At 41.7% G+C, this 57,671-nt stretch carries 57 protein-coding genes and 2 pseudogenes (1 of these 59 running past the window's edge); 34 read left to right on the top strand and 25 right to left on the bottom strand.

The genetic code is table 11. The features are described from left to right. Positions 1-107 precede the first annotated feature (107 nt). Together IQ230_RS10600 and IQ230_RS27655 are read left to right on the top strand one after the other, a co-directional pair. Positions 108-893, top strand: a pseudogene (locus tag IQ230_RS10600) (IS701 family transposase); the annotation flags it as partial. Between the two features lie 80 nt (positions 894-973). Then, positions 974-1,645 carry a pyridoxamine 5'-phosphate oxidase family protein gene (locus tag IQ230_RS27655; protein ID WP_322742376.1) on the top strand — a complete coding sequence of 224 codons (672 nt, stop codon included), beginning with the start codon at positions 974-976 and terminating at the stop codon, positions 1,643-1,645. Positions 1,646-1,657: 12 nt separating this feature from the next. Here the strand turns inward: IQ230_RS27655 and IQ230_RS10610 are convergent, their stop codons facing one another. From IQ230_RS10610 to IQ230_RS10620, 3 genes are all read right to left on the bottom strand, one after another. Continuing rightward, on the bottom strand, positions 1,658-2,089 hold the full coding sequence (locus IQ230_RS10610) for a Uma2 family endonuclease (RefSeq protein WP_322742377.1): 432 nt from the start codon (positions 2,087-2,089) through the stop codon (positions 1,658-1,660). 163 nt (positions 2,090-2,252) lie between these two features. Further along, a complete protein-coding gene (locus IQ230_RS10615) occupies positions 2,253-2,750 on the bottom strand; it encodes a TIGR00725 family protein (RefSeq protein ID WP_193931970.1) in 498 nt (165 codons plus the stop codon). 6 nt (positions 2,751-2,756) lie between these two features. Continuing rightward, entirely contained in the window at positions 2,757-3,638 is an 882-nt protein-coding gene (locus IQ230_RS10620; RefSeq protein ID WP_322742384.1) for a 4-hydroxybenzoate solanesyltransferase, read from the bottom strand. Between the two features lie 110 nt (positions 3,639-3,748). On the opposite strand from IQ230_RS10620, the gene IQ230_RS10625 reads away from it, so the two are divergent. After that, positions 3,749-5,428 carry a Ppx/GppA phosphatase family protein gene (locus IQ230_RS10625; protein ID WP_193931972.1) on the top strand — a complete coding sequence of 560 codons (1,680 nt, stop codon included), beginning with the start codon at positions 3,749-3,751 and terminating at the stop codon, positions 5,426-5,428. 271 nt (positions 5,429-5,699) lie between these two features. On the opposite strand, the gene IQ230_RS10630 is transcribed toward IQ230_RS10625, so the two are convergent. Together IQ230_RS10630 and IQ230_RS10635 are read right to left on the bottom strand one after the other, a co-directional pair. Continuing rightward, complete coding sequence (locus IQ230_RS10630) at positions 5,700-6,140, bottom strand: Hsp20/alpha crystallin family protein (RefSeq protein ID WP_193931973.1); 441 nt, start codon at positions 6,138-6,140, stop codon at positions 5,700-5,702. 291 nt (positions 6,141-6,431) lie between these two features. Beyond that, the gene (locus IQ230_RS10635; protein ID WP_193931974.1) at positions 6,432-6,725 is read right to left on the bottom strand and encodes a hypothetical protein; all 294 of its coding nucleotides are present in this window, start codon (positions 6,723-6,725) and stop codon (positions 6,432-6,434) included. A gap of 403 nt (positions 6,726-7,128) precedes the next feature. On the opposite strand from IQ230_RS10635, the gene IQ230_RS10640 reads away from it, so the two are divergent. From IQ230_RS10640 to plsY, 5 genes are all read left to right on the top strand, one after another. Next, positions 7,129-7,923: an MlaE family lipid ABC transporter permease subunit gene (locus tag IQ230_RS10640; RefSeq protein WP_193931975.1), complete on the top strand. Its 795-nt coding sequence runs from the start codon at positions 7,129-7,131 to the stop codon at positions 7,921-7,923. Positions 7,924-7,987: 64 nt separating this feature from the next. After that, positions 7,988-8,380 carry a DUF3119 family protein gene (locus IQ230_RS10645; protein WP_193931976.1) on the top strand — a complete coding sequence of 131 codons (393 nt, stop codon included), beginning with the start codon at positions 7,988-7,990 and terminating at the stop codon, positions 8,378-8,380. A 56-nt stretch (positions 8,381-8,436) separates the two neighbouring features. Then, the gene (locus IQ230_RS10650) at positions 8,437-9,612 is read left to right on the top strand and encodes a DUF3086 domain-containing protein (protein ID WP_193931977.1); all 1,176 of its coding nucleotides are present in this window, start codon (positions 8,437-8,439) and stop codon (positions 9,610-9,612) included. A gap of 24 nt (positions 9,613-9,636) precedes the next feature. Beyond that, on the top strand, positions 9,637-10,428 hold the full coding sequence (locus IQ230_RS10655) for a class I SAM-dependent methyltransferase (RefSeq protein ID WP_193931978.1): 792 nt from the start codon (positions 9,637-9,639) through the stop codon (positions 10,426-10,428). Positions 10,429-10,590: 162 nt separating this feature from the next. Further along, complete coding sequence (gene plsY / locus IQ230_RS10660; RefSeq protein ID WP_193931979.1) at positions 10,591-11,274, top strand: glycerol-3-phosphate 1-O-acyltransferase PlsY; 684 nt, start codon at positions 10,591-10,593, stop codon at positions 11,272-11,274. Between the two features lie 10 nt (positions 11,275-11,284). Here the strand turns inward: plsY and IQ230_RS10665 are convergent, their stop codons facing one another. Further along, positions 11,285-12,133, bottom strand: coding sequence for a hypothetical protein (locus IQ230_RS10665; RefSeq protein ID WP_193931980.1), 849 nt, complete (start codon positions 12,131-12,133; stop codon positions 11,285-11,287). Positions 12,134-12,154: 21 nt separating this feature from the next. Next, positions 12,155-13,873, bottom strand: coding sequence for a galactose oxidase-like domain-containing protein (locus tag IQ230_RS10670; protein WP_193931981.1), 1,719 nt, complete (start codon positions 13,871-13,873; stop codon positions 12,155-12,157). 753 nt (positions 13,874-14,626) lie between these two features. Between IQ230_RS10670 and der the strand changes: the two genes are divergently transcribed. From der to IQ230_RS10715, 9 genes are all read left to right on the top strand, one after another. Next, a complete protein-coding gene (gene der / locus IQ230_RS10675; RefSeq protein WP_193931982.1) occupies positions 14,627-15,985 on the top strand; it encodes a ribosome biogenesis GTPase Der in 1,359 nt (452 codons plus the stop codon). 214 nt (positions 15,986-16,199) lie between these two features. Then, complete coding sequence (locus IQ230_RS10680; protein WP_193931983.1) at positions 16,200-17,081, top strand: energy-coupling factor transporter transmembrane component T family protein; 882 nt, start codon at positions 16,200-16,202, stop codon at positions 17,079-17,081. After that, the gene (locus IQ230_RS10685; RefSeq protein ID WP_193931984.1) at positions 17,082-18,524 is read left to right on the top strand and encodes an anthranilate synthase component I; all 1,443 of its coding nucleotides are present in this window, start codon (positions 17,082-17,084) and stop codon (positions 18,522-18,524) included. A 125-nt stretch (positions 18,525-18,649) separates the two neighbouring features. Next, positions 18,650-19,039 (top strand): holo-ACP synthase, encoded by a 390-nt coding sequence (gene acpS / locus IQ230_RS10690; protein ID WP_193931985.1) that lies wholly within the window; start codon positions 18,650-18,652, stop codon positions 19,037-19,039. 116 nt (positions 19,040-19,155) lie between these two features. Next, positions 19,156-19,425, top strand: coding sequence for a transcriptional coactivator PipX (pipX, locus tag IQ230_RS10695; protein WP_193931986.1), 270 nt, complete (start codon positions 19,156-19,158; stop codon positions 19,423-19,425). Further along, positions 19,422-20,123 carry a YggS family pyridoxal phosphate-dependent enzyme gene (locus IQ230_RS10700; RefSeq protein WP_193931987.1) on the top strand — a complete coding sequence of 234 codons (702 nt, stop codon included), beginning with the start codon at positions 19,422-19,424 and terminating at the stop codon, positions 20,121-20,123. Before pipX ends, IQ230_RS10700 begins: the two co-directional genes overlap by 4 nt. A 387-nt stretch (positions 20,124-20,510) precedes the next feature. Further along, positions 20,511-21,104, top strand: a complete 594-nt coding sequence (locus IQ230_RS10705; protein WP_193931988.1) for a cell division protein SepF — start codon at positions 20,511-20,513, stop codon at positions 21,102-21,104. A gap of 210 nt (positions 21,105-21,314) precedes the next feature. Continuing rightward, positions 21,315-22,124: a pyrroline-5-carboxylate reductase gene (gene proC, locus IQ230_RS10710; RefSeq protein ID WP_193931989.1), complete on the top strand. Its 810-nt coding sequence runs from the start codon at positions 21,315-21,317 to the stop codon at positions 22,122-22,124. A gap of 81 nt (positions 22,125-22,205) precedes the next feature. Beyond that, complete coding sequence (locus tag IQ230_RS10715; protein WP_193931990.1) at positions 22,206-24,884, top strand: DEAD/DEAH box helicase; 2,679 nt, start codon at positions 22,206-22,208, stop codon at positions 24,882-24,884. Between the two features lie 70 nt (positions 24,885-24,954). Here IQ230_RS10715 and IQ230_RS10720 read toward each other — a convergent pair whose 3' ends face one another. Together IQ230_RS10720 and IQ230_RS10725 are read right to left on the bottom strand one after the other, a co-directional pair. Further along, positions 24,955-27,099 (bottom strand): cytochrome-c peroxidase, encoded by a 2,145-nt coding sequence (locus IQ230_RS10720; protein WP_322742379.1) that lies wholly within the window; start codon positions 27,097-27,099, stop codon positions 24,955-24,957. Positions 27,100-27,635: 536 nt separating this feature from the next. Continuing rightward, positions 27,636-27,869, bottom strand: coding sequence for a Nif11-like leader peptide family natural product precursor (locus IQ230_RS10725; protein WP_099701707.1), 234 nt, complete (start codon positions 27,867-27,869; stop codon positions 27,636-27,638). A gap of 253 nt (positions 27,870-28,122) precedes the next feature. Here IQ230_RS10725 and IQ230_RS10730 point away from each other — a divergent pair, with 253 nt between their 5' ends. The 3 genes from IQ230_RS10730 to IQ230_RS10740 all read left to right on the top strand — a co-directional run bounded on the left by IQ230_RS10730 (position 28,123) and on the right by IQ230_RS10740 (position 30,556). Further along, complete coding sequence (locus IQ230_RS10730) at positions 28,123-28,305, top strand: hypothetical protein (RefSeq protein WP_193931991.1); 183 nt, start codon at positions 28,123-28,125, stop codon at positions 28,303-28,305. 6 nt (positions 28,306-28,311) lie between these two features. Continuing rightward, a complete protein-coding gene (gene dxr / locus IQ230_RS10735) occupies positions 28,312-29,508 on the top strand; it encodes a 1-deoxy-D-xylulose-5-phosphate reductoisomerase (RefSeq protein WP_193931992.1) in 1,197 nt (398 codons plus the stop codon). 160 nt (positions 29,509-29,668) lie between these two features. Further along, positions 29,669-30,556: a tetratricopeptide repeat protein gene (locus IQ230_RS10740; protein WP_193931993.1), complete on the top strand. Its 888-nt coding sequence runs from the start codon at positions 29,669-29,671 to the stop codon at positions 30,554-30,556. A gap of 71 nt (positions 30,557-30,627) precedes the next feature. Here IQ230_RS10740 and IQ230_RS10745 read toward each other — a convergent pair whose 3' ends face one another. Further along, complete coding sequence (locus IQ230_RS10745) at positions 30,628-31,977, bottom strand: deoxyguanosinetriphosphate triphosphohydrolase (protein WP_228054747.1); 1,350 nt, start codon at positions 31,975-31,977, stop codon at positions 30,628-30,630. 165 nt (positions 31,978-32,142) lie between these two features. Here IQ230_RS10745 and IQ230_RS10750 point away from each other — a divergent pair, with 165 nt between their 5' ends. Further along, positions 32,143-32,361 (top strand): hypothetical protein, encoded by a 219-nt coding sequence (locus IQ230_RS10750; protein WP_193931994.1) that lies wholly within the window; start codon positions 32,143-32,145, stop codon positions 32,359-32,361. On the opposite strand, the gene IQ230_RS10755 is transcribed toward IQ230_RS10750, so the two are convergent. Then, positions 32,358-33,095, bottom strand: coding sequence for an ABC transporter ATP-binding protein (locus IQ230_RS10755; RefSeq protein WP_193931995.1), 738 nt, complete (start codon positions 33,093-33,095; stop codon positions 32,358-32,360). The genes IQ230_RS10750 and IQ230_RS10755 overlap by 4 nt on opposite strands. A gap of 161 nt (positions 33,096-33,256) precedes the next feature. Between IQ230_RS10755 and IQ230_RS10760 the strand changes: the two genes are divergently transcribed. Next, positions 33,257-33,775 carry a DUF29 family protein gene (locus tag IQ230_RS10760; RefSeq protein WP_193931996.1) on the top strand — a complete coding sequence of 173 codons (519 nt, stop codon included), beginning with the start codon at positions 33,257-33,259 and terminating at the stop codon, positions 33,773-33,775. 4 nt (positions 33,776-33,779) lie between these two features. Here IQ230_RS10760 and IQ230_RS10765 read toward each other — a convergent pair whose 3' ends face one another. Continuing rightward, a complete protein-coding gene (locus tag IQ230_RS10765) occupies positions 33,780-34,349 on the bottom strand; it encodes a hypothetical protein (protein WP_193931997.1) in 570 nt (189 codons plus the stop codon). 252 nt (positions 34,350-34,601) lie between these two features. Between IQ230_RS10765 and IQ230_RS10770 the strand changes: the two genes are divergently transcribed. From IQ230_RS10770 to IQ230_RS10780, 3 genes are all read left to right on the top strand, one after another. Further along, complete coding sequence (locus IQ230_RS10770; protein ID WP_193931998.1) at positions 34,602-35,930, top strand: chloride channel protein; 1,329 nt, start codon at positions 34,602-34,604, stop codon at positions 35,928-35,930. 74 nt (positions 35,931-36,004) lie between these two features. After that, positions 36,005-36,472 carry a phosphate-starvation-inducible PsiE family protein gene (locus IQ230_RS10775; RefSeq protein WP_193931999.1) on the top strand — a complete coding sequence of 156 codons (468 nt, stop codon included), beginning with the start codon at positions 36,005-36,007 and terminating at the stop codon, positions 36,470-36,472. Between the two features lie 2 nt (positions 36,473-36,474). Next, entirely contained in the window at positions 36,475-36,924 is a 450-nt protein-coding gene (locus IQ230_RS10780; protein ID WP_193932000.1) for a nitrate reductase associated protein, read from the top strand. Between the two features lie 54 nt (positions 36,925-36,978). On the opposite strand, the gene IQ230_RS10785 is transcribed toward IQ230_RS10780, so the two are convergent. The 7 genes from IQ230_RS10785 to dndD form a co-directional block, all read right to left on the bottom strand. Then, on the bottom strand, positions 36,979-37,740 hold the full coding sequence (locus IQ230_RS10785) for a HEAT repeat domain-containing protein (protein WP_193932001.1): 762 nt from the start codon (positions 37,738-37,740) through the stop codon (positions 36,979-36,981). A 225-nt stretch (positions 37,741-37,965) separates the two neighbouring features. Then, positions 37,966-38,463 (bottom strand): GNAT family N-acetyltransferase, encoded by a 498-nt coding sequence (locus tag IQ230_RS10790; RefSeq protein ID WP_193932002.1) that lies wholly within the window; start codon positions 38,461-38,463, stop codon positions 37,966-37,968. After that, positions 38,456-38,674 carry a hypothetical protein gene (locus IQ230_RS10795; RefSeq protein WP_193932003.1) on the bottom strand — a complete coding sequence of 73 codons (219 nt, stop codon included), beginning with the start codon at positions 38,672-38,674 and terminating at the stop codon, positions 38,456-38,458. The genes IQ230_RS10790 and IQ230_RS10795 overlap by 8 nt, the downstream gene beginning before the upstream one ends. Before the next feature lie 179 nt (positions 38,675-38,853). After that, a complete protein-coding gene (locus IQ230_RS10800) occupies positions 38,854-40,065 on the bottom strand; it encodes an AmpG family muropeptide MFS transporter (RefSeq protein ID WP_193932034.1) in 1,212 nt (403 codons plus the stop codon). A 137-nt stretch (positions 40,066-40,202) separates the two neighbouring features. Beyond that, complete coding sequence (locus tag IQ230_RS10805) at positions 40,203-41,648, bottom strand: DNA phosphorothioation-associated putative methyltransferase (RefSeq protein ID WP_193932004.1); 1,446 nt, start codon at positions 41,646-41,648, stop codon at positions 40,203-40,205. 54 nt (positions 41,649-41,702) lie between these two features. Beyond that, positions 41,703-42,089 carry a DNA sulfur modification protein DndE gene (gene dndE, locus IQ230_RS10810; RefSeq protein ID WP_193932005.1) on the bottom strand — a complete coding sequence of 129 codons (387 nt, stop codon included), beginning with the start codon at positions 42,087-42,089 and terminating at the stop codon, positions 41,703-41,705. 114 nt (positions 42,090-42,203) lie between these two features. Continuing rightward, positions 42,204-44,183: a DNA sulfur modification protein DndD gene (gene dndD / locus IQ230_RS10815; protein WP_193932006.1), complete on the bottom strand. Its 1,980-nt coding sequence runs from the start codon at positions 44,181-44,183 to the stop codon at positions 42,204-42,206. A gap of 273 nt (positions 44,184-44,456) precedes the next feature. On the opposite strand from dndD, the gene IQ230_RS10820 reads away from it, so the two are divergent. After that, positions 44,457-45,008 carry a L,D-transpeptidase gene (locus IQ230_RS10820; protein WP_193932007.1) on the top strand — a complete coding sequence of 184 codons (552 nt, stop codon included), beginning with the start codon at positions 44,457-44,459 and terminating at the stop codon, positions 45,006-45,008. Positions 45,009-45,294: 286 nt separating this feature from the next. Next, positions 45,295-45,777 (top strand): hypothetical protein, encoded by a 483-nt coding sequence (locus tag IQ230_RS10825; protein WP_193932008.1) that lies wholly within the window; start codon positions 45,295-45,297, stop codon positions 45,775-45,777. Between the two features lie 67 nt (positions 45,778-45,844). Here IQ230_RS10825 and dndC read toward each other — a convergent pair whose 3' ends face one another. Continuing rightward, positions 45,845-47,428 (bottom strand): DNA phosphorothioation system sulfurtransferase DndC, encoded by a 1,584-nt coding sequence (gene dndC / locus IQ230_RS10830; protein ID WP_193932009.1) that lies wholly within the window; start codon positions 47,426-47,428, stop codon positions 45,845-45,847. Between the two features lie 177 nt (positions 47,429-47,605). Here dndC and IQ230_RS10835 point away from each other — a divergent pair, with 177 nt between their 5' ends. Both IQ230_RS10835 and IQ230_RS10840 read left to right on the top strand, forming a co-directional pair. Beyond that, entirely contained in the window at positions 47,606-49,177 is a 1,572-nt protein-coding gene (locus IQ230_RS10835; RefSeq protein WP_193932010.1) for a DGQHR domain-containing protein, read from the top strand. A gap of 105 nt (positions 49,178-49,282) precedes the next feature. Then, positions 49,283-50,473 carry a DNA sulfur modification protein DndB gene (locus tag IQ230_RS10840; protein ID WP_193932011.1) on the top strand — a complete coding sequence of 397 codons (1,191 nt, stop codon included), beginning with the start codon at positions 49,283-49,285 and terminating at the stop codon, positions 50,471-50,473. 16 nt (positions 50,474-50,489) lie between these two features. On the opposite strand, the gene IQ230_RS10845 is transcribed toward IQ230_RS10840, so the two are convergent. The 3 genes from IQ230_RS10845 to IQ230_RS10855 are packed head-to-tail and all read right to left on the bottom strand — an operon-like array spanning position 50,490 to position 53,206. Further along, on the bottom strand, positions 50,490-50,963 hold the full coding sequence (locus IQ230_RS10845) for a DNA phosphorothioation-associated protein 4 (protein ID WP_193932012.1): 474 nt from the start codon (positions 50,961-50,963) through the stop codon (positions 50,490-50,492). Positions 50,964-50,966: 3 nt separating this feature from the next. Then, complete coding sequence (locus tag IQ230_RS10850) at positions 50,967-53,036, bottom strand: AAA family ATPase (protein ID WP_193932013.1); 2,070 nt, start codon at positions 53,034-53,036, stop codon at positions 50,967-50,969. Then, positions 53,033-53,206 carry a hypothetical protein gene (locus tag IQ230_RS10855; RefSeq protein ID WP_193932014.1) on the bottom strand — a complete coding sequence of 58 codons (174 nt, stop codon included), beginning with the start codon at positions 53,204-53,206 and terminating at the stop codon, positions 53,033-53,035. Before IQ230_RS10855 ends, IQ230_RS10850 begins: the two co-directional genes overlap by 4 nt. Positions 53,207-53,400: 194 nt before the next feature. Here IQ230_RS10855 and IQ230_RS10860 point away from each other — a divergent pair, with 194 nt between their 5' ends. From IQ230_RS10860 to murJ, 5 genes and pseudogenes are all read left to right on the top strand, one after another. Next, the gene (locus IQ230_RS10860; protein WP_193932015.1) at positions 53,401-53,883 is read left to right on the top strand and encodes a GNAT family N-acetyltransferase; all 483 of its coding nucleotides are present in this window, start codon (positions 53,401-53,403) and stop codon (positions 53,881-53,883) included. A gap of 469 nt (positions 53,884-54,352) precedes the next feature. Continuing rightward, the gene (locus tag IQ230_RS10865) at positions 54,353-54,832 is read left to right on the top strand and encodes a LysE family transporter (protein ID WP_193932016.1); all 480 of its coding nucleotides are present in this window, start codon (positions 54,353-54,355) and stop codon (positions 54,830-54,832) included. Between the two features lie 58 nt (positions 54,833-54,890). Next, the gene (locus IQ230_RS10870) at positions 54,891-55,157 is read left to right on the top strand and encodes a type II toxin-antitoxin system HicB family antitoxin (protein ID WP_193932035.1); all 267 of its coding nucleotides are present in this window, start codon (positions 54,891-54,893) and stop codon (positions 55,155-55,157) included. Further along, positions 55,150-55,396, top strand: a pseudogene (locus IQ230_RS27660) (type II toxin-antitoxin system HicA family toxin). The gene IQ230_RS10870 and the pseudogene IQ230_RS27660 overlap by 8 nt, the downstream one beginning before the upstream one ends. Positions 55,397-55,511: 115 nt before the next feature. Beyond that, the gene (murJ, locus tag IQ230_RS10875) at positions 55,512-57,104 is read left to right on the top strand and encodes a murein biosynthesis integral membrane protein MurJ (protein ID WP_193932017.1); all 1,593 of its coding nucleotides are present in this window, start codon (positions 55,512-55,514) and stop codon (positions 57,102-57,104) included. 6 nt (positions 57,105-57,110) lie between these two features. Here murJ and IQ230_RS10880 read toward each other — a convergent pair whose 3' ends face one another. Then, positions 57,111-57,419, bottom strand: a complete 309-nt coding sequence (locus IQ230_RS10880) for a DUF3181 family protein (RefSeq protein ID WP_193932018.1) — start codon at positions 57,417-57,419, stop codon at positions 57,111-57,113. Between the two features lie 91 nt (positions 57,420-57,510). Continuing rightward, positions 57,511-57,671, bottom strand: partial view of a 2TM domain-containing protein gene (locus IQ230_RS10885; protein WP_193932019.1) — the 3' portion only. 103 nt of this gene lie beyond the right edge of the window; 161 of the gene's 264 nt are visible here — the last part of the coding sequence; its start codon lies off the right edge, out of view — the gene reads right to left on this strand; the stop codon is at positions 57,511-57,513.

Genomic DNA, 57,671 nt, shown 5'->3' on the forward strand with positions numbered 1-57,671 from the left:
GCCAGCTTCTGCTTAACTTCTTCAACGCTCTGGTGGGCTACAACTCGACTGACTCTTGCCATAACAGTGCTCGTTTCTCGGTTAACTGCACCCTACCCTAATTGTTCTTTAGAACGCAAGTTCGTATGACAAAGCGACAGTATAGTGGAAACGAACATCGAGTTATTCGTGGTATTGGTTTAGTTAGCTGTGTATATGTCAATCCAGAAACTGGGCAGTTTTGGGTAATTGACTATCGGGTATATGACCCGGATGGTGATGGTAAGACCAAGCTGGAACACGTATCACAGATGCTTAACAACCTGGTGATAAATAAGCACTTGCCATTCAAAAGAGTGTTGATGGATAGCTGGTATGCTACCCAAAAAATCATGCTGTTGATTGATGATTTGGGCAAGATATATTATTGTCCTTTGAAGAGAAATCGACTCGTTGATGATACAGGGGGAGTGGAAAAATACAAAGCTATTCAACAGCTAGACTGGAATCAAACTGAAGCTCTACAAGGCAAACTCATTAAAATCAAAGGTTTTCCAGGTGCTAAAAAGGTGAAACTATTCCGGGTCGTTGTCTCTACCGACAAGACGGAATTCATCGCTACAAACGAGAAAAATCAAGATTCTACGGATGCCGTACAACAGGTGTGTGATGTTCGTTGGAAGATTGAGGAGTTTCACCGTGAGATTAAGCAATTAACCGGTATAGAAGCCTGCCAATGTCGTCAAGCACGCATTCAACGAAATCATATTGGTTGTGCCCTACTGGTCTGGTTGAAACTGAAACATCTAGCTTACTCTACAGGCCAGACTATCTATGCTCTCAAGCATGGATTGCTCTCACAATACTTAATTCAGCAGCTTAAGAATCCAGCAATTGCCATGACACTTGCGTAAGTCCTGAAAGTTTCGCGATCGCATCCACTGTAGAATCAAGCTGTGTCTGGGCATCGCTGTTAACTGGAAAACCTGGATTTGTGCAAGCGATTGGCGATCGCATCGTGAATATTCAAGCTACAATTCCTGGTAAACCCTTGCGTATTGGTTTGCTAGTAATCGATTTGTCTACTCGAAAACGCTTACGAATTAATGGTGAGGCTATAAGACAAAGTGATGGCAGTACAGATGTCGCAACTCGACAAGTTTATTTCAATTGCCCCAAGTACATCCAGCAGCGTCATTTGGTAGTAGATCGCACTCAGTTACCTACAGCATCAGTTCAAGATTTTGACAGTCTCAACTTGAAACAGCAGCAGTGGATTACTCAAACTGATACGTTCTTCATTGCTAGTATGCATCCTGAAAGTGGTGCTGATGCCTCGCATCGCGGCGGATATCCAGGATTCATTCAAGTGGTGAATGAGAAGCAACTTATATTTCCTGATTACGCTGGTAATAATATGTTTAATACTTTGGGTAATATTGCCCTCAATCCAAATTCAGGCTTGTTGTTTGTTGACTTTGAACGCGGTAATACCCTACAACTTATAGGAAAAGCTAGCATCATTTGGGAAAGAGAACGTACACAACAATTTTCAGGTGCAGAACGTCTTGTAGAATTTAAAATAGAATGCGTACGAGAAACTATTAATGCCACAAATCTACGCTGGCAATTTGCAGAATATTCACCATTTAATCCAGTCTTATAAGTGAAGCGATCGCTAGGCAAATATCTGTGCAATACTACAATTAAAACCAGGTAAAAGAGGGTTATTTAAATCATCTTCTTTATATAGTGTTGCTGTTAGCTTGAGTACTGCGTTATCTCGACGATAAATTTCTATCTGCTGCTTTTGACGATCTATAATCCAATATTCTTGTACACCTTGAATCGAGTAGAGTTTAAGTTTGAGTTGGCGATCGCGCTTCTGTTGTTCTTCTCCTGATGACAACACTTCAACAACGAGTTCTGATGCACCTACCAAATGTCCTGCGTCATCTAATAATTGTGCTAAGCGTTGATGACTGACCCATATTACATCAGGAATTACATTATCAGTATCAGTAAAAATTATTCCAGGAGTTGTAGCTGCATCTCCTAAACCAGTTTGCCTTGACCAAAGCTTTAATTCTATACAAATAATTATCAGCAACGTTCTGATGTTTCCAATGGGGCGCTTTAGTCACTAATAACTCTCCATCAATAATTTCGTAGCGATTTCCGTCATCTGGAAATAACTTGAGATCAGCTGTTGTCCAGCGGATATCTGTTGCAGTATTCATTAAACCACTCCTAGTAGTGGATATTATCAGTTTTTAAGAGTTGAATAAAATGTTTTTAGTTAAAGCGATCGCATCACTTACGCTAGCAGCGATATATACATTTTGGGGTGCTAATTTCTGAAAAAAATCTTGGCTATTTATGTCGTTATTCAACAAAATAACAAGCTTATCTGATTTAATTGCCAAAGCTATTTCTGAGGCGGTTCCTGCACCCATACCGCAAGCAATGACAACATCGCTAGAAAGCACGTTAATATTATTTCGGGCGTTACCCATATCGGTCACAATTGCAATATCAACCGCAGCAGAAACACCACTCGTATCGTTACTAGGAAGAATACCAATAGTTAACCCTTGGGCTACTTTTGCACCTTGATTTGCAGTTTCCATCACACCGACATTTCTACCACCAGTCAGCAATAGCCATCCTTGTTGGGCGATGAGATATCCTAGCTGATAAGCATTTTGTAAATCATGTTCAGTCGCTTGTTCGCCAGGGCCTATCACCCCAATAATAGTTTTACGAGTCATCCTTTATTAACTCAAACTTCCGACAATCATGCCAGCAAGTACAAGAAAACCTAACCAAACATTTTGGCGAAACATCTCTGCATAAGCTGAATTAGGAATATCTTTTTGTTTTAAACGAATATACTGCCAAATCCAACCTGCTGTAGCTAGTGTAAGGGTAATCCAAAAAGCAATATTGAGTTGCAATTCAATACCTAACCAAGCGAGTAAAACAACCGTTCCAATAAAGGAAATACCAATAGCATCTGCTGCATAATTACCAAAAAACAAGGCACTTGAATTAACACCAATGCGGCGATCGTCATCGCGATCGCTCATCGCATAGACAGTATCAAAACCCAAAGTCCACAGCACTGTTGCCCCCCAAAGCAACCATGTCGGCAGCGATAGCGATCGCGTTACTGCACTCCAGCTAATTAATACGCCAAATCCCCAAGCAATTGAAAGGACTAATTGGGGAACGGGAAATACACGTTTCGCGCCAGGATATAAGAGAATAACTGGTACAGCAGCGACACATAGCCAAAATGATAAGGTGTTGAGATACAGCGATAACCCAAACGCGCAGATTAACGCAGCTAAGGCAACTACAATCCCTATCTTGACAGAAAGCGCACGAGATGCTAAGGGACGATTGCGGGTTCTTTGCACTTGCGGATCGATATCGCGATCCCAGAGATCGTTAACAACACACCCCGCAGCACTTGTCGCGAGAGTTCCTAGAACAATCACACCAACAAGCGGTAGTGGCGGTGTTCCCTGCGCGGCTAAAAAGACTGCCCAAAGTGCGGGAATCATGAGAATTAACCTTCCTTCAGGCTTATCCCAGCGCAATAAGCGAATGATTGTAAACCACGTTGGTTCAGAGTTCTGTTCGTGCTGTGTCAGCATGGTTTAAAAAGTTACCGTAAATGAAATAATGAAATCAGGAATTTTGGATCGGCTTCCCCTATAGAATATCGTTATTCGGATCAGGGCTGGAGTTCTAGTGAGTGTTCATGGTCAATTTAGTATCAGCCAGTTCAATAAGTCTTCCTACTGTGGTAATGCAGCAAGAAAAAATCCTCGCTGCCATAGACTTGGGAACAAACTCCTTACATATGGTAGTCGTGCGCATTAAACCGGAACTACCAACTTTTAGTATCATTGCCCGAGAAAAAGACACTGTCAGGTTAGGCGATCGCACAACTGATGGAAATTTAAAGCCTGAAGTAATTGAACGCGCGATCGCAACTTTGGGTAGGTTCCAAGAAATTGCCCGCAGCCTCAATGCAGACACGATTGTTGCTGTAGCGACAAGTGCGGTACGCGAATCTCCCAACGGCAAAGAGTTCTTACAACAGGTAAAAAATGAACTCGATCTCAATGTTGACTTAATTTCAGGACAAGAAGAAGCAAGACGCATTTATCTTGGCGTTTTGTCTGCAATGGAACTTAATAGCCATCCGCACGGAATTATCGACATTGGTGGCGGTTCCACAGAACTCATTCTCGGTGACAGTCACGAACCGCGATCGCTAAGCAGTACTAAAGTCGGTGCAGTACGGCTTTCAAGCGAATTTGTCACGACCGATCCCATTAGCAATGCAGAGTTTCAATTCTTGCAAGCATATGTACGCGGGATGTTAGAACGTCCTGTCGAAGAATTGCTAGCCAAGTTGCAACCTGATGAAAAACTCCGCTTGTTGGGAACTTCGGGGACAATTGAAACGCTAGCAGTCATCCATGCACGAGAAAAATTAGGGATGGTTCCCTCGCCGTTAACAGGCTATCAACTGAGTCTTAAAGACTTACGGGAAATCCTCAACCACTTGCGCAAGCTAAGTTATGCCGAACGCGCCGCAATTCCTGGAATGTCGGATCGCCGATCTGAGATTATTGTTGCTGGGTTAATTATTCTGCAAGAAGCCATGATGCTGTTAGGTGCAGATTCCATTACAATCTGCGAACGAGCGCTGCGTGAAGGTGTCATCGTAGATTGGATGCTGACTCATGGCTTAATTGAAGATCGCTTACGTTATCAAGGTTCGGTACGCCAACGCAGTGTGATTAGAACCGCCCAAAAATATCAAGTTAAGTTAGAGTATAGCGATCGCGTCGCCGCTTTTGCGCTGAGCTTATTCGATCAAACCCAAGGAGTACTACACAACTGGGGAACCGAAGAACGCGAACTTCTCTGGGCAGGTGCAATTTTACATAACTGCGGTCACTTTGTCAGTCATTCTTCGCACCATAAACATTCATACTACCTCATCCGGAATGGCGAACTCCTCGGTTATACAGAAACTGAACTTGAACTGATTGCTAATATCGCCCGCTATCATCGCCGCAGTGCCCCTAAAAAAAAGCACGATAATTATCGCAACTTACCCACAAAACAGCACCGCCAAACGGTAAGTCAACTCAGTGCATTGCTGCGAATAGCTGTTGCACTAGATCGTCGTCAAATTGGTGCGATCGCGCAAGTTCGGTGCGAATATCGTCCAGAAGCCCAAGAATTTCACTTGTGGCTAACTCCATCGCAACCAGGTGATGACTGTGCCCTAGAATTGTGGAGTTTGGATTATAAAAAGGATGTTTTCGAGGCTGAATATAATGTCAAGCTAATAGCCACCCTAAAAGCTTCTGAATCTCAAATCGAGCTTCCACAGCATGCAAGCTTGAATAGCTTCGATTAAATAGAAGCTACGTTGGTAGAGTCGAAAAAATTTGCGGACACAATTGCGAGAACTATAGCAGGGTTCAAGGCTAAAAGCTAATTGGGGCATTGGCTTTGAGCTTCCATAATGTCCTAACCTATACTTCCGCCGTTTAAGTTTAATTTTAGAGAAGAGTATGTTGTGGAGTGAGGAACTCAACGCTTTATGTACAACAAAAGCCCTCGAAAATTATCTTGGGCTTTTTGTATAATATTGATGTTATCTACGTAGCTTTGCGTGACTGAGAGCCTTAACCAATATTCACTTTAACAACTTTGTTCTTTTCTGCCTCAGCTTTAGGCAAAGTCAAGTCCAAAACACCATTTTTGTATTCTGCTTGAACTTCATCGTTCTTGATCCGAGTTGGTAGCGGAATCACTCTTCTAAAAGAACCATAACGAAACTCTGAGCGAGTCATACCTTTTTCTTCTGTTTTCGTTTCGCTCTTGCGTTCGCCACTGACGGCAACAGCTTCCGCAGTTACCTGGACATCCAAGTCTTTGGCTTCCATTCCTGGAATTTCCAGCTTGAGATGAACTGTTTCAGGAGTTTCTTCAATCTCAGCTGCAGGAACAAACGCCATACTACTTGTTTCACCATCACCAGTACGCATCAAGCTATCGAATAGGCGGTTCATGTCCCGTTGTAAACTATCAACTTCACGAAATGGTTCCCAACGAATTAATGCCATGTCCTTTACCTCCGAATCTATGCTTCCTCTAACAATTCTTGTTTCAAATGATTATTCAACACTGAGACAAACTAGATTGCTGATTTAGCAGCCAGTTAAGTCACTTAACTCAACCTGTTAATAAGCTATCAAATGCAAGAAAGCTTGTAGGTTCGGTTGTTTACACAGCATGAGTTCATCTTTCCGCCCTCGTTTTGAGAGCAGGGGTGCAGAGGGGTAGAGGAGATCTGAGGAGAATACTTTGTCTACCTATTCAAAACTCAAAACTCAGAACTCAAAACTAACTACTCATCACTCTCCTCGCAAATTCTGGTAGCGGTAAAAAGCGTAGGTATCAAACAAGCCTCCGACAAGGCTGCAAGTCAGTGAAATGACAAGAAGTCCCTGAAAAGGACTGTCGCTGCCAAACGTAGCGAGAAACTGCAAAATTTGGTTAGCGATCGCACTCGCAATTCCTTGCATACCAGGAATATAACCAATCAAAGAGGTGCTTGCGACTAACACGCCGACTAACAACATCGGTGCGACAAAGCTCAAAATGATTGATAGCAGCAGCGAACGGAGAAAGTTGGATAAAATGCTCATGCTCATGCTCATGCAGGCAATTTCCAGTTTTGATATCCAAAGGACATTTGTTACTTTCTACAATACGAGCGATCGCACTAAACGAGGACAAATTTCAACAATCTTAAGTTTTTATTAAAAGATTTGTCTACTTGTTCTAAGTGTTGTGACACATCACAATAATCTTGACTTGTTCAAATCGCCTAATGCAATACACTGTATAGCTATATTTCATAGGCTTTTCACTCAAGCTTGAACTGCCTACAAAGTTATTGACAATTCTGAAAAGATTTTTACAGTAAATTAAGCTTGACAAATTGCCGCATTTCCATTTGGAAATGGACTGAGCTATAAGCTGCTATTGTAATGAGTAATGCAGTGGGTAATTCTTCCCCTAAAACTATATTAGATCAACATCAACGCATTGAGTGACACGCGAAGTTCAAGTTTAGGAATGTGGAGTCAGCGGCTGCTGGCAGCACTGTTGCTTGGTGGACAAGTTATTGTTCACTTACTGCGAGGCAAAATTCACCGACGCAATACACTCGATCAAATGGCTGCTGTCGGTCCCGAATCGCTTCTAATTGCCTTGATTACAGCAGCTTTTGTGGGTGCTGTTTTTACAATTCAAGTCGCACGCGAATTTATTCAGTTTGGTGCAGGAAATGCTGTAGGAGGAGTACTAGCACTCGCTTTGACTCGCGAACTTGCCCCTGTACTTACAGCAGTAGTTTTGGCAGGACGTGTTGGCTCAGCATTTGCAGCAGAAATCGGCACGATGCGGGTTACAGAGCAAATTGATGCCTTGTATATGCTCAAAACAGATCCGATTGATTACCTTGTCATTCCCCGCGTGATTGCCTGCTGTCTCATGATACCAGCCTTAACACTACTATCTTTGGTAACAGGTATGTTAGGAGGACTGCTCATTGTAACTAATATCTACAACCTTTCTCAATCTACTTTTCTAGATTCAGCTCGTAATTTTCTTAGTGTCTGGGATATTTGTAGCGCTGCCGTTAAAGCAGCTTGTTTTGGCATACTGATTGCCATCATTGGTTGTAGCTGGGGTTTAACAACAACAGGAGGAGCAAAAGGTGTTGGACAGTCAACGACAGCAGCAGTCGTCACAGCATTACTCGCTATCTTTATCAGTAACTTTCTCTTAACAGCTTTAATGTTTCAAGGAACAGGCAGCGCAGTACTACGCGGAATCTAATAACAAGAGGTTTTAAAATAGGAATTAAGTTAAAGGTAATACTTGTAACAGAGGATGCAAAACTGTGACTCCTTCTTCTTCGTCAACAGCAACTACTGAGCTTGCACCTAATTACACGCTCCCTGTCGCTATTATTGTTGCAGCTATTGGGCTCATTTTAATTTCTCCTTGGATAGGAGGTGTCGTTGCTCTATTTGGCATGTTTCTCATGTTCCAAGCAGGAACGCTGCGCTTGCAATTTACAGATACTGCCTTTGATATTTACCGAGGAGAAAACTTAATTCGTCGCTTTCCTTATCAAGAATGGCAAAACTGGGAAATCTTTTGGTCTAATATTCCAATTTTATTCTACTTTAAAGAAGTTAAAAGCATTCATTTTTTACCAATTATCTTTGATCCCAAAATGCTCAGAAGTTGTCTAGAACAGCGCATTCCGAAAGCAGAACCGAGAAGCTAGCAAAGAAAATAGTAAGATGATATGTCTTAACTTGCTGAATTTCAAATTCATTATTTATGAATCAAGACCCACAAAACCAAGAGATAACTAACAAATCCTCAGTAGAACCAGAGGAACAATCTGACCAAGAATTTGTACCAGCATCTGAAGAAACAAATCAAGAACTTGACTCAGAACCTGGAGTCGATTTTTTAGTTGAACTAGAGCAACTGTCTGAGGTAGAGTATGCCAAAGAGCGCGATCGCGTTGTCGAAGCTCAACAACAATTAAGCGAGCTAAAAAATCAAGCAGCTGAACTAAAGCAAGAAATCTCAGCACTCCAATCACAACGCAAAAAGCTGTCTGAGCAAGTTAATCAAACTCAAACCGCCCTCGATCAGGTCGTGCAAGAATCTTTAGCACAACTTGAACAACGCAAACAGTCATTACAAATTGCCGTAGAACAACTCGAACGTCGTCAAGAACGAATTCGTGCGGAAATGCGCACTACATTTGCTGGAGTTTCTCAAGATTTGGCAATTCGAGTTCAAGGATTTAAAGACTATCTCACAGGTAGCTTACAAGATTTGGCCGCAGCAGCAGAGCAACTTCAATTAGCACCGAAAGTTAAAGAAGAACCGGAACCACGGCAAGTCGAACCATCAAAACCTGTTGAAGAAGCACCCTCAACACCACAATTTGCCGAACCGCGCTTTCAATCAACTGCTAAGCAAATTCGCCGTTTGCTTGATGAGTATCGTGCTGAACCAGATTATTATGGTCCACCGTGGCAACTCCGCCGGACATTTGAACCTGTCCATGCAGAACGAGCAGCTAATTGGTTTTTTACTCAAGGTGGGCGTGGTGCTTTACGCACAATGGGGAGTCGCTTACAGAATATCCTGATTGCGTCTGCTGTAATTTCTGTTTTATATACACTACATGAGGATCGCCTGCGCACACTCATTTTAGCCAATACTCCAGAACGCCTCGGTGACTGGCGGCGCGGCTTACAAGATTGCTTAGGAATTTCGCGCCCTGATTTTGGACCAGATCGTGGTGTTGGTTTGTTTGAAACTCCTGAAGCTGTCGCATTAAAAGCCGAACGACTTGTCAAAGGCAACTTCATGCCACTGATTATTATTGATGACTCCGAGGATAAAATTAGCCTAGGACTCTTACAATTTCCTCTTTGGTTAGCCTTCGCCCCCGATCCTCAAAGGATGGCGCGAGAGCGAGAATACGATTTCTAAATAACTGCTGAGGAGAAAAAGTGAATGGCATCTAATTATGTGTTTACTGATACTCAGCATTTGCCAGAACTAGAACGGCTGCGGGCAATTGAACAAGTTTTCGATCCACTCAGCCATAGACGACTTCAAGCAACAGGTATCGCCACAAACTGGCAATGTCTTGAAGTTGGAGCAGGTGCAGGATCGATCGCACACTGGATGGCAGCAGTTGTTGGACAATATGGTAAAGTGACAGCTATTGATGTAGATACACGTTTTTTAGCCAACATCAAGCTATCAAATGTGGAAATTATAAAAGCAGATATCCGACATTTTGAAGTGAATGCTTCTTTTGATCTTGTTCATGCTCGTTACGTTCTGATTCATCTTCCAGACTTTCAAGTTGCGCTGTCAAGAATGATCGATTTGCTCAAACCTGGTGGATGGCTTGTCATAGAAGAACCGGATTTTTCTGCTGCAAGAGCGATCGCTGGCAAAGAAACAGCTTGTCAGTCAGTTAACTGTGTCAACCGTGCTATTTGGCAAATGTTTACTGACCGTGGCATGGATTATGCTCTTGGGGTTAAGTTACCGGCAATATGTCAACAGCTTGGCTTACAACAACTATCTGTAGAAAACGATGCTCCTTTATCTCAAGGTGGATCGGGAGTCGCCAAAGTCATGAAAATGTCTACTGAGCAACTTACCCAGAAATATATCGCAACCGGTGAAGCAACGCATCAGGACATCGAACAATATTGTCAATTTGCAGAAGATCCGCACACTTGGGCAATATACTATTCAACTGTAGGAGTTTCAGCACAAAAAGCAACATAATTGCACAAAATGGAATGCACCTTGAAGAAAGTTATGAGTGTTGAGTCGTGAAGTGTTGAGTTATAAAAAGTCTTTTAATTCAAAATTCAAAACTCACGCATTCAAAACTCTTTCATTAGCCACTCGCTCCTCGCTCCTATCCCCTTTGAATCACTATCTTCTATGGCAGTTTGGTTAAGTTTGTGTGTAACAATTTTACTAGTAGCTTACCTGCTCGGTTCGATTCCAACAGGCTACACCGCTGCAAAGCTACTCAGAGGCATTGATATTCGCGAACATGGTTCGGGTTCTACTGGTGCAACAAATGTGCTTCGGACACTAGGAAAAGGACCAGGATTTATAGTATTAGTCATTGATACTTTAAAAGGAGTTTTAGCGATCGCACTCGTTCGCTGGAGCTTCATCGCTGCAAGTCAAAACCTGATTCCTGCTAACGTAAATCTAGCAACCTGGCTACCTTGGATGGTAGCACTCGCTGGAATTGCTGCCATTCTAGGACATAGTAAATCAATTTGGTTGGGCTTTACTGGTGGTAAATCAGTTGCTACGAGTTTAGGTGTCTTGCTTGCAATGTCGTGGCAAGTTGCTTTGTCTACTGCTGCTGTCTTTGGGTTAGTTTTAGCAATATCGCGGATTGTTTCACTCAGCTCAATTGCAGGGGCGATCGCTGTTTCTCTCTTGATGCTTGTTTTAGGTCAACCGTTACCTTATCTGCTATTTGCGATCGCTGCTGGCGTTTATGTGATGATGCGCCATCGCAGCAATGTACAGCGGTTACTTGCTGGTACGGAACCTAAACTAGGGCAAAAATTAAACTCGGAAGTTGAACAAAGTATTAACTCATAGTCTCAACTCCTTACACACCGCGAGGAATCGTTATCTTAGTCACTTGCCATTCTCGGATCAGAGTCATTTCTCCATTGCTAGGATTCAAGTTATACAACTTATTTAGCGGATCGTATCGCGGTGCTCCTAGTGCCACAAGTTGCTCTGCTGGAGAACAGGCGAGATCAAATAAACCGCTATTCCAAGCTGTAGAGTCAAATTTTAGTTGCGACCCCACAATCGGTCTTCCTTGTGCCAAGCTTAGTTGCACTAAACTAGTTTCACCTTTACGACTAGTGACAATAGAATAAATTGTACCGTTTGGACATTGCGCCAATGTACTAAAGCGGTCGGTTTGGGGCAAATTGATGCGATTAGTTGAAATCACCTGACCAGTATCAGGACTAATCGATACAAGTGCTACAGGGGGTCTACCATTCCTTCTAGAGGCTAGAGCTAAAAGTGAGCCATCATTAGCAGCTAACAAACTATCAATCTTCTGCTGTCTATTTAAACCAGTAACCGTCACAGGTGGTTTTGCCGACGCACCACCCACAAACGCAAGACGAATCGCATTTCGCTCTCTTTTACCACCTGAAACAGGGGAAATAGCAAGTACAAATGTGCCATCAGATAAGCTAGTGAAACCACTCAACTGTTCGCCTGCTTCAAAATTAGTAGTGGCTATATCCTGAATTTCACCCGTAGCAACGTTTAAGGACTGCACAACAATTCTTCTGAATCTACGTTCAGGACGCGCACCGTAAATGATCAGCGCTGTTTGGGCAGAAGTTCGATTAGTGAGAACTCCAAGAGCAGTTGTTGCAGTACCAGCGATCGCAATATAGCCGAACTGACGGCGTGTAAGCTTCATTTTCATATCTAAATTTAATACTGAGCGCTAAGTTAATTGAATCCACGTGGCTACTGACGGCACATTATTGTTGTCAGTAATTGAGAGCATGTACCAACCTGGTGTAGCGATATTTCGGTTAGTCGTGACTGTGGCATTAAGAGAAGTGCTTGTGCGAGAGGCAATTGGTGCGTCCACTAACCTTTGGTCAGTTTCTAGACCGTGAGTCGTTGCCATTGGTTTAATTAAATTAACCCACTTGATATTTGCCGCTTGAGGTGTATTGATTGTGATTGTTCCACCATAAGCAACTGTTTGTGACGCGCTTTGAATCACTGGTCGCGACATTTGCATATAAGCTGGACTATATATTTCGAGGCGGCGTTCCTCAATAGCGCGATCGCGATTTCCTCCTGCCGCAACAACTCTACCATCTGGAAGCAGCAACGCTATCGCATGATACAAACGGTTGATGTTAGATGGTGTTCCTAGTTTCCAAGTGTTTGTAGCTGGATTATAAATTTCTGGGGTTCGCGTTGCCAGCGTCTCACTTTCGCCCATAGCGCTACCATTACACACAAATATTGTGCGATCGGGTAATATGACGGCATTGTGATGCATGCGAGCATAGTTCAATGGTGCTGCTGATGTGTAAGTAGGGTTAGCAGCTTTTAGGTCTACAATACTGACCCGATTAGTTGCTTGACCAAAAAAATCGTTACCACCACCAATAATCATGACCTTCTGATCTTGAGCAGGTGGTAGCATCACACTAGCAGCTTGACCGCCATAGTCAGCATTTTGCAATCCGTTGACTGCTTGTTCTGTAATTGGCTGCGTGAAATCTGTAGGTAAAGTTAATATGCGAGGATAGACACCATTGTTGTAAACAAAGTGACCTCCAGAGTAAAACACTTTACCATTCGCCATCAAGAACAGGTGAGCGTAGAGATCTAAAGGACTTGTCGGTTGTGTAAAAGATGTCCAACTATTGGTTGCAGATGAATAAATTTCTGGATAGACATCGAGCAAACCATTGTCATCAGTACCCGATAGCGCAAAAATGCGCCCATCGCCTAATGTTACCACCGTGGGATACCAGCGACCGCTGTTCATCGAGGTCAACTCTATCCATTGCTCAGATATAGGATCAAAAGCCAGTGCTAAAGGTGAACCGTAGAAAGGGTCATATTGCAGCGTACCACCTGCAAACATCAAACGACCATCAGAAAAGAATGAGTGACCACCGCAAAACAAGTCTAGTGGCAAGCCTGAATCGTCTACAGGAGTTAGTGGCTGAAAGAAAGTACCAGCACTCACATCCCAAACAGCACTACCCTTTGTTTCACCCATCTTTGTAGGATCGTTACCAGAACCAGCAACAAAAAAGACTTTGCCAGTCCGCAACAAGATGCCATGAATTGGATTGATGGGGCAACTATACGGTAAAAGTTGCCAGCTATCTGTTGCAGCAGTTGCATTAGCAGTAGCTGTAAACGTAACACTGCCGTGACGTTGTGTTCTAGCGCGTACAGTAACTGTTCCTGGAGTTGTACCTAATGTCAGGCTTGTACTAGCTTGACCGTTAGAGTTGGTTCTGACAGAGGCTGGGTTAACGGAGCCACTACCACTAGTAACTGAAAATTGAACTAATACATTTCTCGCTAGACTACCATTGTTGTTATTAACTCGTACAACTAAACGGGTAGAGAGGGTAGTCCCCACTGTCCCACTTTGATTATCACCATTTACCTTAGTGACTGGCATTTTAATTAACTCTTATACTAATTTTGAAAGCTTTACGTAATTACTGAATAAGCTCTTCTACAGTTTTATGCGTTCATCACTAAACACTATGACTGCGATTTCTTTATTCGTAATATTTTTTAAGGTTTATCAAGAAATATAGAATTTTAATTTTATTAAAATTTATGAACTTTAGTGACCTATCCTACTATACGCTTGCATCATATGAAACGACGCAATTACAGTTAGAAGTATGCTCAGTTTGGTTTGTTCTAAATTGTTAAATTTACATAAAATTCTATAGATTCTGGCTTTTCTCACACCAAAGAAATAGCTATGCAAGTTGAATCACGCGCTTTAAGCTATTGCTTAGCTATTTGATTCTACTAAATTTATTTTTACAATTATATAAATTATCTTTTTAAAATTCTTTTCTCCTAAAAGAAGTTAATGTATTTAATAATAACGCCATACTAGCATTAAAAAATTGCTAAAAAATCAGATAAAAATTATCAAAAAATCTTTAAAAAATAAGTAAATTTCAGTTTAATAAAAAGCAAGAAAAATACATATTAAAATTAAGGTTATAGAAATTAATATACAAAATCCTTTGTGACAATAATCAACTCTAAATTAGCCATCAAAAATCAAGTATTAACTGCGTATTAGAAAGTAGATACAGTCAAGCTATCTCTAAACTACTTGGTAGAAAAGGTCATACCATCATGAAAATCGCTAGAATAAAGAATTAAAGCTTGCAGCCACAGATAGATTATGTCTTTGCCCATTGTTGCTATTATCGGACGCCCAAATGTGGGTAAATCAACGCTAGTCAATCGTTTAGCTGGCGCGCAGGATGCGATTGTCTACGATGAACCAGGCGTCACGCGCGATCGCACCTACTCAAATGCCTATTGGCGCGATCACGAATTTGTAGTAGTTGACACAGGCGGACTCGTTTTTGATGATGATACTGAGTTTTTACCGTTAATTCGAGAACAAGCAAGTTTAGCTTTAGCAGAAGCAGTAGCCGCAATTTTTGTGGTAGATGGACAAGCTGGACCAACCCCTGCTGATGAAGCGATCGCTGAGTGGTTGCGACAACAACCCGTACCCGTACTGATAGCGGTTAATAAATGCGAATCACCCGATCAAGGTTTAGCTCAAGCTGCCCAATTTTGGGAACTAGGACTCGGCGAACCTTATCCTGTGTCAGGAATTCATGGTAGTGGGACAGGAGAATTACTCGATCAACTGATTACTCACATACCACCTGTAGCAGAACTCCCCGAAACCGACGAAATTAAAGTTGCGATCGTTGGACGTCCCAATGTTGGTAAGTCGAGTATGTTAAATGCCTTTGTAGGAACTCAAAGAGCGATCGTCAGCCCAATTTCTGGAACAACTCGCGATACCATTGATACCGTTATCGAACGGCAAGGACAACTATATCGATTGATAGACACTGCTGGTATTCGCAAAAAGAAAAACGTTGAGTACGGACCAGAATTTTTTGGCATTAATCGGGCATTCAAAGCAATTCGCCGTGCTGATGTCGTTTTATTAGTCATTGATGCACTTGATGGAGTGACAGAACAAGATCAAAAGCTTGTAGGACGGATTGCGGAAGAAGGACGTGCCTGTGTTATCGTCGTAAACAAATGGGATGCTGTAGAAAAAGATTCGTATACAATTTACGATTACGAAAAGCACACGAAAGAAAGATTACACTTTGTCGATTGGGCAGAAATGATCTTTGTCAGCGCTAAAACAGGACAGCGAATTGAAAAAATTCTGGATCTTGTCACCAAAGCAGCCGAAGCACACAAACGTCGAGTTTCTACCGCTGTTGTTAATGAAATCCTTGAAGAAGCTGTGAGATGGCATTCACCACCTACTAATCGTCAAGGACGCCAAGGTAAAATTTACTACGGTACGCAAGTTAGCACCCAACCTCCAGCGATCGCGCTATTTGTTAATGAAGCAGAGCGTTTTAATACAAACTATCGGCGCTACATCGAACGTCAATTTCGGCAACAACTAGGCTTCAGTGGAACGCCCATTCGTTTACTATGGCGGAGCAAAAAAGCCCGCGATGTTGAAAATACTGCTAACCGTGCTACTCGCGTGTAAGGAGGGGTGAGGAGTGAGGGGTGAGGGGTGAGTGACTAGTAGTTAGTGGCTAGTGAAAGAGTTTTGGAAGCGAAGAAAGGTGCCGGAGGCAATTATTTTGAATTTTCATAACTCATAACTCATAACTCAACACTCATAACTTTCTTAAACTCAACATTTCACGACTCTCTAGCCTTAATAAACCCTGACCTCTGACCTCTGACCCCTCTAAAAGATGGATTTACTGCGATCGCTACCAATGGGGCTTTACCTAGAACAACCAGTGACTTGGTTGCATCGGCTCGATCCTAGGGTGAAGTTAGCTTGGTTATTGAGCTTTTTACTTGTTCCCATTTTGGCAAACTCTCCTTGGCGAATTATGGTGGTGGGATTGCTAGTGTTGATTACCTTTGCCGCTAAAATTCCCTTACGAGTGTGGCGTCAGCAAATGGGCTGGCTATTGACGGTAGCGTTTTTTGTGTTACTTCTAGGTGCTGTTAGTCCAGACACTCTCAGTATCGATTATCAACCTCGCTTGCCGAGTGATACGTTAAGTTTTATACCCCAACCTTCGGATTATCAGTACGTTCTATTTCAGCGCGGACCAATCACTGTCACTCGTCGTTCTTTGGTTTTGGCAATCCGCTTAAGTACAATTTTGTTCACGCTGATTTACAGTACCAACTTGTTTTTATTAACAACTGCACCAGAAGAAATTACCGCCGGAATTGAAAGCTTAATGCGCCCTTTACGCTGGTTGAAGTTTCCTGTTACAGAAATTGCCTTAACTTTGACACTAGCGCTGCGGTTCATTCCTTTGGTTTTAGAAGAGGTGCAAAACTTGGCTCGTTCAGTGCGTACGCGAGCAATTAACTGGAAAAAACTGGGGTTGAAAGGTGCTGTAAAAGTTTGGATGCTGGTAGCAGAACGGTTGCTAGAAAATCTCTTACTGCGAGCTGAACAAATGGCTAATGCCATGATGGTTAGGGGATTTACAAGCCCAAACGAGCATCGCGTCCAATGGCATGACCTCCGCCTAAGAGACCGCGACTGGATTGCTGTATTGTGTTTAATTGCTTTTTGGGGAGCAAGATTTGTTTGGGGTAACGAAGTGTAAATGCAACCGTGGTATTGGCGATCGCTTCCTCTCGAAAATCTTACTGGCACGCAAATTTTTGCGGCTTTGTTTGCCAATGAGTTTATTGCAACTCTATTAGAAAGCCCCTATCCTCCACCAGAGCAATTAATCCAAACTCGCTACTCAATCTGTGCGGGCGCTCCTCGTACAATCAATGGCTGTCTGCAATTTTGGACTCCAGCAGTAGGCGAAATTTTACAATGTCTCCGTCAACGGCTCTTCAGTGCTGCCAATCAACAAGTTGTATCACCTCCTCAATCGACTTTGCCCTTTACTGGTGGTTGGCTCGGTTGGTTGGGATACGATTTCGCCTGGGAACTAGAAAAACTACCAACTCTCAAACAAGATTTATTACCTTTTCCAGTCGCGTTTTGGTACGAACCAGAGTGCTTCGCAGTTCTCGATCACTGGCAGCAAATTCTTCACTTAGCCGCCTCCGATCCTCAGCACCTAGATAAACTGCAAAGCAATCTAGCATCTCCCCCTGCACCGACTGCCCCTCTGCCCTCCTGCCCACGCCAGTTTGCTCAACGGGGGAAACCCCCGCACGAAAAAAGCGGCTCCTCTGCCCCACCTATCTTCCTGACTTCCCAAGCTAAGTACGAACACGCAGTGTTGCGTGCTCAAAAGTACATTCAAGCAGGAGATATTTTTCAGGCAAATCTTTCGCTGCGGTTTGAAGCTCAGACAACTGCATCAGGTTGGGAGATTTATCAAACGTTACAGAAAATTAACCCATCGCCATTTGCGAGTTACTGGCGATCGCCTTGGGGAGAAATCACAAGTTGCTCACCTGAAAGATTAGTACAACTTGTCGGACATCAAGCCACAACAAGACCAATTGCTGGAACGCGATCGCGTGGTGCGACACCCGAACAAGATCGCCAACTTGCCCAAGAGTTACTTTCAAACACTAAAGAAAGAGCTGAACACATTATGCTCGTCGATCTCGAACGCAATGACTTAGGGCGAGTGTGTACCTGGGGTTCAGTTGCGGTTGATGAGTTACTCGTAATAGAGCGTTACAGCCACGTTATGCACCTTGTCAGTAACGTTAAAGGCTTATTGAATGCCCATTACAGTGCAATTGATTTAATTCGTGCAATGTTCCCTGGTGGCACAATTACTGGTTGCCCGAAAGTGCGCTGCATGGAAATTATCGAAGAATTAGAACCTGTTCGGCGTAGCTTATTTTATGGTTCCTGTGGTTATCTCGATTGGCGCGGTAACATAGACTTGAATATTTTAATTCGTACGCTGCTGGCAGCTCCTGTGCCTTCAAACACCCTAGCTACTCAAATTTGGGGTCAAGTTGGCGCTGGTATCGTTGCTGATAGCGATCCAGAAAGAGAATGGCACGAATCGTTACACAAAGCGCAGGCACAACTTGCAGCATTAGATAAAACTGGGAGCGAGGGGTGAGTGACTAGTGGCGCTTTGGCTAGTGAGTAATTTTGAGTTTTGAATTTTCTTAACTCATAACTCAACACTCTTTACGAGTAACTCTCTATTTCCTCTGCTTTGGAAAACTCCTGAACCCTAATATAATGATTCGATTGGGAACCGATATTGTTTATATTCCACGCATTCAAGCAGCGGTTGAGCGCTTTGGCGATCGCTTTTTACACCGCGTATATACGCCAATTGAACAATACGATTGTGGATATGCTCTAGACTCAGATAGTCGCCTTTCAATTCATCGACTTGCTGGGCGTTGGGCAGCGAAAGAAGCTGTAGCAAAAGTACTTGCAACAGGATGGCAGGGTATTAGTTACACTGAAATTGAAATTCAGCGTCAAACAAGTGGAGCACCTGCAGTATACTTACACGGGAGAGCTGCAGCATTAGTTGCAACTTGGAACAAAGATTTATCTTGGCAATTGAGTTTAAGTCACGATCGCGACTATGCGATCGCTACAGCAATTTTGTTTTGTTGAGCTTCAACTCAATTTGCAGCTGATAGCTAGAATAGCCTATCCCAAAACAAGATATTATCGGCGTTGTTAATCTGGTAGTCTCAACACAGCTAAGTCTTCTTCAATGTTAAGAGGGAATGAACACAGAACATTACATAAATCATCCAAATTTCGGTCTACTGTACAGAGTCTGTTTTGTTGAGGAACACCAGGAACTGTTTACTACTCTTTATGCACAGAGGCTTTTTTTTCTAGTTTCCACTTCTACATCAGGCATGAAGTTTGAGCCAATTGGTCGCTCTGAAGCACGGTTATTGTTAGAAAATCGCTTACGCATGCTCCGTCGTACTGGACAAACACAAGAGTACGAACAGCTACAAACAATTTTGCAACGTACCTTCCAATGAGTTCGATTGCTGAACGGATCGCTCAAATCCGCAAAGAACTGCCAGATACAGTCCGTTTGATTGCTGTCACTAAACAAGTTTCTGTTGCAGCGATGCGTGAAGCCTATGCTGCTGGAGTGCGAGATTTTGGTGAAAGCCGCGTTCAAGAAGCTGCAAGTAAGCAAGCACAGTTACATGACTTAACAGATATCACCTGGCACATGATTGGGCGGTTACAAACAAACAAAGCTAAAAAAGCTTTAGAACTGTTTGAGTGGATTCATTCTGTTGATAGCTTGAAGTTGGCACAACGTTTAAATCAACTGGCAACACAGGCGTCATGCAAGCCAAAAATTTGCCTTCAGGTGAAATTGCAAAGCGATCCAAATAAAACAGGCTGGACTGTACCAGAACTCCTTAACGATCTGCCAGCACTTAACCAATGCGATCGCTTAGATATTCAAGGTTTGATGACAATTCCACCGCTGGGATTGAATGATGTAGAAATTCTTAATTTTTTCAACCAAACTCGCAATCTTGCGAGTAACATTCAAGAGCAACATTGGTCTAACCTGCAAATGCAGCAGTTGTCTATGGGAATGTCTAACGACTATTCCCTAGCAGTGCAAGCTGGCGCCACAATGGTGAGACTAGGCCGTATTCTGTTCGGTGAAAGACCAACACCGCCACAGGCGACAGCATCAGAAAGCAACTGGTAAGGATACAACATTCATTTCTAACTGAAAACTCCGAAAAATTCAGTAATATCTCGGTTGAAGTACAGAGAAAAAAGATAGTATGAACCAGAGCATTGTGTAATTTTGATATTGAAGGCTACAAGTTGAGTTTTTGATACCTATCGGTTTAAAGCTTGTCAAACTTGAAGGTCTCCAATGTTGTCAAAGCGCTTTTCTCAATTGAGGTTACTTTGTATTTTCAAGGAAAACCGCCAGCAGAAAAGCCCCTGAATCAAACCTCATTTGGAGTATGGCTTGAGAAAAAAAGTATGAAATAGCATAGCCTATCATGCGATCGCATTCCTACTTGATTAAAATATGTTTTCCCAGTTAACTAAATATGTGTGAATAGACAGGGAGAGTGCAACAGTGAGCAAATTTATCAAGACAATCAAAGAGTTTGTTGGTTTGAACGATCCATATGCAGATGACGACGATGTTGAATATGTTGTCGAAGAAGATGGCTACCGCCATACTTATCAGTCTGAACCTTCACAACCCATAGAAGAAGATTTACGTCAACGGCGGCGCGTACGCGAAAGAATTACCTTAGAACCTAATTCCGAAGTAGGAGCAGCTTCGATGAATAACGTGATCGGAATGCCTGGCGCTGGGAATCGGATGTATGAAGTTGTTGTGATGGAACCGCGCTCGTTTGAAGAAATGCCGCAGGCAATTCAAGCTTTGCGTGAGCGTAAATCTGTTGTGCTCAACCTGACAATGATGGACCCCGATCTTGCTCAACGTGCTGTTGATTTTGTTGCTGGTGGAACTTACGCAATTGATGGTCATCAAGAACGTGTTGGCGATAGTATTTTTCTGTTCACTCCTATTTGCGTACAAGTAACAACTCAGTCAGGAGTCGTGCAAGAAGTTCCTCAAACTCAGGTACGGACAGAACGCACAACAGTTCATAGTCAAGCCTGGTCAGCAGATTCTACGCGAATTGCACAGTCTAGTTAGGGCATATGCTTCAAAAGTTTTGAGTTCTAAGTTTTGAGTTTTGAATTTTGTCTTTAACTCAAATTTTGTAATTCATAAGTCTTAAGCTCTAATTCAGGGGCTTCAGACATAATAGGGAGTTATTAACTCTTAATTACAATTCAAAACTCAAAATTCATCATCCAGAACTCCGCGTAGCGGTAAACTGTTCTAGATACAAGGATTGTTCAATTGTCTGTTAAGTTTGGGATTATTGGCGGCGGGGTAATGGGAGAAGCGCTATTATCCCGCTTGGTTTCTCAGAAAATATATCAACCAACAGAGATTATCGTTGGCGAGAAATCACCGGAACGACGCAATTATCTAGCACACCAATACGGAGTTTCAGTTACAGATAACAACCAAATTGTCACTCAAGTCTCTGTACTGCTCTTAGCAATCAAACCGCAAGTATTTACAACAGTAGCGGCTGAGTTGGCATCTCCACTAGCAAAATCTACACCACTTGTTATTTCTATCTTAGCAGGAGTGTCTCTATCACAATTAGAAAAGGTTTTTCCTCAAGTTCCAGTCATTAGAGCTATGCCCAATACTCCAGCAACAGTTGGTGTTGGCATGACGGCCATTTCTTTGGGTGCGCAAGCAGGCGATCGCGACAAGCAAATTGCGCAGCAGCTATTTACTGCGGTGGGAGAAGTCGTAGAAGTTCCCGAAACATTAATGGATGCGGTGACAGGATTGTCAGGATCGGGACCTGCCTATGTTGCATTATTAGTAGAAGCACTATCTGATGGTGGAGTAGCAGCAGGTTTACCGAGAGCGATCGCTACTCAACTCGCTCTCCAAACTGTGCGCGGTACAGTCCAATTGTTGCAAGAAACTCAAATGCATCCTGCCGAACTGAAAGATCGGGTAACAAGTCCAGGTGGAACAACGATCGCTGGAGTCGCTGAGTTAGAACGCGCCGGATTTCGCGCTGGATTAATTGCCGCAGTCAAAGCCGCAGCAGTGCGATCGCAGGAGTTAGGAACCAGAGATTAGACAAAAAATTATGAAATCATTTTAAAGTCTATAATTTAAAGTAATCAAGCCGCTTGTCTTCAATTCGTTAACCTCAATTGAGTGAATTTGCAACTGTTTTCTGAACTAAATTTAAAAGAGATATTTCCGTTTGAACTCGATGAGTTTCAGTTGGCGGCAATTCGAGCATTAAATGCTGGTCGCTCAGTTGTGGTGTGTGCGCCGACAGGTTCAGGAAAAACATTAATTGGAGAATACGCGATTTATCGGGCATTAAGCCGAGGTAAACGAGTTTTTTATACGACTCCTCTCAAGGCACTTTCTAATCAAAAACTGCGTGACTTTCGCGATCGCCTTGGTGCTGACATGGTAGGGCTACTCACAGGAGATGCCTCAATCAACCGCGACGCACCGATTTTAGTGATGACGACCGAAATTTTCCGTAATATGCTTTACGGAACACCTATAGGTGAAGTCGGAACCTCTTTAGTCGATGTTGAAGCCGTTGTGCTTGACGAATGTCATTACATGAACGATCGCCAGCGGGGTACTGTTTGGGAAGAATCAATTATTTATTGCCCCTTGGAAGTCCAATTAGTCGCACTGTCAGCAACAATTGCCAATAGCCAACAGCTAACAGATTGGATTAATCAAGTTCACGGTCCTACTGAACTCATTTACTCAGAATTTCGCCCAGTTCCTTTAGAATTTTACTTTTGCAATCCTAAAGGATTATTTCCACTACTTGATAACAACAAATCTAAAATCAACCCACGTTTGAAGCCTAAGCCAGGAAGTAGCAATGCTCATGCAAAAGGTGGGCGCCGAAATGGAGCGCGTCTTGAAGCCCCTAGTTTAGAATTTACCATTTCGCGACTAGCAGCGAAGGATATGCTACCAGCAATTTATTTTATCTTCAGCCGTCGGGGATGTGACCAAGCTGTCGCAAATATTGGAAATTTATCGCTTGTCAACTCAGCAGAAGCCGCACAACTACAGCAACAAATTGATGAGTTTTTAGCACGGAATCCCGAAGCTGGACGCGCTGGACAAATTGAACCTCTTTATCGTGGGATTGCAGCACATCATGCTGGGATATTACCAACTTGGAAAGGGCTAGTCGAAGAATTGTTTCAACAGGGACTGATTAAAGTTGTTTTTGCAACCGAAACGCTAGCAGCAGGAATTAATATGCCTGCACGAACAACTGTTATTTCTACGCTTTCCAAACGCACAGATCGCGGACACCGACTGCTTAATCCTTCCGAATTTCTGCAAATGGCAGGACGTGCTGGACGTCGCGGGATGGATAAAATTGGGCATGTCGTTACATTACAAACGCCGTTTGAAGGTGCGAAAGAAGCTGCCTATCTTGCTACAGCGCAACCAGATCCACTTGTGAGCCAGTTTACGCCAAGCTACGGTATGGTGTTGAACTTATTGCAAACTCATACTTTAGAAGAAGCAAAAGAACTTGTAGAACGCAGCTTTGGGCAGTATTTAGCAACGCTCTATTTGCAACCTCACTACGAATCTTTAGCACATCTGCAAGGGCAAGTCGCTCAAATTGAAGCACAGTTGCAGTCCATAGATATGGAACAGCTTGCCAAGTACGAGAAATTACGCCAACGTATTAAAGTAGAACGTCAACTTTTAAAAACACTCTACGAGCAAGCCCAGGAAGCCCGCATAGAACAATTAGGTTTAACTTTAAGCTTTGCAGTGTCAGGAACATTATTGAGTCTTCGCGGAAAACACGTACCAACTGCAACACCAATTCCGGCTGTATTAGTTGCTAAAACCCCAGGTTCGGGTCAAGCACCATATTTAATTTGTTTGGGACAGGATAACCGCTGGTATGTTGTGATGACTGGCGATGTCGTGGATTTATATGCAGAGTTACCGCGATTGGAAATCGCTAGCGATCTGCTACCACCAGTCGAAATGCCGTTAAAGCCAGGTCAATCTCGTCGGGGGAATCAAGAAACTGCGGCGATCGCGCGGCAAATTCCTGATACAACAGAACTCAATATTGCCCCCGAAGTTTTGGCACAGCAAGCAAAAGTTGCTGCTTTAGAAGCTCAACTACAAGCCCATCCTCTGCACAAATCTGATAGCCCAGCCACCATTCTTAAGCGTCGAAACAAGAGTTTGCAGTTGCAAGCAGAAATTGCTGAACGGCAAGAAGAGTTAGGTCAATTATCTCAGCACCACTGGGAAGAATTTTTACATTTGATTGAAATTTTGCAGCGGTTTGGTTGTTTGAATGAGTTAGTACCAACACATTTAGGGCAAGTCGCAGCAGCAATTCGCGGTGATAATGAATTATGGTTAGGACTTGCTTTAGTCAGTGGTGAATTCGATCAACTCGATCCGCATCATCTTGCAGCAGCAGCAGCAGCACTTGTTACCGAAAATACTCGCCCAGATAGTTGGGTACGCTATATTTTATCTTCTGAAGTTGAAGAAGCACTTGCCGGATTGCGTTCTACTCGCCGTCAGTTGTTTCAATTGCAACGCCGTTACAATGTAGCATTTCCAATTTGGTTGGAATATGATTTGGTAGCATTAGTTGAGCAGTGGGCATTGGGAGTAGAGTGGTTAGAACTTTGTGCGAATACAAGTTTGGATGAGGGCGATGTCGTGCGGTTGTTGCGTCGAACCTTAGATTTACTTTCGCAGATACCTCACATTCCTTATTTATCAGAAGCGTTACAGCGCAATGCATATCGGGCAATGCAACTATTAGATCGCTTCCCAGTTAATGAAATTGTGGAGTAGTAATTACACAACAAAAAAGCAATTAGCATTAATTGCTAATTGCTAATTGCTAACAGCTAATAGCTTTAGTTCAAGATAAGAAATTCGCTCTTACACGACCGCCATTACGACCTACTGCGGGAAGTTCCAACAGTGTACCATCTGTAGCTTGACCTGTTCCGTCATTAGTCACAGATGTGGTGTCTCCTGGATGTCCGTTAGGAACAAACAGTTGTGGGTGATCGAAGGGCGCTTTATCAGAACGCACGCGTTCATCAGTTAGGGCTTTGAGAAATTCCACTAAGTCATTTTTATCTTGTTCGCTTAAGTTCAGATTTTCGATATCTGGATCTAAGTTATTGATATTCTGCTCGTGGAAATCACCACCGCGATTATAAAAGTCGATCACTTGACGTAGGGTTAATTGCCCGCCGTTATGGAAGTAAGGCGCGGTGAGTTCGATGTTGCGTAGTCCTGGAGTTTTGAAAGCACCATCTACTGCTACGCGATCGCTTGCATCAACTGTGATATTAGGATTTTCGCCCAATAGTGAGTTAAATTTCCCTTGCTGTGCCAACCGTGTTTCTGACAGTGGATTGCCGAAGGGGTCTTTTCCTCCTACTCCTAAGTCTTCTTGCGTTGGTCGTACGCCAATATTGTAAAAACCATTGTCATAAACCGCAGGTTGTCCATTACCCATTTCCATGAGTTCGAGTCGTTCTTTGCGCACGTTTCTCACAGATGCATTGGTAAATTCTGCACCGCCATGACAGTTAATACATTTAGCTCTACCTTCAAATAGCTCTTTACCACGTACTTGGGCAGTTGTTAATGCACCTGTGTTGCCTTCAAGGTATCGGTCAATTGGTGCATTATTAGAGACGAGCGTAGACTCGTACATTTGAATTGCCAGTCCCATGAACAGCGAGAAGTTATAGTCTAGGAGTGTATATTGCTGATTTGGTAATTGACTAGGATCGACAATTCCATCTGCATCTGCGATTTGGTTAGCTTTTCTACGCACAAAACTACGGTTTCCAGTATTGGGATCAACATTGATGAGATAAGCCGATCTCCACCATTCAGGCTTAAACGCTGCTTTAATCATTGCTGTGTAGTTTGTCTTCAATCCTGGCAATCTTCCTCGACTTAAACCACCCAGCACGCTATCATCAGTCGCAACAAGCTGCTTGCCGAGTGGTCGCAACCTACGTAGCTTCTTACCTGTCTCTCTAGGAAGTAGCCGACGCTTGACTTTACCAAGTTTGTTACCAATATCAGGGAAGATCCGACTCGTTGCAGATTCTTCAACCGAACTTAGCGGTGGTCCCACTGCTTGTGAAGCTAATGAGGCATTGTTTAGACTGATTTTGACTTCTTGCGGTAGTGCTGCTGGTCTAGATGCCTTGATGACTCGCGCATTGGGATCTCGCGAACCGAATGGGTTGACACCATTGAATTCATCTTGTGCTCTACCATCCCAAAAGTTACGGAAGTTGAATACTGCGTTAACTGTGCTAGGTGTGTTGCGTTCAGTGACCTGTCGAACGTTGGTACCATTGACATGAAATACGGTGTCGGGTTGTACTGTAACGTTATCCTCTGCACTACCAGGAGATGTACTCTTGAACTTAGTGAGCGGTACACCTTGCGAACCAGCAACATCATTACTGTCTGTCAGCACCGCAGAAGAACGATTGTTAGGATCGGCAAGCTTGTGAAAGGGGAAGTCTCCAGGTTTGAGTGTGTAGTTAGGTCTATCCCCTACACTAAAAGTTTGATCGGGATTGGGACTACCATCAGCATTAACACGTAGTAATCCTGGACTTATTTGATTTTTTGCTCTGGTATCAGTTCCAGCATGAAAGTGGCAACTTGCACACGATTGAATCCCATCACTGCCAATTTGCATATCCCAGAACAACGCTTTGCCTAAGCGGATAGCTGCGGCGCGATCGCTGACGAATTCTCCTAAGTTTGCTGGTTCAGGAATTGGTACAGTTTTGAGTGATGTTAACGGCTGCGAAGGTCCGTCAGGAACCAATTGTGCAGATACTGTGTGTCCTGCGAGTACTGCGATCGCAACCATTAATGCTACTGCAACATAACTAAATACTTTTCTTACTGAAAACTGATTTTTAAATGTTTTTGAGCCTGCTAATCGTATCAGCAACTGAGAACTATGGCGTCCTTCTCTATTGCCTTTGTGAGAAAAAATACTTAATTTTCGATTCACACTCTCTGCCCTAAATTATTTACAAAACCTTGTTTGTTGCAATTCTTTTGATTTCCTTTATATTCAAAGAACATAAATCACAAAAATAATTCTAGTCATTTTCACTGAGAAATATCTCTTCTACATAAAACCCATACATAACTCATACAAAACTTATACAACTTGCATTAAATACAGTTATTTTGAAGATTTAGTAAAGCAAAATTCAATTATGTAGATTGCATTAAGTTAATACAATGAAGCAAGAATGTTTATAGTATGTTTTATTGGAGTTATCAACATTTCCTTGGGATTGCTCATTCTTCATTGCCATTAGCTAGCACATTATTAAATTCAAGAATCATTTAGAAGCACTATATCTAAGAAGAGCAGTGCTTCTGACTATGAAAGAGCAAAAATAAAATCCCACTCCTATTACGGATGGGATTAGCAACACATTTTAATTTGTAATTTGCAGATGTAGCTTCTAATCTTAAAATTTGCACAATTTAGGATCGACGCACTCGAAACCTCACAGCTCAATTTCTCACGTAGGCTTATCTTGGAACTATATGTCGTCGAGGGGAAACGCCTGGGTTAATAACTGCGGCAACTTCTTCTGGAGACAACTTGCTGATTGCTTGATCTAAGTCTTGCAGACTGAAATTATAGCCTCGTTGTGCTGCAATCTTGATAAAGGCTTCGGGATCTGATGTTGCTTTGAGTTTCTCTTGTAAAGCGTGATCTTGTTGTACAGCTTTAAAAAATCGGGCAGCGGTTTCTTGTGCCATGAGAATAAATCTCCTTTATGTGATTTCGTCCAACCGCACGCTAATGTCATGTTGGCGCTGCTGCAGCTACTTCTAAGTATAGATCTCTTTACGTGCAAAATTACAGAAATCTTGACAGAAATTAAATAAACTGTAATCTAGGTAACTTGCAAATAATTTATTTAATGGTAAGGAGAATCGATAGTAAGCGCGATCGCAATCGCAACATCTCTGCGCCCTGAATCATGCAATATCAACAGCAAACTTGATGTAGGTGTTTAATACCGACAGAACTGATTCAAATAAGCAGAACGAAAAAATTCGGCGATCGCCACGCAAACCCAATTTATTGTTTGTTCACAATGCTGTTACAGCTTACGATTTGAGTATCATCGCGTTGTGTTTACATCATCTTGTCCCCTTAGAATCTTATATTGGAGTTACTGCTGATTCTTAAATTGTTGTGAAAGCGATTACTCTTCTTGGCTCTACCGGCTCTATCGGTACGCAAACCCTCGATATTGTGGCTCAGTACCCCGATCAATTTCAGATTGTGGGTTTAGCAGCTGGGCGCAATGTAGAAATGCTTGCTGCTCAAATTCGACAGTTTCAACCAAGTATCGCCGCGATTTGCGTTGAAGATAAATTATCTGAACTCAAAGATGCGATCGCAGATCTCGATCCACAACCTATTTTACTGGCTGGTGAAGCTGGAGTGGTGGAAGTTGCGCGTTATGGCAATGCCGAAACGGTTGTTACGGGTATTGTTGGTTGTGCTGGTTTACTACCAACAATTGCAGCGATTGAAGCGGGTAAAAATATCGCTTTAGCTAATAAAGAAACGTTGATTGCTGGTGCGCCTGTTGTTCTTCCTTTGATTGAAAAATACAATGTGAAGTTACTACCAGCAGATTCAGAACATTCTGCCATTTTTCAATGCCTCCAAGGTGTGCCAAATGGAGGTTTACGCCGCATTTTACTGACAGCTTCTGGCGGTGCTTTTCGCGATTTACCTGTAGAAAAGTTAGTAGACGTCCAAGTTGCAGACGCCTTGAAACATCCCAATTGGTCAATGGGTAAAAAAATTACGATAGATTCAGCTACGTTGATGAATAAAGGACTAGAAGTCATCGAGGCGCATTATCTTTTTGCTCTTGACTACGATCGCATCGAGATTGTCATCCATCCTCAAAGTATCATTCACTCACTGATTGAACTGCAAGATACTTCTGTGTTAGCACAGTTGGGTTGGGCTGATATGCGCTTACCATTGTTGTATGCTTTATCGTATCCTGAACGCATTTATACAAACTGGAAACAGTTGGATCTAGTGAAAGCTGGCGATTTAACCTTTAGAGCACCCGATCACAAAAAGTATCCTTGTATGCAACTTGCCTATGCAGCGGGTAAAGCAGGTGGTTCAATGCCTGCGGTTCTCAATGCAGCAAATGAACAAGCTGTGGCGTTGTTTTTAGAAGAGAAGATTCGCTTTTTAGATATTCCTCGGTGTATTGAACGGGTATGCGATCGCCATGTATCTGATCATCGAACAAATCCATCCCTAGAAGATATTGTGAATGCTGATTACTGGGCAAGACAAGAAGTTATTAACGCTTGTGAGGAGTTAGATAACAGTAAGATATATAGTCAACTCAAATAGTTAAGTTTTAAAGTGTTGTGGAAACAATTCGGCGTCTAGCTACGTAATACTTACATACCAAGTTACCAGATTGGTAAGTTATTACTGGGATTAGTTGAACAAGTTAAAAGTGTAAATTGACACAAAAACTCAGCGTCTAGTCCAATAATCATGTAAAGCTATGAACCGTATTTTAACTACTGTTACTATCTTAGGCATTGTTCATATTCTTGGGAGTACGCCTGCTATTGTCAATGCTCAAACACCACAAGCTACTCCTGCAAGTCCTGCAAGTAACCTTCAAGAACAATACGATGAAGGTGTAACTAAATACAATCAAGGCGATTTTAAAGGCGCGATCGCCAGTTTCACAGAAGTGATTCGTCTCGATCCTAACAACGCAGCTGCTTATGAAAACCGTGGTAATGCCCGCGATGACTTGGGAGATCGTCAAGGTGCGATCGCCGATTACAATCAAGCAATCAAACTTGCTCCAGACAATGCTACTACATACTACAATCGTGGTCTTGCTTACGACAGACTAGGAAACAACAAAGCCGCGATCGCAGACTACGATCGCGCAATTGAACTGAATCCCAAGTTTGCTTCAGCCTACAACAGTCGCGGTATTCTGCGTTTTGCAATGGGAGACGAACTCGGTGCCATGACTGATTTTAACCAGGCAATTGAGCTTGAGCCTGAGCGACCTGGAATCTACTACAATCGAGGTAATGTGCGGCGGCGTCGCGGTGACAATCAAGGTGCGATCGTAGACTATAATAGAGTATTGCAGTTGAATCCTCAAGATGCCGATGCCCATTTCAATCGGGGCATTGCCTATTACAATATGGCAGATCACCAAATGGCGATCGTAGATTTCAATCAAGCTTTACAACTTAACTCTAACTATGCTGAAGCCTATTACAATCGGGCGCTTTCTTACAGTGCTATAGGCAATAATCAGCAAGCACTACAAGATTTTCAGCAAGCCGCTAAGCTATACCAAGAACAACAAAAGCCAGAATACTATCAAGATGCTCAAGAACGTATTAGAGAACTACAAGAATAAGCAGAGAAACTAAGAAGAAGCACTGCAGTTTGTTGTAACTATGTTTTTAAATTTGGATAAGACAGTAATAGCTATCTCCCACCACGTGGTAAAGAAATTCCTTTAATTTTCTTGAATAGAGAAACGGCATAAGAATCTGTCATTCCAGAAATATAATCTGTTACTTGTAAAATCTTTCGATAAAGATCTTCGTCAGCATTCTTAAAATTAGGCAAGAGTTTTTTAGTTAAATAGCTTTTCGATAAACTATTATTAGTAACAGCATTAACAAACTCTTCTAATAAACCACCAAGCACTTCATATCCTGCAACTTTTACTTCAACAACTTCGCAGGCTTCATACACATTTTTGCGCGTGAGATCTATGATTTCCTTTAATTTAGAACCTGAGTCTATCTGTGAAGTGAATGGACTATCAAAAATCCCAGATAATATTTGCTCTTCATTATCAAGAAAAACTTGTTTGACTTCTGTAATTAATTTATGAATTGCTTTAGCTCGTAAATACTTAATATGTTCTTTTTTATCGTCTAAATGATCTATTTTTTCTCCTATTAAAATTTCACTGAGCCACATCTTGGCTTCTGCATAGTCAATATAACCCATCGAAAAGCCATCTTCTAAATCCACAATATGGTAACAGATATCATCTGCTGCTTCGACCAGAAACACTAATGGATGTCTACACCACCAAGCTAAATCCTCTTGGCGGCGGATTAAACCTACTTCTTCAGCAATTTGAGTAAAAATGTCTTTTTCCTCTTGAAAAAAACCATGTTTTTTAGTACTTTTATTATCAGAATTACTATTGTATTTATTAAAAGAGTTACTATTAATTCCAGCTTCTCGCGGATATTTTGTAAATGTTGCTAAAGTTGCACAAGTAAATTGTAAGCCTTGGCGGTGCTGTGGTTTGTCTAATTTTGTCAGAATTCTAAAGCCTTGAGCATTGCCTTCAAAATGTTTAAAGTCTGCTTGTTGCCCAGGAGTTAATAATGATAGCACTGCCGCAGCATTAGGAGATTTAAACCACTCCTGAATTGCATCTTCACCTGCATGCCCAAAAGGAGGATTGCCAATATCGTGAGCTAAACAAGCCGCAGCGATAATATCACCAAAATCCCTAGCAGTATAATTTTGCAATTCATGCGAGTGTCGTTTAACTATTTCTTGACCAACAAGTGTACCAAGGGTTCTACCTACACACGAAGCTTCTAAACTATGACTTAATCGACTACGAATATAGTCATTATCTACCAGAGAAAAAACTTGTGTTTTGTCTTTTAATCTTCTAAAATAAGAAGAGAAGATAATTTTATCAAAGTCTTTTTCAAAAGGTGTTCGTCCAGGATCGCTAGTATTCAAACCTGCTGACAATCGACTATGGGATAATAGTTTCTGCCAGTGCATGGATGAGTTCATAAGGATTACCCAAGCGATTGTGTCATGATGATAAATTAGTGGAATTCATCTGTAGCTATATCGCTAGCTTTTATACATAATCTAATTATCTAAACATAAAACAGAATCAGTCAAATAAAATTGAGAGCTTAACATCTAAGATCTAAAATTTTTGAGGCAAAGCTTGTGCCAATAGATTTAATTGTTTTCATTGCAGCTTTGATTGTGGCTTGGTTAGTATTCACTGCATTAATTAGAGTAGTTAAGACAACGCTTAGTACAGCTCTTACAGTTGCAGCAATTGTTTTAATCTTACAACTAGGTTTAGGCGTTCAGCCACAACAACTGTGGCAGCAAATTGTGCAACTTCCCCAAATGATTAGAGATGTGTTAATGGAAAACTAACCCCACTCTGCTACTGCTTTGGCTTCGGCTTGAATTAAACTTTCTCTTAGCTTGTGCCAATTTATGCTAGAAGCAGGTTCGTCTTGAATTAATCTACCTTGTTGAAAATACAGAACTCGCGTACAAAATAACTCTGCAATCTCTAGTTGATGATTTACCATCAAAATTGTTGTTTGTGTAGCTAAATCAGTTAGTACTTCTACTAAGTGTGAGGTTCTGCCAGCATCTAAAGCAGATGTTGGTTCATCTAATAGTAATATTTTCGGTTGAATGACCAAAGCCCGCGCGATCGCGACTAATTGTCGTTGCCCTACAGAAAGTTGCAACTCATTGCGGTCTAGCCACTCTACAGGAATGTGTAGTGTTTCTATCCAGTAAGAGACACGTTGTTGAATTTGTTGTTTTGGTAATTTGCGTAAAACGAGTGGATAGGCGATCGCATTTTGTACCGTCATTCCCAACAACTTAGACTCTTGCGGTACAAGCACAATTTCTTGACGTAGCTGAAGTACGGGAATTTGGCGATAATCTTGATTTTCAAAAAGAATCACACCACTAGAAGGTTCGCTTAAACGGTTCAACAGTCGCAACAAAGACGTTTTTCCAGCGCCAGATGGACCGACAATGGCAATGCGATCGCCCCTTGCAACATCAAAAGAAATGTCTTGCAGTAAATCTTGTGAACCAATTGAAGCGGATAAACTTACTTGTCGTAACTGTAGCTGTGTTGGCACTCGCTATTTATACCTTAAAAGTAGACACTGTTATTTGATTGTGATGCTGGATGAGACTAAGCAAATCGCCCTAAATTTTGTAGTTCTGTGTCAATTAAGACTCACTATAATAGCATTAAAACATATCAAGACATACGTATGACTGTGTTCAAACGAAATTGATGTTTCAAGAACTAGCGGATTTAAAAGCCAGCATCCTTGAACAACGCTACGCAGATGCTTTAGCACTCGTAGATGAATTAGACGGTATGAATAGAAAAGCCATTCTACGGGCGATAGAATCGTTTTTAATCAGGATGCTCATTCATTTAATTAAAAATCAAATTGAGCAGCGTTTAACTAACTCTTGGGCTGCATCTATTCGAGGATCAATCATAGAAATTAAAAAGCTAAACCTCCAAGATAACAACACTTCCTACTATGTTAGGAAAGATGAATGGGAACCAAAGCTAGAAGAAGCACTAGAGATTGCGATTAGTGACGCGAGTGTAGAGGTACACAATGGGGCTTACAGCCCGTTTCAACTGGTAAAAATGGTTGATCGCAGCCCAATTTTATTAACGGCTCAAAACTTACTAAATTTGACTTATACTTACTCGATTAAAGAGTTACCTGCAATTCTTAATGAAGAACTAACTCAATTAATCGGGGGACAAGATTGGAAGCAAGGTAAATCATAAGAGACTATGATTTTAAAGTGCCTTGGGCGATCGCAGTGGTAATTGTCCAAGCATCTACCAACAACAGTAGTATTGTAAACCCAAGTAAAATTAAATACATCCAAGGCTGTGCTAAAGGTTTCACATCAGTTGTATCAATTCCTGTTTTTGCTTGCACGTGGTCAACCAACCTAGCAAAACCTGCTACCCGCATTGGTAACAAGTAACCTTTGCCTTCTTTACTTAAAAAATAGTATACTAAACCACCTTGACCTGTAGTACGTGGTTTTAGATCTTTGACTTCTGACCAAGGTAGCACCCAACCTTTACGAAAAAACTTAGGAACCCAACTTGGATAGGTAACTTGAATTTGTTGTTCGCTGACGATAACTTTTTCACACAACACTGCATACAGTGCGATCGCCCCGATACCGATTCCTATCCACAGCAATACTGGTGGAACAGGCGCAGCGGTGACTTGTGATAAAAAAGGTAAGGGTACTGTCAAAGCAATGTACAAACTCGATAGCGTAATCCGAATGATTGGCGAGATCCGAAAGGTAGCATCTATTTCAGTAGGCGCATTCACAGACACAATTAAATTACCGCAAGAATTTGTTTTTACTAAACATATTATCTAACAAGATACTAGATACCACAGTTTGTTACACTCGCTGTCTTCTCGCTGTTAGTCGAAATGGCGATCGCCATCGCTTTTGGTAACAATGTCTACAACAATCTTACTGAATACCCAATAGGTTAATAAAAAGTCACTTTACAGCCGATGCTCTAGCTTTTTTTCTCAGAGCACAGGTTCAGTCATTAAGGTTTATATTTAGGGCATTCCATGTCATCATCTGCTTCTAGTCAAAGTGCAATCGCAGGTCATTCTGATTCAGCGAGTAGTAGTCATGATGAACTCAGTTATCAGCAACTTATTTTACTCGCAGCCATTATTGGTATTGCTGGGGGATTAGTGGCAACAGTCTATTACTATATGTTAGAAGCAAGTATAGATGTTGTCTGGCAAGGTATTCCTGAGTTTATTAAATTAAACTTTGCTAGTGATTTAGGCAAAAATTATGTTTGGATTGCGACTACTATTGGTGGCTTACTTGTTGGTTTGACTTTGTACTTGATGGGGCTTCCTGGTGAAGTAGCATTTGTTGTTGATAAAGTACACGATCCAGGACACATTACAATTCGTCAAACGCCAGCGATGGTTATTGCCTCTTTATTTTCCATCGCATTTGGTGGTAGTGCAGGTCCTGAAGCACCGTTGGTTCAAGTTAATGGTAGCTTTGGCGGTTGGCTAGGGCAAAAACTTAAACTAACAGCTAGAAGTATTCGTGTCATGACTTTTTGTGGAATGAGTGCAGCATTAGGCGCTTTTTTTGGTGCGCCTTTGGGTGGAGCATTATTTGCGTTAGAAATTCCCCATCGTCGCGGTTTAGAATACTATGAAGCACTGATTCCGGCAGTACTTTCGGCAATTTTGAGCTTTTGTGTCTTTCGCCTCAATACTGGATTAACAATTGGTGGAATATATCACTTCACGGCGATTCCCCAACTTTCGTTAATAAATTTGGCTGAAGGTGCATTACTTGGCGCAATTGGTGCATTTATTGCTTTGATCTTTGTTTTGCTATTTCGTGTTATAGGCCATTTGAGTGAGTCTATTGCGCATCGCAGAATTCTCCTTGCTACGTTGGGTGGTTTGTCAATTGGAATAATTGCTTATTTTTTACCGCAAACACTGTTTTTTGGTGAAAAAGAAATAGAAACAATTGTTGAAACAGGGGCAACTTTTGGAGTAGCAATGTTACTTGCGATCGCCGCTGCGAAAATGTTAGCAATCAGTTGTACTCTTCATTCTGGTTTTCGTGGCGGGTTTATTTTTCCTTTGTTTTATATTGGTGCAGCAATTGGATTGGCGATCGCTTTAGCATTTCCTCAAATTCACCCAACGATTGGTATGGTTTGTCTCATGGCTGCAGTAAATGTCGCAGTGACTAAAACGCCAATTAGTACAAGCGTGATTCTTAGTGTGTTATCTGATACTGCGATGTTACCCGTAATTGTGATTGCAAGTTTTGTGAGTTTCCTGTTAACGACACAGTTAGCATTGATTCAAACGCAGCGATCGCGTTATTGGGATATCACTGCTGTAGAGTAATTTAGTACAGTGTTGTTTTAGGACTCTTAATCAAGTATCCTCTGTGCATATGCTTTTATATCTGTTATTCAAAGATGTCTTGGTTAAGAAAGTTATCACGGCGCGTCGCAGTAGGATTGAGCGACAGCAACTTCTTGCAAGTAATTAGTGGCATAGAAACACTAGTGTCTAAGTTGCTATCCATATTAATGGTAGTTGTTATTCTTGTTGCTGTTTACGATCTCTTTGTTATTTTGATTCAAGATATTCTTAATGCACCTATTGGTTTTTTTACAAGAACTTTATTCGAGGTTTTTGGTTTATTCCTAAATATATTAATTGCCTTAGAACTTTTAGAAAATATTACAGCATATCTCCGCAAGCACGTTATTCAAGTTGAGTTAGTCATTGTAACTTCATTAATCGCCGTAGCAAGGAAGTTTATCATTCTTGACTTACAAAAAACAGGAGGTATCGATTTAATTGGACTTGCGATCGCTATTTTAGGTTTATCAATTAGTTATTGGATCATTCGTAATGCCCAACCCCGACAACCACATTAACTATGAATGAGTTTTTTCAATTTGAGGCTGATTTTGTTGAGAGTTTGCGTTGTATTCCGATGCAAGTACGCTATAAATTAGATACTTGTGGTGTAAAATTAAAATTATCACATTGGACTCAATTTAGTGCGACCGAACGTCAAGCATTGGTTGAAAAGCCTTGCAGTCCAGAAGAAATGGTTGCATATCGAGAATTTTTACAGCAATTAGTACAACAACATACAGGTAATGCAGCAGGGGAACTACCAATAGATTCTCACCCTGCGTGGCTAAATAGCACAGCAATTCCCCAAGACTTACTTGCAAAAGCTAAAGAAGTCGGTACGACAATTACATTGCAACAATGGCAATTATTAACTCCATTACAACGCTTTGCTTTAATTAAACTCAGTCGTCCTAGTCACGAAAACAAAAACTTTGTTCCCGCGCTTCAAGAATTTCACTTAGTCTAAACACAACAATGATTTCCCTGTTTGCTTCACTAGCCACTAGCAACTAACAACTTCTTAAAACCAGCCCTCTTGTTCTAGCGTTTCAATCAGTTGTAGCCCACGCGGATCGCCGACTCCTAATAAAGAAGCTTTAGCGTCTTCCCGCACTCCTAAATCTTCGTCTTCAGCAAAAGCTTGAATTAAAGCATCAACTGCGGTTGCATAGACAACATTAGAAGGCAATTCGCGGCACAATTGTCCGATCGCCCACGCACAATTACTGCGTACAGCAGCTATCGGATCTTGTACCAGCGCCTCAATTAATGGTGGCATTGCGCTAACTACAGCATCATAACCAACTTGTGACATTTGCGCTAAAGCACTTGCTGCCCATAGCCGAACTGCAGAAATATCAGTTCGTAAAGCATCTGCAAGAGGTGCTAAAGTACGGCGATCGCGGCAATTTCCCAAAGCCCAAACAACACCTTTACGCACATAACCGTTCCAATCGCGGTTAAGTTGTGCAATCAAGGGTTCAACTGCATCAGGGCTGGGGTTACGTCCAATACCATAGGCTGCACTGACTCGCACTAATGGACAAGGATCTTGCAGTAAGCAAATCAAATACGGGATAGCGCGGCGATCTTCAATATCTGAAAAAGCACGGGCAGCTAACATCCGTTGCTGTGTTTGCGGATGATCTAATAACGCCAGCATTGCTTCTGGATCAGGCGTTGGCGTCTCAGATTCAGCAGTAAGCGATCCTAGATGGTCTAAAGGACTATCTAGCTCAATCTCCTGGTCGAGTACACTGTTTATGTCATCTTCGTCATACATATTGATACAGTATCGTATCCTACTGCCAATCTAACAGGGTATTTGGTGTGTATAGTTGTTAAGCGCAGGTGCTTCTTTAAATATGGCAAGCGGTGATGGGTAATAAAAAAGCGAATTGGTAAATTGTTAGAAATCACCAAGCATAGTGACTCATTCTTGCGTCAATCCAAGGGATTGCGAATTGCAGTGAAAACTACTTTACTTATTTTACAAGGCTACGAGTATTCAAGGAGCAAGCTTTTTAACCATCCAAATTGACGTGGATTCGTAGCCTATCTGGTTGTAGAGATTTAAGGCTGGTTGGTTGCACTGAAATACTTGTAAACCAATTTGGCGATCGCCTCTTTTTTTTGCCCAAGCTTCGGCATACTGCATCAAAGCTGTCCCAATTCCTTTTTTGCGGTATTCGGGTACGACGTAAAGTAGGAAAATATGGGTGTAGCGATCGCCCTTGACTTGATCGATAGCATTTCCCGCCCAAAGACAAGCGACAGTTTGAGTAGTGAGTTGTTGGTGGCTAGTGGCTAGAGAATAGTTTTCGCCCGTGATATCTACCCACCACAAGGGGGTTTCTTTCGAGTAGTATTGTTCAACAGTGCGGGCGAGGTGCGAGAAATCTTGTTCGGGAAAAAGTTCCTTATAAGTGCGTTGCATGAATTTGAGTAATAAAGCCCGATCGATACCACCCGCACGAATTGTATATCCAGGTATGAGTTCAGACACTGGAAGTCGAGATTTGTTGTAGGGGATTTTGAGCGATTTTACTATCGATTATGAATAACTGTGCTTGCTTGGGGATAGCTATCGGTTCTTCAATTGGTGCAGGCGCAGCCATATCACTGGGTAAAAAAATGCGGGCGCTAACTGCAACAAGAGCAATTAAAAATCCTATGACTGCAAGTACAGGAGCAATATATTCACGTAATATTTTCATATTTAAATTTTGTCACAGCTAGTCAATACACTCTTTTTCCATCCTACAACTTAAATGATTTGGTTAGATAATCTCTACTACGAACAACTCGGCTATCCTTGAAGGACAAGGGGCTAGAGAAATTGAAGCAGTTATCGCTATTTGCTAGTCACTAGTCACTGGTTCCACTAATCACTCTTTCACTGTTTAGGTACAGCGATAGGTTTTGGGTTCCACGGCGCAAAAACTGGAAGTAACAACAACCCTGGTATGGCAGCAACGATACTAATAATAAAAAATAAAGACCATCCAGTTGCTTGTGCTAATGCCCCAGCAGGGGCAACTAAAATATCGCGACTGACAGCCATTAAACTAGAAAGTAACGCATATTGCGTTGCTGAGAATCTTTGATTACACAAACTCATTAAAAAGGCAACAAACGCAGCAGTACCTAAGCCCGCACAAAAGTTTTCAATATTAATTGTTAGCACCATGAAAGGATAATTTCTCCCTAGTTGCGCCTGCATAAAATAGGCAAAGTTACTGATAGCTTGTAAGCCACCAAAAACCCACAATGAGCGGTTTATCCCAATTTTACTTAAAATTGCACCTCCAGCCAGTGCCCCGACAATTGTTGCAATTAACCCCATTCCTCCTTGAATCGCCCCAATATCCGTTTGTGTAAATCCGATTTGGAGTAAAAAAGGCGTGGACATATTGTTAACTAAAGCATCACCAAATTTATACAGGACAATAAAACATAAGATAAAAACTCCTGTTAGTGCGCCCAAGCGTTGAAAAAATTCACCGAAAGGTAACAATACTGCTTCGGATAACGAGGCGGGAAGTTGAATGTGTCCTTGCGGTTCGGGTGCAATTAGTGTGCCAATGACACCCACAATCATCACCGATGCCATGATTAGATAAACACTCGTCCAAGAAATGCGATCTGCCAAAATGAGTGCTAAAGAACCTGTAATCAGTAACGCAACACGATAACCGAGGACAAACACTGCTGCACCCGCACCCATTTCTTTTTCGGCTAGAACATCCGCGCGGTAAGCATCACCAGCAATATCTTGCGTTGCACTGAAAAAAGCAACAAATAAGGCATTGATTGCCAGTAGTTGTAATGCTTGGGCGGGTTGTTGAAATCCCATAAATGCGATCGCTAAAATCAACCCAATTTGCAGGATAATTAACCATCCTCGCCGTCGCCCTAAAAATGGCAACGCGAAGCGATCGAGTATAGGTGCCCAGAGAAATTTGAGAGAATATGGTAAAGCCACCAAACTAAACAACCCAATCGACTTTAAATCGACTCCTTCGACAGTCATCCAAGCTTGTAGTGTCTTACTTGTAAGTAATAACGGCAAACCCGATGAAACCCCCAGTAATAGTAAAGCCACCATCTTGCGGCTTTGAAATACTTGCAGCAGCGATCGATTACTCACTCTTCTAGCCTCACTCCTCTAGCCTTCAGTAAATCTTGCCACAGCTAGGCGATCTTGAAGGGCAATAAATCACTCGGTTTTATCAATTACTCACTTTACTTTGAGACAATGCGATCGCCTTTAATCTCCACACCCTTTTGTGCTAACCATTGTTGCCAACCATCGCGCGTTCCGATGGTGCGCGTATTCTTGAGTAATCCTAACTTTTCTTCGCGCCGCGTCAAGATCGCAAATCGTTCGTACAGTGGATAACTTGGTGCTACAAAAGTTTCTTTGCGATGCAGAATCGGTGGGTTCGCCACGTTGTCGTATTCGCGATGAACTACACTGAGATTTTGCAAGTCAATTTGCATACTTGTATGTAAAGCAGGATGTGCCTCTTTGTCGAATTCTGGATAAAAAAGATATGAGATTTTAGGTTTGTCTGTGTAAAATTTTACCAAGGTTACATTATCCATCCGTCCAATAGTGCGGCTAGCACAACCTTCATAAATCCGCAGTAAAGGATCGAGTTCAGGTAACGCCGAAACATGGACATACAAAGCTGTTGGTAAGTGTTTGCCAATTTTACTTTGTTTGCACGTTTGGGCAACAACGCCAGGTTTTCCTAAGCTGAATAGCATTTTATCCGCAACCTGGCAAGCTTCTTGATATGTACCAAAAAAGGCTTTGATGTCTTGACGAAGTTCAGGCGCGAGTTGATTAAATCCAGGGCGTTTACTAAATTGTGTTAATGCCAGATACACCAAAATATCTAACGAACGACGGTAGGCGATCGCATCCCACTCGGCTTCATCGGTAGCTTGCAAAATCACATTATAAGCGCGGCGAAAAGTCCCGAATTCGAGTAGAATTTCGGTTTGCGCAGCTAGTTCACCTTTAACGGGTAATCTACCGCGTTCAGTGACAAAATTAATCAGTGGCGTTAAGAGTTCTTGATAATCTTCAAAACGTTTACTCAGAGTACGTACTCGTGGTGTTAAACTCCGCGAACGAAAGCGTAAAGCCCGAAAACTTTCTTTTTCAGTTTCATCGCGGAAGACAAAGTAAATCCCTAATGCTATAGGTACAGCATCAACTTGCAGCACTTCGTCAATGTATTTTTTTAACTCTTCTTGCTCGTAATACTTCTGAAATGTATTGCGTCGAGTTACAATCCCATCGCCATAAGCTATTTTGGCATTGCTGCGGTCATGAATCAAAACTTGAGCGGCAACAATTAAGACTTTTTGTGTCAAGTTCCAAGCTTGGCAAAGCGCTTCGCGGCGTTCTTCGGGATCTTCAATGACGTTGAGAACGTAGCCTAAATTCACGATATCCGCAGATGTACGCGGCGTATTAGGGCAGTAATAGGGGTCCCAGCCAGTACAGGCATAATTCCGCGCAGCTAAGCGTTCGACATCACCACCATAGCCGCAACCATAGTCAAAGAACGTGGTATCGTTGTTTATGATTGCCCATTCTATAGCTAATCGCACCGGACGTGATAAATCAGTACGCGCGATCGCGGCTCTATGACGTTCAATTTCCAGAGCTTCCATGACAAATCAAACTTTTGTGTTTGATTATAGAATCAAATTTGGTAAATGAAAGCTTTATTTGGGCAAAGCTAATTCAACTAAATCCTCAATTTTCTTAATATTCGGATCGCCAGCTAGATAACCAATGCCGCGATGCAGGTGTAGGCGAAACTGTATTGCTAGCGTTTCCTTATCAGTACCTAAACCATCATTATAGCAGCGTTGTTTCAAAGCGATTAGCAGTATATCTGATAGTTCTCCCCCAAACACGCGCCACGTCATCTCTACGTTACTATCAGCAGGAATTGCTATGGGGGAAGGAATTGCACTCTCAGCAAGCGATCGACAAAACGCCCAGCGACACAGGATATTCCATTGGTCTATTTTAGTAGTTCGTTTGAGTTTGACTAACTGGTCTTTTGCAGTTTGCGATAGATGAATGCGCTCAAGTGGTGGTTCCATGAGAGAGTTATGAGTTCTAAGTTTTGAGTGTTGAGTTATGAGTTATGAAGAATCTTTTAATTCAAAACGTGCTAACGCACCGCTACACTAACAAAATTCAAAACTAATTACTAGTTACCAGAAATAACCTGGCTCGATTGTAGTGCAACGTTTTGCTGAATCGTATTTTAGGAGATATTCGCGTGCGATCGCGCCATTAGTGCGGAGTTGTTCAACTTCGTTTTTACCAATTTCAGTATCCGTGGAAAATAGCATCACTTGCTGACTAGCTGAAGGAAAGTAGCGTTCGACCAAGTTATTGCGGTGCGAGGAATCAAGTCGCCCTAGGGGTGTATCAATTGCAATGGGGAGGTTACGCCCTGAAACTCGCGCGAGTCCCCATAATAACGCAATCGCGAGGAGTTGTTTTTCTCCCGCAGAAAGACGATGTTTTGGTACTAGTTGTCCTTGAAAATCGTAGAGCGAAAGACTAAAAGTTTCTGTATCAATCGCAACTCGATGCACTAAATCAGACTTATGCAATAAATATAAAAAACACTCTGTAATTACTAATTCTAGTTGATTAAGTTTACGCAATGTCAGTTTTTCTCGAAACAATTTGAGTGTTGCTTGTACTTTAGTTGATGCATTAATTATATGTTCATCGTTTTTTCTATCAATATTATCTTCACTGTATTGTGCTAACTCTTTTTTTGTCTTTTCTATAACTGCTGCTAACTCATCACAACGTCTTCTTGCTGTTTCGTAAGCAGCTTGTGCATGAGCAAGTTCCCTTTGAGCTAGTTTAACTGCATCGCCTAAGTGTGCGTAAACTTCTGGTGCAGGAGCTACAGCTAGTTGTCTTTCTATTGCAACCAAATTCTCTTCTTGATTTCTCAAACTACTTATCCGCTCTTTTGCTAAAGATTGAGACTGCGCTAAATCACGATTAAGTATTTCATTTATTTGATTAATAGTTTCCTGGCTAGCTAGTAACCAAGAGTCTACATCGGATTGCTTATCCTCTTTTAAAGCATCGTTTTCTTGTTGGAAAAACGTTTTTATTTTTTCAATTTGCTTTACATTCAATCCCATCTCAGTAACATATTTTAAAAACTTTTTCTCTTGTTCTAACAATATATTTCTTGCAATTTCTACTTGTTGTTGTTGATAATTTTTTTGTGCTTGTGTATGAGCTTGAGTTAGTAGTGAAAAAATAAAACTTATGGGTAAAATACCACTAGCTAATTCAACAATAGTATCGCGCTGTTGTGTAACTGCTTCACCCAAATAATGTATTTGAGTCTCAAGCTGACTGCGTTCAGCAGCAATTTTACCACCTTCTAAAACAAATTTATCTGAAGCTTTTTGCTGTTGCCTCTGAGCAGATGTTAGCTTGTCTTGAAGCGCTGATAAATGTGCTTTTGCAGTTTGATATTCTTGTTGTTGATAATTTAGTTTTTTTTCAATATCTTCTAAAGTATTTGCTGTTTGAATATCTGCAAGAAATTTACGTCTGCGATTGACTAAAATATCAATATCGCTAGCTAAACGTTCAGCTAATTCTAGCCCAAGCAGTGAACGAATTGCCTCAACCACAATTGGGGTAGGTATATCCTGTTCTGCTAATTCTTTAACTTGCTCGCCATCAAATAAAAATAAATTTGAAATTCCTAGAGGAAGTAAATGTTCGATACGTTCATCCCAAATCTGAGCAAGCGCGGTATCGGGCCAATCATCAACTAAAATACCTAAAGTATCTTTGCCATTTCGAGGGCTTTTAGTCCAACTGCGTTTAATCCGAAACTCAACCTGTACACTATCTAAAATATTTTCAAAGGCTAATTCAATAGAAGTTTGTTCATTTATTGGAGTATAGCGGTTAACTGATTGCGTGAGAAAGTCAGGATAACTCAAGTTACCACGCGTAGAACATTGAGCGCGATGTCCGTACAAAGCAAGACGAATTGCATCCATGAGTGTGGTCTTTCCTTCACCATTCATTCCACCAAAGAGAATGATTGGGCAATCTTCGTTTTCTTGAGGACGTAAATTGATAACTTGTCGTCCTAGGTAAGGACCAAAATTTTGTAGTACGAGTTCAAGAAATATCACTTTTTGATTTACTTGTTAGAAAACTATAAATTTATATTTAAATAGTAAAAGTTAATGACTTGTCGGCAAAATACGGTATTCGTTTCCTATTTGATGAAGTCGCTTTATTTGAAAATACTGAGAGAAACAATAATGACTAAGCAAATTTCTCAACAGAAAGTTATTTTAACAAATAATTGATTGAGTTTTCTAACCTACGCAGGATGATTTGTGACTGATTTTGTTATCTTGTAGGTAGAATAGTTGTCTTTACACACTCGCTAGATTTTTCAGATGATCAAGCAATTGTTTGCGCTGGCTGGCGTAGTAGTAGCAGTCAATGTAGTTACTCATCAGTTGGCTTATCAGCAAAAATTATCAGAACCACACTCAGTTGTCACCCAATCGGTTACACCGCAACCTCCTACTAGTACTACGGTCAATGTCGTGGCTGCGCCTGTGAGGTTAACGATTCAGTTAAGTAGCCGCAAAGTGACTTTATACCGAGGAGATACACCAATTAAAAGTTATCCGATCGCAGTAGGGCGTTCAGGGTGGGAAACTCCGACAGGGAATTTTCGCGTAGGTCAGATGTTAAAAAATCCTACTTGGATCAGTCCTTTAACGGACGAAGTTGTTCCTGGAGGACACCCTGATAATCCATTAGGTTCATATTGGATTGGCTTTTGGAGTGATGGCAGAAATTCAATCGGTTTTCATGGTACTCCTAACCCTGAAAGTGTAGGCACAGCCGCTTCTCACGGTTGTATTCGGATGTACAACAAAGATGTTGAAGAGTTATTTAGTCAGGTTAGTTTAGGAACTTCTGTCGCAGTTGTGGAATAGTTCAAATACTGCACAAATTGTGCTAGCTTACAGTGTATAAAATGGCACTTTTGCTGCTTGTTCAAATTAAGTTATGTTAGCAAAATTTACATCTATCTATATCGTCTTAGCATTGATAAACAAAACGTATCAAAAGCACAAACTACGACTTAGGGAAGAGTACATCTCTAACGCATATCTTTAAATTGAGTAAAAATTCCTGGTTCAACTTTTACGAACCAAAATCAGGCGATTCATTTACCTTGTCTTTCGCCCTGGTCTTAGTGTGTATTTTGAGGAGAAATCAATGCAAGCACGGAAACGTCAAATGCTGCTCAAGCTAACAGGTCTTTTGGGATTTGCTGGTGCTGCAATCTTAACAATCCCCGCTGTAAATCAAATCAATTTGACTCAACGCGTCGTTGCCCAAACAACCCCAGGCGTAGGACAACCGACTGATCCAACTGCACCTGGAACCACAACGACCCCTGGTTTAGGAACTGATCCGACTGCACCTGGAACCACAACACCCGATGCAACTTCACCTGGTTTAGAAACTGATCCGACTGCACCTGGAACCACAACACCCGATGCAACTTCACCTGGTTTAGAAACTGATCCGACTGCACCTGGAACCACAACACCTGATGCAACTTCACCTGATACAACTACCCCAGGTGTAGGATCGCCAACAGATACAGACACTGATAATAATGACAACGATCTTGACGATAACGGAGCTGCTGGAAGTACGCAACCAGCTGGAGAAGGTGTTCGCGCTCTTTGGTAAGTATTAGTTAACAACTTTAGTCGTAAGAATACAGTTCAGAAAGAACTGAACTGTATCAAACTTAAAATTATGGGCAGTGATGTCCATCACTTGTTGTAAACTCATCTATATCTGTAGCTTGGAACTTGAGACTTGCCCACGTTAACTGCCTAACGGTTTCTATGTTGCCTTGCTCAGCTGCATTTTTCAAGTCTCGTTTGTAGTGGGCATTAGCGATCGCTTCTTCTTTAGAACGCGAACTTGTTTCAAAACATTTTTCTAACGCATCAAAAATTCCGTTACGACGTGCCATTGTGCGATACTGTCGTTCTGTATCGAGTAGCTTTGCCATCAATTCGAGATGCATCGCGTCATCGCCACAAATTTCTTCAAGTACAGTCCATTCATCGCTACCAAGTAAAGTGCGATCGCTTCCTGGGCGTGGATCTCGAAACACCTCGCCTGTAACCTCCCGATAAATTCGCGGCAAACTGTCGTCAAACTCGTGCTTGTCTTCTAACCAAATGCGACGAATTTCGCTCAATTCTTCTTGCGTAATTAAGGTGATATCGTGCATATTATCCGGCGCAGTGCGACGAACTTGTGTTTGTGCTTCTAGAACTTTTTTTAGCCAGTACTCACGCCAATATTTAGTGTAAGGACCTGGGATTGGTTCTACAGAAACTTCACCATCAATATTGCGTTCAAAAAGTTGCACTTGCCCCCAAATGCGTCGAAAGTCTCTTTTCTCGCGATCGTCTGCGACATCAAGTTCATTGCGAATATCAAGTAGCGGCTGCATCCATTCTTTCTCTTCATCGTTTTGGATCATTGCCTCCATCGATTTATCTTTACTCACCATTGTGCAAACCCAGCACCCAAATCGAGAATCGCCACAGCTAGGGGTAGAAGTATCGACAACAAGCGGGCATTCGTTGTCTGCGGTTGCACCGCGATACATCGAGAATAATTCTTTGTTGCTGTATCCCCAAGGATTCTGCCATTGGTTGAGATAGATCCATACTTCATCAGTCTGCCAATCTTCAATTGGAAGATAAATTAGTGAGTTAGGTCGGTTAGGATTAGTATTGAGGCGATCGCGCACCCGCCACTCTCGATGCTTCGCCATTGTGGTAGCACGTTTCACGCTTTCACTTTTGCGCGTGCCAAGCACAAGAACGACTTCCCCACTTGCGCGAATCATTGCCCGAATAAAGTTATCGGCGGGTTGAATCTTTAACCTTTCAGTACACCATCTAAATCGATTGCGCGGGGCTGGATAGCCTTTGCCGATTAAATTTACCCAGAAGGTATCTTTAACTGCGGGATAAAGTAGATGTGGTTCGATCGGCATTCCTTGTTGTTGCGCCGCCTGTTTCATCTGCTTAAGTGAATGACTTACCCAAGCCGCAACAATTGGATTTTCTACCAGCGTATCTGTAGTGATTACATGGATTGTTTTAGTTCGCTTGGAGGGTGGGAGAGATGCGATCGCATTCCACACAAGTTGTAAAGTCGCGGTGCTATCTTTGCCGCCACTGTAACCTATACACCAAGGTATTTCGTCTAAACAGTATAATTCTTGAATTTCAGCGGTGAGTGCTTGAATATCTGCCACCAAGTCTGCTATAGTCCGCACTTGCTTACCTTCGTCTTGTTGTGGTGTAGACATTTATCTCCTTCGTACTGAACTCATGTAGTTGCGTGGTTACACAGGTTGAAACTGCGCATTCATTACCCAATCTCGTTAGGAGCAACCCCTGTATTGTCAAGTTTAAAGGTTTTTAAAAACTTTTAGCGATTAATTTCTTTGCAGCTTAAGCTTTATTAGAACTCCAGTTAAAAATTTATGAATAAGAGAGTAGCTGATACTACTGGTAAATATCGCAAGGAAAACAAACCAGAGGAATTGGCTTCGTTGTTAGCGCTGTATTTAGAAGCGCGAATTTTCGTGCAAACAACAGCGATGGGTGATACTCAAGCTTACTTAGGGTCAGTTAGCTTGGAGTGGTTTGCGCAGCAAGTGCGCTTTGCATCGTGTCTACCGCTGCTTCAGCCTAAACATAATCCCGCAACAGACAATGTAGAAGTGGATGCGGATACAATTGCAGAAATTCAGCAACGTCCGCTCGATTGGTCGCGTCAGATACCGCTGGTACAATACTTAGCAGCATGGAAAAATCACAAGTTTCCACCAGTACTTGTTGTTATTAATCAACCGTGGGTGGATAATCCCGAAGCAGCCCAATGGGATAGTGAAGGACGCGCCACAGAGTCTACTATCGATTTTACGCCTTTAGACCTTGACGGTAAAGTTGGTTTACTCGATATTGCACCCGAAGCCACTATTTATGCACTTGATGGTCAACACCGCTTGATGGGAGTACAGGGGTTAATGAAGTTGATTGAGACGCACCAACTCCAACGCTATCGCAAAGACAAGACTCCTGATGGGGGTGTCATTACTTTAAATGATTTGATCGAGCATTATCACGTAGACGTTGATTATTTAGAAAGCTTACCTCAAGAAAAAATAGGGATTGAATTTATTTGTGCAGTCGAGAAAGGCGAGACTCGCGAACAAGCACGACGACGGGTAAGATCGATTTTTGTTCATGTCAACTTAATGGCTGTACCTTTGACGAAAGGTCAATTAGCACAGTTAAACGAAGACGATGGATTTGCAATTGTTGCCAGAAAAATTGCGACGACGCATCCGCTATTGGAACAAAGAAGCGATCGCCAACCGCGTGTCAATTGGAACAGTGCCACCGTTGCTACTAAGTCTACAGTTTTAACAACACTGCAAGCACTCAAAGAGATATCGGAGAAATATCTAGGACAAAAGTTTTTGCACTGGAAGCCTTCAGAAAAAGGGTTGATTCCGATACGCCCAAACGATAAAGAACTTCAGGCGGGAATTTTAGAATTTCAACAGTTGTTCGACTATTTAGCAACTTTACCGAGTTATCGGGTACTCGAAGCCGAAGAAACACCCTTACTCCGACGCTTTAGCTTTGAGAAAGATGGCGGTGAAGGAAATATGCTGTTTCGCCCTGTTGGTCAAGTTGCTTTAGCGCAAGCGTTGGGAATTTTAGTCTTTAAAAAAGGTTTCTCGCTCAAAGGTATCTTTAAGAAACTCCACAAGTTTGACTTAGAAGGCGGTTTTAGTGGAATGGAATATCCGCGATCGCTGTGGTATGGAATTTTGTACGACCCAAACAAAAAGCGCGTACAAGTTGCAGGGCGCGATTTAGCAGCAAAGTTACTCGTTTACATTCTCGGCGGAATCGAAGAACCAATGGAACGTGCCGAAATTCGTAAAGCTGTGGCGGATGCAAGAACTGTTGAAAAACAGGCGATCGGCTTTGATGGTAAGCTTGTGGAACCAAAAGTAGTAGGTTTACCACCTATTTTATAATTAGCGTTTGCAGAGCGTTTTCTACTGTGGCTTTTACCGTTGTCACAATGTATAAAAGCTGCTTATCATGTTGGCTAACCTTTGCCAATTTGGATAAACTTTTTTATGGTAGAAACGTCAGAAGATAATATCAATAATCGTCAACAGGAAATTTATCAGCGACTTGATTTACTACTTGAACCTTATTTTTCAAAGCATCATCGCGAAAGGTGTTATCCTGGGTTAATTTTTCAGCAAGGGAAGCGAAAAATGGTGCAAATTAATGTTCCAGCGAGAGATTTGCCTATCCTTCTCCAAGCTATACCATCTACTGGAAATGATCCTGATTCAGGTAAGAATCGACCAGAAGTCAAAGGTCATGCGGAGGAAATCAAAAACTACGTTGTTGAACGTGCGAAGGCAAATCAGCCTTGGGTTTTAGGAACAATTACCGCGAATGCTGATGCGCACAGTATTACAGTTCATGAATTAGGTAGAGGAATTTGTATTGTCGTTATTCCTAATGGAGTTAAATTAGATATTACTGATGGGCAACATCGTAAAAGTGCAATTCAAGAATTAATCTTTAGCTATGAAAGCCACTTGATTGGTGATGATGATTTTCCGATTACTTTAATTTTAGAGGCGGATAAACGTCAGTGTCAAATTGATTTCAAAGATATGGCTCAAACCAGACCGCTGGATAAATCCTTATTATTGTCATTTGGTGAATACTCCGGTCGAGTTGGCATTACAAAAGAATTAATTAGTAGAGTTTTAATGTTTCAGGGGAAAACGGATAAAATTAACGCAAATCCTGCAACTAAAAAAGGACTGATTTACACCACGAATTATATAGCTAGATTTGTCAGTTGTGTTTTTGCTAACGACCCAGCCGATGAATTGAAAAATTATGAGGTAGAAGCAGCAAGTGCATCTCTTGCTGACTGTCTTAATCAATTTTTCTCAGAGTGTAACAATACACAGTATATTATTAAGAAAAAGTTTGAAGATTTAACAGTTGAAGACGTAAGTGTATTTAAGGAAGAATGTCTACTTGGTGTAAGTGCTGGTTTAGAAGTTTTAGGAAGATTACTTTATCATACTTACGCTCAAGAAGATAATTATTTTAATGAAACAAAAATTTCGCAATTAGCCCAACTAGACTGGTCAAGAGAAAACGAACTCTGGCGAGATAATATAGTTAGGATAGATCTTAAACCCAAGAATCCTGCTAAAGCTTACAAAGTATCTTTTGGTGGAAGCGCGATCGCCGCAGCAGTTAGCATTGTAAAAGTCAAGCTAGGATGGACATAATTTTAAAATATTTAATTTAAGATAGAAATCTACTAAGATCAAATTCACTATCTTGTTGCTCATTTTCAATTCGTTCTGAACTAAGAATCAGTAAAATTCGTTCTGAGTAGTCTACTGCACCTCGAAACTCGGCTTGCAAGATTTCTAGTCCTCCATTCGCGTATTCTTCAAAAATATAATTACGTTTTTCACTAATTTGGTCTTCACTCAAGGATAAAACTTTTAGGTTTTTGGTTTCAGTAATTGCTATGAGGTTAATTACTGTATCATATCCTCTAACAATAAACTGTTCTTGTGGAATAGGAGAAGGTTCTCTTTTTGAAATCTCTCCTAAAGGTATTCGCTTGTTATGTTTTGCACCTAAAGCAGCAGCAAAGACAATGACATCAACATAAGTTTGAAAAGGACCTGTTCCACCGTCAGTTGATATTAGAGATTTAACTAAATCAGCTTTGTCTTTCGCTACTCTAATTCTACCAGTTTCTATCATTCTTCACCCCGCGCGATTTACCTCAAGAATTTCAGTATATTCAAATTCATTAGAACTTCGTCGGACTAAAGGATACTGTTGTCCAGCTATCTCCAGCGTATCTTCTTCACAATCAGGTTTGGAAGAGTAGTAAGTTAGTACATATTCACTACCAATCTTATTTTTGATCTCGGCTTCAACTTCGCCGCGCCACTGCGTATTGGTGACTAATACAATTAATTGATCTGCTAAGCGAGGAATGATTTTAGCAATTTGTCGCCGATACGTTTCATCTAAACTACCGAAGGGCGAATCCATTACTATTGGGAATGTACTACTATCAGCTACCATCAATATTTTTCTTTGACTCCACTCGCGCACTTTGTCGATGATGCTACTAATAAATGATAAGCTCAGTATTTGATTCTCACCTGTAGAAGCAGCAACAGGTGCTTCTACTCCAGATGTATTTTCTATTAATGTTAATTCGTACTTATCACTAATCTTGGGAATATATGGTGTAATAGAAATTTCATTAAATATTTCTTGAATGCGCTTTTCTAATTGCAAGCGAAATTGCTTCTCTTGACGATATTTAACTTCAGTTAATCGTTCAATCGCATCTAAGGTTGCAGCAATACGTCGTTGCGCTATAACTTGTCTTTCTTCGTTAAACCTTTGCTTGGCAATTTGTTTATCTAATTCAGCCGCTTCAGCTTTTGAAGCCTCAATTTTTTGATTCTTTTCACCTTGCTCAATATTTAATTCAGCAATTGTTCTTTCAATATCATCCAAACGACTTTGTAATCGGCGAATTTCTTCGCTTGGATCTTTTCGCAATCGATCTTGAACATTATCTAATTCGGCTTCTATTTGCGATATACTTTCTCTTAGCTGAGTAATACGCAATTGTTCGCGATCGACATCCTCCCAAAAAGCAGTTGCTTGTTTGTCAATTTCGTCAACTTGTGCAATTGTCCGAATTACAGTTTCTTGTATAGCAGAAGAACCAGCTTGATTTAGCAAGTTTTTGACATTTTGATGCGCATCACTGCCATCGTCTAGTTGCGTACCACAAATACAACGGCGATCGCGCAGTAATTCTTGCACAAATTCTTGGGAAATTCCGGCAGTTAACTCGCCGCGCTGTTTTAAATCTGCAATAATTTCTCGAAATTGATTTGTGGTTGACGATAGTAGTACGCTGTAACCGCGTGTAGAAATAATTTTTTTTAGAGTTTCTCTACTTTGTCGTAGATCTTCTTGATTTGTTTTCTTCTGGTTTTCTAAATTTTGCCGTCTTTCTTGCAATTCTTTAGCCGCAGCAAGTTCGCGTAGATAGTTACTCGTCTCTTGTTTAAGAGTTTGTTGATATTCTAACTCTTGAAGAAGCTCACTTTGTCGCTGTCTAATCTGTTCAATTTCTATTTCTGTTTTTTGCCGTTGTCTTAAAAGTTCTTTTGTTGGGGCGTCACCAATGGCTTTTAGGTCATTTTCTAATGTTTTTTTCGCTTCACTGAGGTGTCTAATTGAGTTATCAATGACTTTCACACCTAAAAAGATTTTAGTGGCTTCGGCGATTTCTGCTTTCTTATCCGATCGCACAATCTGTTCGATTCGCTCGCCGTCAAAAAAGAAGTACTGATGCAAGCTGACTGGTAAAATCTGATTGATCACATCTTCTGGATGCTGTGGCGAAGGATACCACCGTCCGTCATCGCCAGCTACTTGCATAAATAACTGCGTTTTACCTGCGTCGAAGTTGGTTTCGTTTTTATACACGCGACACTCACGTTTGACACGATAGCGCTTGTTATCATGTTCCCAAAACACTTCTACCCAGCATTCGATTACTTCTTGAATATTCGCTTCGGCGATCGCCCGTTTATTTACAAGTTGTTCAGCAGAAGCAAACGCCGCACTAAATTTCTCGTACAGTACCCACGTAAATGCATTTAAGAAACTCGTTTTCCCTGCACCGTTGTTACCGTGCATAATCGTCGTGTTGCGATTTGTTCCTCCTGCAAGTACAATCTCTGGTGTTTTGCCGTAAAACGAACGAAAGTTACATAGCCGAATCGAAGTTAGCTTCATCGCACCGCTTCCTTGACAATCCGCAAAATATCATCGTTGATATGGCTGTTACTTTTTTTATCAAGTCGGCTTTTTTCTAACTTCCATACCTGTTCAATGATTTGCCTAACTTCTGGCGGCGCGGTGAGAATTGGCTCTTGCACATCGCTAATGTCGTCTTGCAGATTCATCTGGGTTTCTACGTAGCTAATATGCTACATTTTACCTCAGTAGATAAAAGCGATCGCATCCATCAAGATACTTTTACATTATTTCTTGAGCGCCGCTGGGAAATTGTTAAATTCTCTCAAAACCAAATCACTAATTCATAAATGTTGAAAAACACTCGACTAGCTTAAACTTTACGTGTGCTTGAAGTAGAGCGATGATGATTCAAACCAGGCTTGAGAATTTCACTATTCGGAATGCTGTCGAGGCAGACACAGCTTTAATTCTTCGGTTCATTCGGGAGTTAGCCGAATCCGAGAAACTGCTTCACGAGGTCGTTGCTACAGAAGAAACACTGCGAGAGAGTTTATTTGGGGATCGACCAACTGCTGAGGTGGTTATTGGAGAATGGGATAATGTCCCTGTGGCATTTGCACTCTATTTTCATAATTTTTCTACTTTTCTGGGGCGTCCTGGAATCTACCTTGAGGATCTTTATGTTAAGCCTGAGATGCGAGGGAAAGGAATTGGTAAGATCCTGCTGTCGTATCTTGCTCATCTTGCAAAACAACGTAAATGCGGTCGTCTTGAATGGTGGGTACTTGATTGGAATGAGCCAGCAATTAAGTTTTATCGTTCAATAGGGGCTGTGCCAATGGATGAGTGGACAGTACAAAGAGTTACTGAGGAGCCGCTATAGCAACTTGCCGAGCATTTTAAGCATACATAACAAACCGCTAATAGTAGATGTCAGATACTGTATAAGTAGCGATCGCCTAACAGTTCGTCTTGAAAGATTTCTGGAAAGAAGTAATTAGTGCCTAAGCACCGCTGTATAGCTTTTTATCTTCAAGAAACAGCGTGTTAGATTGAGCGAGTAAACATATTCCTTAAATCATTAAAATTCATAAATTTAGCAAAAAATCGCTTTATTTTTGAGAGAGCTTCCTGGTATGATAAAAGCTACTAAATGATTCTCTTTATAATGGAGATATAAGCACTTATAAAATTTTTGTATATATTTCCATTATTTTAAATATAACCCAATTTGTCAAAATAAGCAATAACAATTCGCCCTATTCTTATCTTCAATTTCATCCTGCACCTAGAGAAACGAATACTAGTTCTGTGGCTATTTTGCCATCACCGTGATTGATAGGGAAAACTTGATGCTTGCACTTTTCTTTACTGCATTGCTCTTAGGATTTATCTTTAATGCTGCACCTGGAGCAGTTTTTGCAGAGACGATTCGCCAAGGCGTTAGAGGTGGATTCAAACCTGCATTAGCTGTTCAAATTGGTTCGCTTGTAGGAGATGAGCTTTGGGCTGTATTAGGTTTGGCAGGCGTTGGATTACTGTTGCAATTAGACTTTTTACGCCTACCAGTTGGTATTGCTGGCATACTCTATTTACTTTGGCTAGCTTGGGATGCGTGGCAAGAGGCAAATGACGCAAGTATTCCAAACCCAAAGAGATTGGACGCGGTTAACTTATCGAGCGTGTGCGATTGCCTTTTTAGTCCTTGCGCTTTCCTCGCTACGAAACCTTTGGAGTTCATACGTATCTCCTCAAGACTTTATGCAGCCTCCAGCTATTCACAGCGAACCTTAATCAAGCCTATGCTATGTTCAAAGCGGATGGGTCGGTAGGATAGCTAAACCTGTTTTAACATTGACAACACAAGATTATTTCAGCAAAGCAGGCAAAATGAATTTCTACACCGTTATTCTGCGACAAAGTGCGGGTTATTGGGTTGCCTTATGTTTAGAAAACGGGATTGTGAGTCAGGGCGAGACACAGGATAGCGCCATTGGAAAATTAAAAGAGGCAATTGAGTCTTTTCAAGATAATTACAAGTCTAACTCTGATGTTTATTCTTCTCCCGTTCCGATCAAGGAATTACACGAGTTTTTAACGGTGGAGTCAAAAGAGCCTGCATCAGAAGTTTATGAATTTAGGGCAGTTTATGCCTAAAAATATTCCCTCGCTCAAGCCAAAGCAATTAATTAAACTGTTGGAAAAGGTAGGTTGCACGTTTTATAGAGAAGGCAAAGGGGATCACCGTCTTTATACCCGATACCCGTGTTGTCGAGGGGAAAACACGAGTAGTCCCAATTGATATGGGAGCAAAAGAGATGTCTCCTGCTTATGTGTTGCGAATTTTTAGGCAGTTCGGATTTACAGATGAAGAAATTGAGGATTTGTTGAAATAGGTGGTAAGTCCACGCAGGTGGACTTTGTCTATCTAGCAGCGAATTTATTCGCAAAGCATTCTAAAATCTCAATTCGCGGTTAAATGTTATGAGGTTGAGATAGTAGTAACGCTTTGTGTCTGAAAAACCTTCTCGTTCGTTAGCTGGAATTGCTGGAATTGTTGCAGCTGCAACCTTGCTGAGTAAACTTGTCGCCCTCGTGCGCCAACAAGCGATCGCAGCGGCGTTTGGTGTTGGTGTCGTGGCGAATGCTTATAGCTATGCCTACGTTGTTCCTAGCTTCTTCTGGGTGCTACTCGGCGGCGTAAATGGACCAATTCATAGTGCCATTGTCAGTGTCTTATCCAAACGCAGTAAACAAGAAGCCGCACAGTTAGTCGAAACAACAACCACACTCGTAAGTGGATTACTTATTTTCATTACAGTCATTTTAGTTGTCTTCGCCGACTTTGTTATTAGCTTAATAGGTCCGCAACTCAGTCCAACAACACAAGCGATCGCCAGTGTTCAACTGCGGATTATGGCACCGATGGCATTACTCGCAGGGTTAGTAGGTATTGGCTTTGGCACGTTAAACACCGCAAATCAATATTGGCTACTCTCAATTAGTCCAGTGCTTTCTAGCATCACAATTATTATTGGACTTGGAATCTTAGCCTTACAACTAGGAAACAATATCGTTTTACCGCAATACGTTCTACTAGGCGGACAAGTTTTAGCTTGGGGAACCCTTGCCGGTGCAATTTTACAATGGCTTGCCCAGTTGATTACACAGTGGCGATTAGGACTAGGTACACTCCGCTTAAGAGTTGATTTTCGCTCTCCTGGAGTCCGCGAAGTCATTAATATTATGGGTCCTGCAACGTTTTCATCAGGCACGATGCAGATCAATCTTTATACCGATCTGTTTTTTGCTTCAGGAATTGCCGGTGCAGCAGCAGCATTTAGCTACGCTGGTTTACTCGTGCAAACGCCCTTGGGCATTATTTCAAACATGATTTTGCTGCCCTTACTCCCGATACTTTCGCAGTTAGCCGCACCGGAAGATTGGGCAAATCTCAAGCTGCGCATTCGTCAAGGCTTACTCGTTACGGCAATTACAATGCTGCCATTGGGCGCGCTATTTGTTGCTTTAGCACTTCCCATTGTCCGAGTGATTTACGAACGTGGCGCTTTTGGGCAAGCCGGTTCGCAGTTAGTAGCATCGGTACTCATGGCTTATGGCATCGGTATGTTTGTCTACTTAGCGCGTGATGTCCTCGTAAGAGTATTTTATGCTTTAGGTGATGGCACAACTCCTTTTCGCGTTAGTTTGCTCAATATCATCCTCAATGCAGGACTTGATTACGTTCTGGTGAAGCCTTTTGGCGCGTCTGGGATTACGCTAGCAACCGTAGGAGTTAATTTTGCTTCAACGATTATGTTCCTCCTCATCCTCAACCGTCGGCTTAATGGTTTACCCTTGCGCGAGTGGAGTATCCCAATTTTGAGTTTAACCGCTAGCAGCTTTGTTGCTGGAACTGCGAGTTGGGCGACGCTTTGGGCTTCTCAACGTATACTCGGTAGTGAGGGCTTGATTGTTCAGTTGTTGCAGCTTACAGTATCTGGTTTAGTCGGACTTGGCATATTTGCCGCGATCGCCTTGCAAATGAAGTTACCTGAAGTTGATTTAGTGATATCACGCCTCCGCCAACGTTTTGCGAGATAACAAGCATTAAAACCGACTTTGATACTTCTCCACAATATCGATTAAGTTAACTTGACATTGCATCGGTAACAAATCAATCAAAGGAATTTCTCTTCTACCACCACCAATCTTAATTGGCATATTTTTCAAAATTTCTAGAACTTCGTCTTCATTAACAGAATTAGCCGAAAGTAGCGGATAGAATTTTTCTGCCAAAACCTTATGCAGCTTTGCATCAGAAAGGTAGAGATGCCATTTAGCAACATCAATGTAGACATTTTCACCGATTTCAGATGCTAAGGCTTCGAGAATTTCTGCTGTACTTTGATTAGCCATAATCTTAAGCTCAATATGTACTTAATCACAATCTAGTGTGCGATCTCTTGACTGCCACAATTTCTAATTAATCACAGATTTTCATCTATCCTTAAGTAGACTTTGGTGGAGTTTGCGGCTCAGAATAATCTGCGATCGCCGAAATATAAATTAAATGTACTAGCAACACCAGTAACCAACTTGCCGTTAACAAAGGAAGCCAAGTCCAAGTAATAGAATTGAGATTGTAGAAGAACCACAGCCCAGAATTTG

Source organism: Gloeocapsopsis crepidinum LEGE 06123 (assembly GCF_015207655.1).
Taxonomy (GTDB): domain Bacteria; phylum Cyanobacteriota; class Cyanobacteriia; order Cyanobacteriales; family Chroococcidiopsidaceae; genus Gloeocapsopsis; species Gloeocapsopsis crepidinum.

Coding starts and splice junctions, on each gene's coding strand:
- IQ230_RS10615 (WP_193931970.1), bottom strand. CDS start 2,750: ATGACTCGTAAAACTATTATTGGGGTGATAGGCCCTGGCGAACAAGCG.
- IQ230_RS10625 (WP_193931972.1), top strand. CDS start 3,749: ATGGTCAATTTAGTATCAGCCAGTTCAATAAGTCTTCCTACTGTGGTA.
- IQ230_RS10630 (WP_193931973.1), bottom strand. CDS start 6,140: ATGGCATTAATTCGTTGGGAACCATTTCGTGAAGTTGATAGTTTACAA.
- IQ230_RS10635 (WP_193931974.1), bottom strand. CDS start 6,725: ATGAGCATTTTATCCAACTTTCTCCGTTCGCTGCTGCTATCAATCATT.
- IQ230_RS10650 (WP_193931977.1), top strand. CDS start 8,437: ATGAATCAAGACCCACAAAACCAAGAGATAACTAACAAATCCTCAGTA.
- IQ230_RS10655 (WP_193931978.1), top strand. CDS start 9,637: ATGGCATCTAATTATGTGTTTACTGATACTCAGCATTTGCCAGAACTA.
- plsY (WP_193931979.1), top strand. CDS start 10,591: ATGGCAGTTTGGTTAAGTTTGTGTGTAACAATTTTACTAGTAGCTTAC.
- IQ230_RS10665 (WP_193931980.1), bottom strand. CDS start 12,133: ATGAAAATGAAGCTTACACGCCGTCAGTTCGGCTATATTGCGATCGCT.
- IQ230_RS10670 (WP_193931981.1), bottom strand. CDS start 13,873: ATGCCAGTCACTAAGGTAAATGGTGATAATCAAAGTGGGACAGTGGGG.
- der (WP_193931982.1), top strand. CDS start 14,627: ATGTCTTTGCCCATTGTTGCTATTATCGGACGCCCAAATGTGGGTAAA.
- IQ230_RS10680 (WP_193931983.1), top strand. CDS start 16,200: ATGGATTTACTGCGATCGCTACCAATGGGGCTTTACCTAGAACAACCA.
- IQ230_RS10685 (WP_193931984.1), top strand. CDS start 17,082: ATGCAACCGTGGTATTGGCGATCGCTTCCTCTCGAAAATCTTACTGGC.
- acpS (WP_193931985.1), top strand. CDS start 18,650: ATGATTCGATTGGGAACCGATATTGTTTATATTCCACGCATTCAAGCA.
- pipX (WP_193931986.1), top strand. CDS start 19,156: ATGAACACAGAACATTACATAAATCATCCAAATTTCGGTCTACTGTAC.
- IQ230_RS10700 (WP_193931987.1), top strand. CDS start 19,422: ATGAGTTCGATTGCTGAACGGATCGCTCAAATCCGCAAAGAACTGCCA.
- IQ230_RS10725 (WP_099701707.1), bottom strand. CDS start 27,869: ATGGCACAAGAAACCGCTGCCCGATTTTTTAAAGCTGTACAACAAGAT.
- IQ230_RS10740 (WP_193931993.1), top strand. CDS start 29,669: ATGAACCGTATTTTAACTACTGTTACTATCTTAGGCATTGTTCATATT.
- IQ230_RS10745 (WP_228054747.1), bottom strand. CDS start 31,977: ATGAACTCATCCATGCACTGGCAGAAACTATTATCCCATAGTCGATTG.
- IQ230_RS10760 (WP_193931996.1), top strand. CDS start 33,257: ATGTTTCAAGAACTAGCGGATTTAAAAGCCAGCATCCTTGAACAACGC.
- IQ230_RS10770 (WP_193931998.1), top strand. CDS start 34,602: ATGTCATCATCTGCTTCTAGTCAAAGTGCAATCGCAGGTCATTCTGAT.
- IQ230_RS10775 (WP_193931999.1), top strand. CDS start 36,005: ATGTCTTGGTTAAGAAAGTTATCACGGCGCGTCGCAGTAGGATTGAGC.
- IQ230_RS10780 (WP_193932000.1), top strand. CDS start 36,475: ATGAATGAGTTTTTTCAATTTGAGGCTGATTTTGTTGAGAGTTTGCGT.
- IQ230_RS10785 (WP_193932001.1), bottom strand. CDS start 37,740: ATGTATGACGAAGATGACATAAACAGTGTACTCGACCAGGAGATTGAG.
- IQ230_RS10795 (WP_193932003.1), bottom strand. CDS start 38,674: ATGAAAATATTACGTGAATATATTGCTCCTGTACTTGCAGTCATAGGA.
- IQ230_RS10800 (WP_193932034.1), bottom strand. CDS start 40,065: ATGGTGGCTTTACTATTACTGGGGGTTTCATCGGGTTTGCCGTTATTA.
- IQ230_RS10805 (WP_193932004.1), bottom strand. CDS start 41,648: ATGGAAGCTCTGGAAATTGAACGTCATAGAGCCGCGATCGCGCGTACT.
- dndE (WP_193932005.1), bottom strand. CDS start 42,089: ATGGAACCACCACTTGAGCGCATTCATCTATCGCAAACTGCAAAAGAC.
- IQ230_RS10820 (WP_193932007.1), top strand. CDS start 44,457: ATGATCAAGCAATTGTTTGCGCTGGCTGGCGTAGTAGTAGCAGTCAAT.
- IQ230_RS10825 (WP_193932008.1), top strand. CDS start 45,295: ATGCAAGCACGGAAACGTCAAATGCTGCTCAAGCTAACAGGTCTTTTG.
- dndC (WP_193932009.1), bottom strand. CDS start 47,428: ATGTCTACACCACAACAAGACGAAGGTAAGCAAGTGCGGACTATAGCA.
- IQ230_RS10835 (WP_193932010.1), top strand. CDS start 47,606: ATGAATAAGAGAGTAGCTGATACTACTGGTAAATATCGCAAGGAAAAC.
- IQ230_RS10840 (WP_193932011.1), top strand. CDS start 49,283: ATGGTAGAAACGTCAGAAGATAATATCAATAATCGTCAACAGGAAATT.
- IQ230_RS10845 (WP_193932012.1), bottom strand. CDS start 50,963: ATGATAGAAACTGGTAGAATTAGAGTAGCGAAAGACAAAGCTGATTTA.
- IQ230_RS10850 (WP_193932013.1), bottom strand. CDS start 53,036: ATGAAGCTAACTTCGATTCGGCTATGTAACTTTCGTTCGTTTTACGGC.
- IQ230_RS10855 (WP_193932014.1), bottom strand. CDS start 53,206: ATGAATCTGCAAGACGACATTAGCGATGTGCAAGAGCCAATTCTCACC.
- IQ230_RS10860 (WP_193932015.1), top strand. CDS start 53,401: ATGATGATTCAAACCAGGCTTGAGAATTTCACTATTCGGAATGCTGTC.
- IQ230_RS10865 (WP_193932016.1), top strand. CDS start 54,353: ATGCTTGCACTTTTCTTTACTGCATTGCTCTTAGGATTTATCTTTAAT.
- IQ230_RS10870 (WP_193932035.1), top strand. CDS start 54,891: ATGAATTTCTACACCGTTATTCTGCGACAAAGTGCGGGTTATTGGGTT.
- IQ230_RS10880 (WP_193932018.1), bottom strand. CDS start 57,419: ATGGCTAATCAAAGTACAGCAGAAATTCTCGAAGCCTTAGCATCTGAA.